General features: G+C 63.8%; 57 protein-coding genes (2 of these 57 only partly in view). 37 read left to right on the top strand and 20 right to left on the bottom strand.

Going from position 1 to position 56,487, the window contains the following annotated elements; all coding sequences use genetic code 11:
- The 7 genes from ACP15R_RS06475 to ACP15R_RS06505 form a co-directional block, all read left to right on the top strand.
- Positions 1-296: the 3' portion of a hypothetical protein gene (locus ACP15R_RS06475; RefSeq protein WP_424985573.1), read on the top strand. It extends 190 nt beyond the left edge of the window; 296 of the gene's 486 nt are visible here — the last part of the coding sequence; its start codon lies off the left edge, out of view; its stop codon occupies positions 294-296.
- 13 nt (positions 297-309) lie between these two features.
- On the top strand, positions 310-1,572 hold the full coding sequence (locus ACP15R_RS06480; protein WP_424985574.1) for an imelysin family protein: 1,263 nt from the start codon (positions 310-312) through the stop codon (positions 1,570-1,572).
- Between the two features lie 25 nt (positions 1,573-1,597).
- A complete protein-coding gene (locus ACP15R_RS06485) occupies positions 1,598-1,864 on the top strand; it encodes a (2Fe-2S)-binding protein (RefSeq protein ID WP_424985575.1) in 267 nt (88 codons plus the stop codon).
- Positions 1,839-2,327: a bacterioferritin gene (gene bfr / locus ACP15R_RS06490; protein WP_424985576.1), complete on the top strand. Its 489-nt coding sequence runs from the start codon at positions 1,839-1,841 to the stop codon at positions 2,325-2,327. Before ACP15R_RS06485 ends, bfr begins: the two co-directional genes overlap by 26 nt.
- A gap of 126 nt (positions 2,328-2,453) precedes the next feature.
- Positions 2,454-4,010, top strand: a complete 1,557-nt coding sequence (locus ACP15R_RS06495) for a di-heme oxidoredictase family protein (protein WP_424985577.1) — start codon at positions 2,454-2,456, stop codon at positions 4,008-4,010.
- A complete protein-coding gene (locus ACP15R_RS06500; RefSeq protein WP_424985578.1) occupies positions 4,010-5,008 on the top strand; it encodes an imelysin family protein in 999 nt (332 codons plus the stop codon). The genes ACP15R_RS06495 and ACP15R_RS06500 overlap by 1 nt, the downstream gene beginning before the upstream one ends.
- Before the next feature lie 3 nt (positions 5,009-5,011).
- Positions 5,012-6,103, top strand: a complete 1,092-nt coding sequence (locus tag ACP15R_RS06505) for a DUF1513 domain-containing protein (protein ID WP_424985579.1) — start codon at positions 5,012-5,014, stop codon at positions 6,101-6,103.
- On the opposite strand, the gene ACP15R_RS06510 is transcribed toward ACP15R_RS06505, so the two are convergent.
- The 4 genes from ACP15R_RS06510 to dgcN all read right to left on the bottom strand — a co-directional run bounded on the left by ACP15R_RS06510 (position 6,100) and on the right by dgcN (position 10,052).
- Positions 6,100-7,053 (bottom strand): alpha/beta fold hydrolase, encoded by a 954-nt coding sequence (locus ACP15R_RS06510; protein ID WP_424985580.1) that lies wholly within the window; start codon positions 7,051-7,053, stop codon positions 6,100-6,102. The genes ACP15R_RS06505 and ACP15R_RS06510 overlap by 4 nt on opposite strands.
- Positions 7,054-7,153: 100 nt before the next feature.
- Positions 7,154-8,014 (bottom strand): D-amino-acid transaminase, encoded by an 861-nt coding sequence (locus ACP15R_RS06515; protein WP_424985581.1) that lies wholly within the window; start codon positions 8,012-8,014, stop codon positions 7,154-7,156.
- A 2-nt stretch (positions 8,015-8,016) separates the two neighbouring features.
- Positions 8,017-8,982, bottom strand: a complete 966-nt coding sequence (dgcA, locus tag ACP15R_RS06520; protein WP_424985582.1) for an N-acetyl-D-Glu racemase DgcA — start codon at positions 8,980-8,982, stop codon at positions 8,017-8,019.
- A gap of 68 nt (positions 8,983-9,050) precedes the next feature.
- A complete protein-coding gene (gene dgcN, locus ACP15R_RS06525; protein WP_424985583.1) occupies positions 9,051-10,052 on the bottom strand; it encodes an N-acetyltransferase DgcN in 1,002 nt (333 codons plus the stop codon).
- Between dgcN and ACP15R_RS06530 the strand changes: the two genes are divergently transcribed.
- On the top strand, positions 10,051-10,290 hold the full coding sequence (locus tag ACP15R_RS06530) for a hypothetical protein (protein ID WP_424985584.1): 240 nt from the start codon (positions 10,051-10,053) through the stop codon (positions 10,288-10,290). The genes dgcN and ACP15R_RS06530 overlap by 2 nt on opposite strands.
- A 76-nt stretch (positions 10,291-10,366) precedes the next feature.
- Positions 10,367-11,323, top strand: coding sequence for an L-malyl-CoA/beta-methylmalyl-CoA lyase (locus ACP15R_RS06535; RefSeq protein WP_424985585.1), 957 nt, complete (start codon positions 10,367-10,369; stop codon positions 11,321-11,323).
- A gap of 62 nt (positions 11,324-11,385) precedes the next feature.
- On the opposite strand, the gene irr is transcribed toward ACP15R_RS06535, so the two are convergent.
- Positions 11,386-11,805: a Fur family transcriptional regulator Irr gene (gene irr, locus ACP15R_RS06540; protein ID WP_424985586.1), complete on the bottom strand. Its 420-nt coding sequence runs from the start codon at positions 11,803-11,805 to the stop codon at positions 11,386-11,388.
- 177 nt (positions 11,806-11,982) lie between these two features.
- Between irr and fabA the strand changes: the two genes are divergently transcribed.
- From fabA to ACP15R_RS06555, 3 genes are read left to right on the top strand one after another with little or no spacing between them, the layout of a single operon-like run.
- The gene (gene fabA / locus ACP15R_RS06545; protein WP_424985587.1) at positions 11,983-12,492 is read left to right on the top strand and encodes a bifunctional 3-hydroxydecanoyl-ACP dehydratase/trans-2-decenoyl-ACP isomerase; all 510 of its coding nucleotides are present in this window, start codon (positions 11,983-11,985) and stop codon (positions 12,490-12,492) included.
- Between the two features lie 22 nt (positions 12,493-12,514).
- A complete protein-coding gene (fabB, locus tag ACP15R_RS06550) occupies positions 12,515-13,744 on the top strand; it encodes a beta-ketoacyl-ACP synthase I (RefSeq protein WP_424985588.1) in 1,230 nt (409 codons plus the stop codon).
- A gap of 9 nt (positions 13,745-13,753) precedes the next feature.
- Positions 13,754-14,545 carry an enoyl-ACP reductase FabI gene (locus ACP15R_RS06555; RefSeq protein WP_424985589.1) on the top strand — a complete coding sequence of 264 codons (792 nt, stop codon included), beginning with the start codon at positions 13,754-13,756 and terminating at the stop codon, positions 14,543-14,545.
- A 15-nt stretch (positions 14,546-14,560) separates the two neighbouring features.
- Here the strand turns inward: ACP15R_RS06555 and ACP15R_RS06560 are convergent, their stop codons facing one another.
- From ACP15R_RS06560 to ACP15R_RS06575, 4 genes are all read right to left on the bottom strand, one after another.
- A complete protein-coding gene (locus ACP15R_RS06560; protein WP_424985590.1) occupies positions 14,561-15,838 on the bottom strand; it encodes a tetratricopeptide repeat protein in 1,278 nt (425 codons plus the stop codon).
- 103 nt (positions 15,839-15,941) lie between these two features.
- Positions 15,942-16,373: an FKBP-type peptidyl-prolyl cis-trans isomerase gene (locus ACP15R_RS06565; protein WP_424985591.1), complete on the bottom strand. Its 432-nt coding sequence runs from the start codon at positions 16,371-16,373 to the stop codon at positions 15,942-15,944.
- Positions 16,374-16,478: 105 nt separating this feature from the next.
- Positions 16,479-16,814: a hypothetical protein gene (locus ACP15R_RS06570; protein ID WP_424985592.1), complete on the bottom strand. Its 336-nt coding sequence runs from the start codon at positions 16,812-16,814 to the stop codon at positions 16,479-16,481.
- Between the two features lie 7 nt (positions 16,815-16,821).
- Positions 16,822-17,211: a VOC family protein gene (locus ACP15R_RS06575; protein ID WP_424985593.1), complete on the bottom strand. Its 390-nt coding sequence runs from the start codon at positions 17,209-17,211 to the stop codon at positions 16,822-16,824.
- A 123-nt stretch (positions 17,212-17,334) separates the two neighbouring features.
- On the opposite strand from ACP15R_RS06575, the gene ACP15R_RS06580 reads away from it, so the two are divergent.
- The 9 genes from ACP15R_RS06580 (at position 17,335) to ACP15R_RS06620 (ending at position 25,479) form a co-directional block, all read left to right on the top strand.
- Positions 17,335-18,024 (top strand): haloacid dehalogenase type II, encoded by a 690-nt coding sequence (locus ACP15R_RS06580; RefSeq protein ID WP_424985594.1) that lies wholly within the window; start codon positions 17,335-17,337, stop codon positions 18,022-18,024.
- A complete protein-coding gene (locus ACP15R_RS06585; protein WP_424985595.1) occupies positions 18,021-18,851 on the top strand; it encodes an alpha/beta fold hydrolase in 831 nt (276 codons plus the stop codon). The genes ACP15R_RS06580 and ACP15R_RS06585 overlap by 4 nt, the downstream gene beginning before the upstream one ends.
- Positions 18,848-19,825, top strand: a complete 978-nt coding sequence (locus tag ACP15R_RS06590; protein WP_424985596.1) for a threonine ammonia-lyase — start codon at positions 18,848-18,850, stop codon at positions 19,823-19,825. Before ACP15R_RS06585 ends, ACP15R_RS06590 begins: the two co-directional genes overlap by 4 nt.
- Before the next feature lie 35 nt (positions 19,826-19,860).
- Positions 19,861-20,649 (top strand): 3-oxoadipate enol-lactonase, encoded by a 789-nt coding sequence (gene pcaD / locus ACP15R_RS06595; RefSeq protein ID WP_424985597.1) that lies wholly within the window; start codon positions 19,861-19,863, stop codon positions 20,647-20,649.
- On the top strand, positions 20,642-21,370 hold the full coding sequence (locus ACP15R_RS06600) for an alpha/beta fold hydrolase (protein ID WP_424985598.1): 729 nt from the start codon (positions 20,642-20,644) through the stop codon (positions 21,368-21,370). Before pcaD ends, ACP15R_RS06600 begins: the two co-directional genes overlap by 8 nt.
- An 80-nt stretch (positions 21,371-21,450) precedes the next feature.
- Positions 21,451-22,656: a TCR/Tet family MFS transporter gene (locus ACP15R_RS06605; RefSeq protein WP_424985599.1), complete on the top strand. Its 1,206-nt coding sequence runs from the start codon at positions 21,451-21,453 to the stop codon at positions 22,654-22,656.
- A gap of 65 nt (positions 22,657-22,721) precedes the next feature.
- Positions 22,722-23,807, top strand: coding sequence for a Zn-dependent alcohol dehydrogenase (locus ACP15R_RS06610; protein WP_424985600.1), 1,086 nt, complete (start codon positions 22,722-22,724; stop codon positions 23,805-23,807).
- A 44-nt stretch (positions 23,808-23,851) separates the two neighbouring features.
- Positions 23,852-25,084 (top strand): mandelate racemase/muconate lactonizing enzyme family protein, encoded by a 1,233-nt coding sequence (locus ACP15R_RS06615; RefSeq protein ID WP_424985601.1) that lies wholly within the window; start codon positions 23,852-23,854, stop codon positions 25,082-25,084.
- A 110-nt stretch (positions 25,085-25,194) separates the two neighbouring features.
- On the top strand, positions 25,195-25,479 hold the full coding sequence (locus tag ACP15R_RS06620) for a metalloregulator ArsR/SmtB family transcription factor (RefSeq protein ID WP_424985602.1): 285 nt from the start codon (positions 25,195-25,197) through the stop codon (positions 25,477-25,479).
- A 108-nt stretch (positions 25,480-25,587) separates the two neighbouring features.
- On the opposite strand, the gene ACP15R_RS06625 is transcribed toward ACP15R_RS06620, so the two are convergent.
- Positions 25,588-28,533, bottom strand: coding sequence for an ABC transporter transmembrane domain-containing protein (locus ACP15R_RS06625; RefSeq protein WP_424985603.1), 2,946 nt, complete (start codon positions 28,531-28,533; stop codon positions 25,588-25,590).
- A 267-nt stretch (positions 28,534-28,800) separates the two neighbouring features.
- On the opposite strand from ACP15R_RS06625, the gene ACP15R_RS06630 reads away from it, so the two are divergent.
- The gene (locus ACP15R_RS06630) at positions 28,801-29,184 is read left to right on the top strand and encodes a DUF3307 domain-containing protein (RefSeq protein WP_424985802.1); all 384 of its coding nucleotides are present in this window, start codon (positions 28,801-28,803) and stop codon (positions 29,182-29,184) included.
- Positions 29,185-29,271: 87 nt separating this feature from the next.
- On the opposite strand, the gene ACP15R_RS06635 is transcribed toward ACP15R_RS06630, so the two are convergent.
- From ACP15R_RS06635 to ACP15R_RS06650, 4 genes are all read right to left on the bottom strand, one after another.
- Positions 29,272-30,309 (bottom strand): calcium-binding protein, encoded by a 1,038-nt coding sequence (locus tag ACP15R_RS06635; protein ID WP_424985604.1) that lies wholly within the window; start codon positions 30,307-30,309, stop codon positions 29,272-29,274.
- A gap of 27 nt (positions 30,310-30,336) precedes the next feature.
- Entirely contained in the window at positions 30,337-32,283 is a 1,947-nt protein-coding gene (locus ACP15R_RS06640; protein WP_424985605.1) for a TonB-dependent receptor domain-containing protein, read from the bottom strand.
- Positions 32,284-32,357: 74 nt separating this feature from the next.
- A complete protein-coding gene (locus tag ACP15R_RS06645; RefSeq protein WP_424985606.1) occupies positions 32,358-33,401 on the bottom strand; it encodes a calcium-binding protein in 1,044 nt (347 codons plus the stop codon).
- 154 nt (positions 33,402-33,555) lie between these two features.
- Positions 33,556-34,173 (bottom strand): TetR/AcrR family transcriptional regulator, encoded by a 618-nt coding sequence (locus ACP15R_RS06650; RefSeq protein WP_424985607.1) that lies wholly within the window; start codon positions 34,171-34,173, stop codon positions 33,556-33,558.
- 135 nt (positions 34,174-34,308) lie between these two features.
- On the opposite strand from ACP15R_RS06650, the gene mbfA reads away from it, so the two are divergent.
- From mbfA to ACP15R_RS06690, 8 genes are all read left to right on the top strand, one after another.
- Entirely contained in the window at positions 34,309-35,283 is a 975-nt protein-coding gene (gene mbfA / locus ACP15R_RS06655; RefSeq protein WP_424985608.1) for an iron exporter MbfA, read from the top strand.
- A gap of 41 nt (positions 35,284-35,324) precedes the next feature.
- The gene (locus ACP15R_RS06660) at positions 35,325-36,254 is read left to right on the top strand and encodes an AEC family transporter (RefSeq protein ID WP_424985609.1); all 930 of its coding nucleotides are present in this window, start codon (positions 35,325-35,327) and stop codon (positions 36,252-36,254) included.
- Positions 36,255-36,368: 114 nt separating this feature from the next.
- Positions 36,369-37,199 (top strand): S-formylglutathione hydrolase, encoded by an 831-nt coding sequence (gene fghA, locus ACP15R_RS06665; protein ID WP_424985610.1) that lies wholly within the window; start codon positions 36,369-36,371, stop codon positions 37,197-37,199.
- Between the two features lie 5 nt (positions 37,200-37,204).
- Positions 37,205-37,672 (top strand): YaiI/YqxD family protein, encoded by a 468-nt coding sequence (locus tag ACP15R_RS06670; RefSeq protein ID WP_424985611.1) that lies wholly within the window; start codon positions 37,205-37,207, stop codon positions 37,670-37,672.
- Positions 37,673-37,674: 2 nt separating this feature from the next.
- A complete protein-coding gene (locus ACP15R_RS06675) occupies positions 37,675-38,295 on the top strand; it encodes an HAD family hydrolase (RefSeq protein WP_424985612.1) in 621 nt (206 codons plus the stop codon).
- The gene (locus ACP15R_RS06680) at positions 38,292-39,209 is read left to right on the top strand and encodes an ornithine cyclodeaminase family protein (protein WP_424985613.1); all 918 of its coding nucleotides are present in this window, start codon (positions 38,292-38,294) and stop codon (positions 39,207-39,209) included. Before ACP15R_RS06675 ends, ACP15R_RS06680 begins: the two co-directional genes overlap by 4 nt.
- 91 nt (positions 39,210-39,300) lie before the next feature.
- Positions 39,301-40,254: an acetyl-CoA carboxylase, carboxyltransferase subunit beta gene (accD, locus tag ACP15R_RS06685; protein WP_424985614.1), complete on the top strand. Its 954-nt coding sequence runs from the start codon at positions 39,301-39,303 to the stop codon at positions 40,252-40,254.
- Entirely contained in the window at positions 40,251-41,525 is a 1,275-nt protein-coding gene (locus ACP15R_RS06690; RefSeq protein ID WP_424985615.1) for a bifunctional folylpolyglutamate synthase/dihydrofolate synthase, read from the top strand. The genes accD and ACP15R_RS06690 overlap by 4 nt, the downstream gene beginning before the upstream one ends.
- 1,048 nt (positions 41,526-42,573) lie before the next feature.
- On the opposite strand, the gene zapE is transcribed toward ACP15R_RS06690, so the two are convergent.
- On the bottom strand, positions 42,574-43,632 hold the full coding sequence (gene zapE / locus ACP15R_RS06695) for a cell division protein ZapE (RefSeq protein WP_424985616.1): 1,059 nt from the start codon (positions 43,630-43,632) through the stop codon (positions 42,574-42,576).
- 148 nt (positions 43,633-43,780) lie between these two features.
- On the opposite strand from zapE, the gene ACP15R_RS06700 reads away from it, so the two are divergent.
- The 5 genes from ACP15R_RS06700 to ACP15R_RS06720 all read left to right on the top strand — a co-directional run bounded on the left by ACP15R_RS06700 (position 43,781) and on the right by ACP15R_RS06720 (position 48,781).
- On the top strand, positions 43,781-45,019 hold the full coding sequence (locus tag ACP15R_RS06700) for an MFS transporter (protein ID WP_424985617.1): 1,239 nt from the start codon (positions 43,781-43,783) through the stop codon (positions 45,017-45,019).
- Between the two features lie 67 nt (positions 45,020-45,086).
- On the top strand, positions 45,087-46,850 hold the full coding sequence (ilvD, locus tag ACP15R_RS06705; protein ID WP_424985618.1) for a dihydroxy-acid dehydratase: 1,764 nt from the start codon (positions 45,087-45,089) through the stop codon (positions 46,848-46,850).
- Positions 46,851-47,006: 156 nt separating this feature from the next.
- Positions 47,007-47,768 (top strand): DUF6478 family protein, encoded by a 762-nt coding sequence (locus tag ACP15R_RS06710; protein ID WP_424985619.1) that lies wholly within the window; start codon positions 47,007-47,009, stop codon positions 47,766-47,768.
- A 15-nt stretch (positions 47,769-47,783) separates the two neighbouring features.
- Positions 47,784-48,173: a hypothetical protein gene (locus tag ACP15R_RS06715; protein ID WP_424985620.1), complete on the top strand. Its 390-nt coding sequence runs from the start codon at positions 47,784-47,786 to the stop codon at positions 48,171-48,173.
- 173 nt (positions 48,174-48,346) lie between these two features.
- Positions 48,347-48,781, top strand: a complete 435-nt coding sequence (locus tag ACP15R_RS06720) for a glyoxalase superfamily protein (protein ID WP_424985621.1) — start codon at positions 48,347-48,349, stop codon at positions 48,779-48,781.
- A gap of 71 nt (positions 48,782-48,852) precedes the next feature.
- Here ACP15R_RS06720 and ACP15R_RS06725 read toward each other — a convergent pair whose 3' ends face one another.
- From ACP15R_RS06725 to gpmI, 3 genes are read right to left on the bottom strand one after another with little or no spacing between them, the layout of a single operon-like run.
- Positions 48,853-50,193: a S41 family peptidase gene (locus ACP15R_RS06725; RefSeq protein WP_424985622.1), complete on the bottom strand. Its 1,341-nt coding sequence runs from the start codon at positions 50,191-50,193 to the stop codon at positions 48,853-48,855.
- A gap of 6 nt (positions 50,194-50,199) precedes the next feature.
- Positions 50,200-51,297, bottom strand: coding sequence for a murein hydrolase activator EnvC family protein (locus ACP15R_RS06730; protein ID WP_424985623.1), 1,098 nt, complete (start codon positions 51,295-51,297; stop codon positions 50,200-50,202).
- Positions 51,294-52,814: a 2,3-bisphosphoglycerate-independent phosphoglycerate mutase gene (gene gpmI, locus ACP15R_RS06735; protein ID WP_424985624.1), complete on the bottom strand. Its 1,521-nt coding sequence runs from the start codon at positions 52,812-52,814 to the stop codon at positions 51,294-51,296. The genes ACP15R_RS06730 and gpmI overlap by 4 nt, the downstream gene beginning before the upstream one ends.
- Before the next feature lie 174 nt (positions 52,815-52,988).
- On the opposite strand from gpmI, the gene ACP15R_RS06740 reads away from it, so the two are divergent.
- Complete coding sequence (locus ACP15R_RS06740) at positions 52,989-53,480, top strand: MarR family winged helix-turn-helix transcriptional regulator (RefSeq protein ID WP_424985625.1); 492 nt, start codon at positions 52,989-52,991, stop codon at positions 53,478-53,480.
- 4 nt (positions 53,481-53,484) lie between these two features.
- On the opposite strand, the gene doeA is transcribed toward ACP15R_RS06740, so the two are convergent.
- Positions 53,485-54,663 (bottom strand): ectoine hydrolase DoeA, encoded by a 1,179-nt coding sequence (gene doeA, locus ACP15R_RS06745; protein WP_424985626.1) that lies wholly within the window; start codon positions 54,661-54,663, stop codon positions 53,485-53,487.
- Between the two features lie 165 nt (positions 54,664-54,828).
- Here doeA and ACP15R_RS06750 point away from each other — a divergent pair, with 165 nt between their 5' ends.
- Complete coding sequence (locus ACP15R_RS06750; RefSeq protein ID WP_424985627.1) at positions 54,829-56,199, top strand: aspartate aminotransferase family protein; 1,371 nt, start codon at positions 54,829-54,831, stop codon at positions 56,197-56,199.
- Here ACP15R_RS06750 and ACP15R_RS06755 read toward each other — a convergent pair.
- Positions 56,196-56,487, bottom strand: the 3' end of a protein-coding gene (locus ACP15R_RS06755; protein WP_424985628.1) for an ABC transporter permease. 557 nt of this gene lie beyond the right edge of the window; only the last 292 of its 849 coding nucleotides appear in the window; the start codon falls outside the window, past its right edge — the gene reads right to left on this strand; it ends in the stop codon at positions 56,196-56,198. The genes ACP15R_RS06750 and ACP15R_RS06755 overlap by 4 nt on opposite strands.

Below are 56,487 nucleotides of genomic sequence, written 5' to 3' on the forward strand. Positions count from 1 at the left end.
TCAACACGCTGCTGCGCATGATGCTGCGGTGCGGGCGCTGCCCCCTGATGCGGCACGGGCTGAACTGTCGTTGCTTTGGCGGCCACGAAAGCGCCTTTGCCCAGATGATCACCGCCGCCGCCACCCAGGATCGCGACGATGCGCTGCTGTTTGCGACCACGTTGCTGTCGGGTGGCGCCGCGTGGCACGCGGTACAGCTGGCCAGCAATCTCGGCCCGGTCCTGTTGCAGATTTCGCGCAACATGGCGGCAGACCTGCCCGACACGACCCAACCTCAACCCCGACACCTGCACTAACGGAGCAATCCACATGAAACGTCTCGCCCTGCCAGTCCTGGCTGCCACAGCCCTGACCAGCCTGCCGGCCCTTGCCGCGACCAAGGCCGAGGTGCTCGACACCTATGCCAACATCGCCGAGGCCGCCTATGGAGACAGCCTGGCAACGGCCCGCGCGCTGCAAACCGCGGTGAACGCGCTGATTGCCAGCCCCTCCGCCGAGACATTGGCCGCCGCCCGCGCCGCATGGTTGGCCGCGCGGGTTCCCTACCAGCAGACCGAAGCCTTCCGGTTCGGCAATGCCATTGTCGATGATTGGGAGGGCAAGGTGAATGCCTGGCCGCTGGATGAAGGTTTGATCGACTATGTCGACCCGTCCTATGGCGGCGCGACCGATGAAAACGCCTATGCCGGGCTGAACGTCGTCGCCAATCCGACCTTTACGCTCTCGGGCGAAGAGATCGACGCCACCGACATCACGCCCGACCTGCTCGAAACGACCCTGCACGAGGCGGATGAGGTCGAAGCCAATGTCGCCACCGGCTATCACGCCATCGAATTCCTGCTGTGGGGCCAGGACCTGAACGGCACCGACAAGGGCGCCGGCGAACGCCCCTGGACCGACTACGCGTCGGGTGACGATTGCACAAACGGCAATTGCGATCGCCGCGCCGCCTATCTCGGGGCGGCCACCGATCTGCTGGTGAGCGATCTTGAGTGGATGACCGCCCAATGGGGCAGCGACGGCGAGGGCCGGGGCACGCTCTTGTCGGACCACGATGCGGGTATCAAGGCGATCCTGACCGGCATGGGCAGCCTGAGCTATGGGGAACAGGCCGGGGAACGGATGAAGCTCGGGCTGATGCTGAACGATCCCGAGGAAGAGCATGATTGCTTTTCCGACAACACCCATATGAGCCACTATTACGACGGTCTGGGCATTCGCAATGTCTATCTGGGCGAGTATGCGCGCGTCGACGGCGGCACCGTTTCGGGCCCGTCCCTGTCGGACCTGGTCGCGGAAATCGACAGCACCGTCGACACCGAGCTGCGCGAAAGCCTGGACAACACGATGACCGAACTCGGCCTGCTGCGCAGCGCCGCAGAGAATGGCTTCAGCTATGACATGATGCTGGAACGCGGCAATGCCCAGGGCGAGGCGATCATCATGGCGGCGGTGAACGCGCTGGTGGCCCAGACCCGTTCGATCGAGCGGGCCGTGACCACGCTGAACCTTGATGAGATCGGGTTCGAAGGCTCGGACAGCCTCGACAACCCCGACGCCGTTTTCCAGTGAGCTTGCTGTTTCAGGAATAAAGAACATGATTGTCTGTCATTGCAACTCGATCACCGATCACGAGATCCGCAGCGCCGTCGACTGGATGCGCGCATCGGATCCCGAGACGATCATCACCCCCGGCAAGATCTACCGCGCGCTTGGCAAGCGCGCGGAATGCGGCGGCTGCCTGCCGGTGTTCCTTGACACCATGAAGTCCTGTGACACAATCGGAGTCCCAATGGAATTGCGCGGGCTGGCCGCGCATCGGCACAAGGACATTCCCGATGAAAGGCGACAAAAAGGTAATTGAATACCTTAACAAGGCTCTGCGCAGCGAGCTGACGGCGGTCAGTCAGTACTGGCTGCACTACCGTCTTCAGGAAGACTGGGGCTTTGGCCGCATTGCCGACAAATCCCGCGCGGAGAGCATCGAAGAGATGCACCACGCGGACAAGCTGATCGAGCGGATCATCTTTCTTGAGGGCCACCCGAATCTGCAAAAGCTCGATTCGTTGCGGATCGGCGAAAACCTCAAGGAAACGCTCGAAGCCGACCTGGCGGCCGAGCACGAGGCCCGGACCCTGTATATCGAGGCGCGCGATCACTGCGAAAGCGTTTCCGATTACGTCAGCAAGGCACTGTTCGAAGAGCTGATTGCCGATGAAGAAGGCCATATCGACTATCTTGAGACACAGCTCGACCTGCACAAGTCGCTGGGCGAACAGGGCTATGCGCTGCTCAACGCGAAACCGGCGGACGAAGCCGAGGATTAATGCGCCGCTTACGGGTTGCGGCCCTTCGCGGCGCAACCCGCAACGGCCTGGGGATGAAAAGGCATCGTATCGCGGTGCCTTTTTGCCGCTGGCAGGGCGGGTGCGCCCGATCGGGACAGGGACAGAATGACCAGGATCCGGGATATCGCGCTGCTTCTCGCCGCCGTACTGACATCGTCTATGCTTGGCGCCCAACCGCGCCCGGACCTTGCCGAACCACATCTCGCCATTGTTCCCCGAACCGAGGCCGAGGCAGCCCGGATTGCCAGGGTCACTGCCGACCCGTCGGATTTCAGCACCGCGGAACCGTTCGAAGCCCGCCCTGCCGGAGCCGCCACGGTGCGGGCACGCAAGGACAGCAACGCATTTTCGCAGCCTTCGGCCAATATCAGCTTTGAACGCGAATTGCAGTTCAAGGTCGGCAATGGCCTGTTTCGCAAGCTCTGGGTTTCGTCTCCGTCGTCGACGCTGGGGTCTGACGGGCTTGGGCCGCTCTACAATGCCCGTTCCTGTCAACGCTGCCATCTCAAGGACGGGCGCGGGCATCCGCCGAACAGCCCCGGCGATGACGCGGTGTCGATGTTCCTGCGCATCTCGGTTCCGGCGACGCGGGCCGACGCGATGTCAGCCATCGAAACCTACCTGCACAGGCTTGGCGATGACACGCCGCGCACCCGCCCCGACCCGGTCTATGGCGGCCAGATGCAGGATTTCGGGGTCGCCGGCCACCCGGCGGAATACCGGCTCGACATTGCCTATGACGAAATCGAGGTGGCGCTGTCGGATGGCGAAACCGCGACCCTGCGCGCGCCCCGCTATCGCGCCGCCGACCTTGGCTATGGCCCGCTGGCCCCGGGCGCGATGCTCAGCCCCCGCGTGGCCCCGCACATGCTTGGCCTTGGCCTGCTCGAAACCATCCCCGCCGCGGATATCCTCGCCGCCGCCGATCCCGACGATCTGGACGGGGACGGCATTTCGGGCAAGGCCCAGATCGTGTGGTCGGTGGCGCATGATCAACCCATGCTGGGTCGATTTGGCTGGAAAGCCGGGGCACCGACGGTCGCGGAGCAATCCGCCGCCGCCTTTGCCGGGGATATCGGCATTTCCAGCCCGCTCTTTCCCGCCCCCGCCGGCGATTGCACCGCAAAGCAGGTCGATTGCCTGGCGGGGCCGCATGGCGATGGCGACAATCGGGTAACGGAAATCGACGCCGAAGGGCTCGATCTCGTTACGTTCTATTCCCGCAACCTCGCCGTTCCCGCGCGCAGGAACGAAGGCGACCCGAAGGTCCTGCGCGGCAAGGAACAGTTTTTCGCCGTCGGATGCGCCGCCTGTCACAGGCCAAAATTCGTGACCCACAGGCTACGCGATCAGCCCGAACAGAGCTTTCAGCTGATCTGGCCCCATACCGATCTGCTGCTGCACGACATGGGGGATGGGCTGGCCGACAACCGCCCCGAAGGGCGGGCCAACGGCCGCGAATGGCGGACCGCGCCGCTCTGGGGGATCGGCATGACCGAAACCGTCAGCGGCCATACGTTCCTGTTGCATGATGGCCGCGCGCGCAACCTGCTCGAAGCGATCCTCTGGCATGGTGGCGAAGCACAATCCGCCCGCGATGCGGTGATCGAAATGCCCAAACAGGATCGCGCTGCGCTGATCCGCTATCTGGAAAGCCTGTGATGCGCCTCGCCCTCGTGCTCGTTCTTGTCGCTGCCCCCGCCCTGACCTCGGCCCCGGCCCACGCCGGGCCTTCGGAAGTGGTGAACGCACATATCCTGCCCGGCACGGCGGCCTTTGCCCAGGCCAGCGGGACGCTCGCGGAAACCGCCGATGCCGATTGCCGCCCCAATGCGCTGCGTGCGCCATGGAACGCGACTTTCGATGCCTGGCTGGGAATCAGCCACCTCGCCTTTGGCCCTATCGAAGCGGATGGCCGCGCGCTTGCCATTGCCTTCTGGCCCGACACCCGTGGCTTGGTCCAGAAAACCGTCAACGCCCTTATTGACGATCAGGACATTGCGGCAAACGATCCGGAGGCATTTGCACAGGTCTCGGTCGCGGGGCGCGGCCTGTTTGCGCTGGAACGGCTGCTATACGATCCGGCGCTTGCCAGTTACACCACGCAAGACTACACTTGCGGCCTCGCCCGTGCCATGGCAACCGATCTTGCACGCATGGGGGCCGGCATCGACACCGAATGGCGCGAGGACCATTCACAGCGGCTGCTGACCGCTGGTGCGCCCGGCAACGACACCTATCTGAGCGCGGATGAAGCGGCACAGACCCTGTATACCGCGCTGTTGACCGGGCTGGAATTTACCGCCGATCAAAGGCTGGGTCGCCCGATGGGCAGCGCTGACCGCCCCCGCCCCAACCGCGCGGAAACGCGCCGTTCGGGGCGCTCGCTGCGCAATGTGACGCTGTCGCTGATCGCGCTGCAAGACCTTGCACAAACGCTTGCGACGGCACCGACACCCCGCACCAACGCCGCCTTTGCGCTGGCCCTCAAGGCCGCGGACCGGCCCGACCCGGTCTTTGCCGATGTCACCTCCGTCCAGGGCCGGCTGCGCGTTGAAGCGCTGCAACAACGGGTGCATGCAATCGGGGATGCCATCGAACAGGAAATCGGCCCCGCCCTTGGCGTTCGCGCCGGGTTCAATTCTGCCGATGGTGACTAGGCGATGCAGAACCGCCGACGCTTTCTGACCACGGCACTTGCCGCCGCCACGGCCCCGGTAATTGGCTGGGCGGAGCTTGGTGGGCCCGCCTATCTGGCCGCCGCCCGCGAGCCCGACGGCAGCTATGCCCTGCATGGCCTGTCGGCGCGCGCCGAACCGCTCTTTCGCATCCCGCTGCCCGGGCGTGGCCATGCCGCCGCCGCGCACCCCCGTGCCGCCGAGGCCGTCGCCTTTGCCCGCAGACCGGGGTCCTTCGCGCTGGTGATCGATTGCGGGAATGGCCGGATCAGTCACCGCCTGGCCGCGCCCGAAGGCCATCATTTCTATGGCCACGGCACCTATGTCGCGGGCGGCGATATCCTGTGCACGACCGAGAACCATATCGACAGCGGCACCGGCCGCATCGGGCTCTGGTTGCGCCGCGAAGGGTATCGCCGCATCGGCGAAATTGCCTCGGGCGGAATTGGACCGCATGACATTCTGCGCCTCAAGGATGATGTTCTGGCCGTCGCCAATGGCGGCATCCGCACCCATCCGTCGCAGGGGCGCGACAAGCTCAATCTCGACACGATGCGCCCCAACCTGAGCTATCTGACCGCGGATGGCGGCCTGATCGAACAGGTCGAACCCGCCCCCGAGCTGCACCATGCCTCGATCCGGCACCTCGCCAGCGCGCCCGATGGAACGCTGGCCTTTGCCATGCAATGGCAGGGCGATCCAACTGAACCGGTGCCGCTCCTGGGCCTGCATCGGCGGGGAGCGCCGGCTCTGCTGGCTCAGACCGACCTGGCCAATGCAATTTCCATGCGGGGCTATGCCGGCAGCGTCGCATTTGACCGGTCGGGAACACATGTGGCCATCACCTCACCCCGTGGCGGGCGGGTTCAGCTATATGATCGCAGCGGCGCATTGATCACGGCGCATCGCCGCGCCGACGCCTGTGGAATCGCCACCGGCCACGAGACCGGGTTTCTCATGACCGACGGGCTTGGCGGCACATGGTCCGTAACCGCAGACAACATGCGGGCCAATCGCAAATCGGACCTCGCATGGGACAATCACCTCGTCGCGATTGGCGAGGGAATATCGTCCTAGGTCGCCTTGGCCGCCATCCGGATAATGAAATCGGCGCATTCCCGAGGTGCGGTCATCGGGATCATGTGCCCCCGTTCCGGGAGGGTTTCAAAGTCCAACCCGTGAACCTGCATACTGTACCCATGCACTGACGGGGACAGGATCGCATCGGCCGCGCCAAACAGGATGCCGCCCGGCACGCGCAACTCCCCGGCATAGCGTTCGGTTTGCGCCTTGCCCACCGCCGCCAGCGCCACCGCATCGGCAGAGGCCGCCACAAATGCCCCCGGCCGCAAGCCCAACGCGGCCCCGGCACCGATCATGAAGTTCTGGCTCGGTGTCTCGGGGTGGAACACCATGCCCAGCACGCGATCCTTGGTCGCCGCCGCCATGGGCACCGCAATCGTCGCCCCGATCAGGCGCCGCACCTTTGGCGAGTTGACCAGCAGCCCCCGGAAGACCTCGGGCACCGCCTCCTGATGCTGCGTCGCCGGGCAGAGCAGAGCCAGCGCCCCTACCCGCTCGGGCCGGTCCAGCGCCATCGCCAGCGACACCGCACCGCCCAGCGAATGCCCCACCAGGACCGGGCGTTCGACCTTCAGCTTGTCGAGCATCTCGGCAATCATCCGCCCCTGCGCGCGCGGGTCCGCGAGCCCGTCAGACTCCCGCGTGGAATAGCCACAGCCGGGCCGGTCCAACACGATGACCCGATAGGTCGTGGCCAACAGCCCGGCAAGCGCATAGGTGAAATGCTGCAACTGTCCGCTCAGCCCGTGGATCATCACAAGCGGCTGCCCGTCCCGGGGCCCAAGGTCGACATAATGCACGCTGCCCCCCGCCACGGGCACGATCTCGCCCGCCTGCGGCACCAGCCGTTCCGCCTCGGCCGCCATACGACGCGTGCGAAACACCGACAACGCCAGCAAGGCAACACCTGCCAAAACCAATAGGGACAGGATGGACATAGTCATGCGACAGGCTCCGGCGCGTTGCGTTTTCTGGCGACCTGGCGGCGATCACCGGGCCTGTCTGCCATGGAAATGGGCCGGCAAGACCCGGCCCCCAATTGTCTCAGATCGCCACCTTGCGGCTTTCTTCAAGATAAATCTCGCGCAGCCGGGCCGCAACCGGACCGGGCGCGCCATCCCCAAGCTGGGCACCGTCGATTTCGACCACCGGCATGACAAAGGTGCTCGCCGAAGTAATGAACGCCTCGTCCGCTTCCTGCGCTTCGGCGATGGTAAAGTTGCGTTCCTCGACCTGCATCTGCGCCTCGGCGGCAAAGCGCAGAACCGCGGCCCGGGTGATGCCATGCAAGATGTCGTTGGACCGTTCGCGGGTGATGATCTTGCCACCCTTGACGATATAGGCGTTGTTGCTGGTACCCTCGGTCACGAACCCGTCCTGCACCAGCCACGCATCGTCGACACCGGCCTTCTTGGCCATCATCTTGCCCATGCTGGGATAGAGCAGCTGCACGGTCTTGATGTCGCGACGCCCCCAACGGACATCCTCGATCGAAATGATCCTGATGCCTTTCCTTGCAACAGGGTTATCCGCGAGGTTCGGCTTGTTCTGGGTGAACAACACGATGGACGATGGTGTCTCGTCCGGGTCCGGAAAGGCAAAATCGCGATCCGCCGGCGCGCCCCGGGTGATTTGCAGATAGATCATGCCCTGATCAATGCCGTTTTGCAAAACCAGCTCCCGGTGAATCGCCAGGAGTTCGTCCCGGCTCACCGGGCTGGCCATGTCCAGTTCCCCAAGAGAACGCTCGAGCCGCGCCGCATGCCCGTCAAAATCGATCAGCTTGCCATCCAGCACGCTGGTCACTTCATAGACGCCATCCGCCATCAGGAAACCCCGGTCAAAGATCGAGATTTTCGCTTCGTTTTCAGGCAGGTATTCGCCATTCACATAGACGGTCCGCATGTTCATCCCCACAGTTCGGCACGTGGAGGATGCACCCCGGCGCCATCATAGATCAAAGGTTCCCGCCTGTCTTCTGCCAACAATAGCGGGCCGTCAAGATCCGTAATCATCGCACCCTGCGCCAACAGGACGGCAGGGGCCATCGCCAGCGATGACCCCACCATACAGCCAACCATCACCCGATACCCCGCCGCCAGCGCCTCCTGGCGCAGGCGCAACGCCTCGGTCAGCCCGCCGGTCTTGTCCAGCTTGATGTTAACCACGTCATACTTGCCCTTCAGGCTGGCCAGGCTCTGGCGGTCATGGCAACTCTCATCCGCACAGACCGGCACCGGACGCTCCATGCCCAGCAACGCGTCATCCTGTCCCGCCGGCAAGGGCTGCTCAACCAGCGCCACCCCCAACCGCACGAGATGCGGCGCCAGATCCGCGTAAACATCCGCCGACCAGCCTTCGTTCGCATCAACGATGATCCGCGCCTTCGGAGCCCCCTCGCGCACGGCCTCAAGCCGGGGCATGTCATCCGGTGTCCCCAGCTTGATCTTGAGCAACGGACGATGGGCATTCTGCGCCGCCTGCGCCCGCATGGTCTCGGGCGTGCCCAGCGACAAGGTATAGGCGGTAATTTCCGGCCCCGGCGCGGCCAGCCCCGCCAATTCCCAGGCCCGCCGCCCCGCCCGCTTGGCCTCGAGATCCCAGAGCGCGCAATCCACCGCGTTTCGCGCCGCCCCAGCCGGCAACAGGTCATACAGCGCCTCGCGGTCGATCTGCTCCGGCAGGCGCTCGATCTGCTGCTGTACGCTGTCCAGCGTCTCGTCATAGCGCGCATAGGGCACGCATTCGCCGCGCCCCGTCGCCCCGCCATCGCCAACCGCACAGGTCAGCACCTGCGCCTCGGTGCGCGATCCCCGGCTGATGGTAAACACCTGCGCCAGCCGGAAAACATCGCGAGTCACTTCAATCTGCACGGGCCCGCTCCTTCATCTTTGCCAAAATACTCCCGCCGGAGGCTCCGACGGCAGCCGCGCAAACCGGCCTACAGGGATGCGAGCGCGTCGGCCAGCCTGTCGGCACTTTGACGGAACGGATCAACCGCCGGAAGCCCCATCCGCTTCTCGACCGCGGCAAGATAGCTCTGCGCCTCATCTTCGCCCATCTTCTGGGTGTTCACCGAGATCCCCACGACCTCGCACGCCGGGTTCGCCACCCGCGCCAGCGGCAACACCGTATCGCGCAGCGCTTCCAGTGATGGCAGCTCATAGCCCGGCAGCCCGCGCATATGGGCGCGGCTCGGTTCGTGGCTCAGGATCAGCGCATCGGGCTGCCCGCCATGGATCAGGGCCATGGTGACCCCGGAATAGGACACGTGAAACAGGCTGCCCTGCCCCTCGATGATGTCCCAATGATCTTCGTCATTGTCGGGGGTCAGATACTCGATCGACCCGGCCATGAAGTCCGCGATTACCGCATCCAGCGGCACGCCGTGCCCGGTGATCAGGATGCCGGTCTGGCCGGTGGCCCGAAAGGTGCTCTTCATGCCCTTGCGCCGCATCGATTCGTCCAGTGCCAACGCCGTGTACATCTTGCCCACGGAACAATCGGTGCCCACCGCCAGCACCCGCTTGCCGCTGCGCTTGATGCCGTTGGCAATCGGATAGCCCACCGACGGCACGCGCACGTCATGCAGGGTTCCGCCAAAGGTCTGCGAGGCCGCCACGAGATCGCCTTCGTCCCGCAGCAGATTGTGCAGGCCGGATGCCAGATCATACCCCATCTCAAGCGCCGCGATCAGCACTTCTTTCCACGCCGGGCTGATCACGCCGCCGCGGTTTGCCACGCCGATAACCAGGGTCCGGGCACCGGCTGCGCGCGCTTCTTCCAGGGTCATGTCGGTCAATCCGACATCCGCCTGGCACCCGGCAAGCCTGATCTGGCCGACGGCGTTCTCCGGCCGCCAATCCTTGATCCCCTGCGCGACTTTCGCGGCGAGTTGATCCGGTGCGTCCCCAAGGAACAGCAGATAGGGAGTCTCGATCATGGCAGGCATCCTTCCGGGTGATTCACATTTTTTGGCAGATTCCGTCAATCCTTCCGGAATTGCATACGGTTTCGCCTCTGCTTTTGGAAATATTCGGGATAATCTTCGATGGATGGAAAGATATGTGCAATATTCTTCGCCACTATCCGAACTCGGCATCACTTTCCTTCGCCACGAGCCACCCCGGGCGGGATCAAAGGCCTGCCGCATTCCCGGACTTTCTGCACTCGCACAATAACCCTTGCGTGGCGCAGCGCAATTTAATACCTCCAGAGGCAAGAAAATCGCAACTTCATTACCCAAGAGGCCCAATCATGAGCTTTCGTTTGCAACCCGCCGCCCCGGCCCGGCCGAACCGCTGCCAATTGTTCGGCCCCGGTTCGCGCACCGCTTTGTTCGAAAAGATGGCCAGCAGCGCCGCGGATGTCATCAATCTCGATCTCGAGGATTCGGTCGCCCCGACCGACAAGGAACAGGCCCGCGCCAATGTCATCGCGGCGATCTCCGAGGTGGATTGGGGCAACAAGACCCTCTCGGTGCGGATCAACGGGCTCGACACGCCCTGGTGGTATCGTGACGTGGTTGACCTGTTGGAACAGGCCGGTGAGCGACTGGACCAGATCATGATTCCCAAGGTCGGATGCGCCGGCGACATTTATGCGGTCGACGCGCTGGTGACCGCCATCGAAGCCGCCAAAGGCCGCAGCAAGAAGATCGATTTCGAGGTCATCATCGAAAGCGCCGCCGGCATCGCCCATGTCGAGGAAATCGCCGCCGCCTCGCCCCGGCTGGTGGCGATGAGCCTTGGCGCCGCGGACTTTGCCGCCTCGATGGGGATGCAGACCACCGGAATCGGCGGCACCCAGGAAAATTACTACATGATTCATGACGGCCAGAAACATTGGTCCGATCCGTGGCACTGGGCCCACACGGCGATTGTTGCGGCCTGCCGGACCCATGGCGTTTTGCCGGTCGACGGTCCGTTTGGCGACTTTTCCGATGATGACGGGTTCCGCGCCCAGGCAAAACGCTCGGCAACCCTCGGCATGGTTGGTAAATGGGCCATCCACCCCAAGCAGATCGCCCTCGCCAACGAAGTGTTCACCCCGTCGGACGAGGCCGTGGCCGAAGCCCGCGAGATTCTCGCGGCGATGGAACAGGCCAAGGCCAATGGCGAAGGCGCGACCGTCTACAAAGGCCGCCTGGTGGATATCGCCTCGATCAAACAGGCCGAGGTCATCGTACGCCAGTCAGAAATGATCGCGGGCTGACACATGCATGATGTGGCGGGCCGCATCCGGCGCCCGCCATACAAACATGATCCGGAACTCGCTCAGGTCGTCTTGCGCAGGCGAATGACCACGTCGACCGAGGCAATCTCGGCCCCCCTGGGCGCATCCGGCACCCGCGCGATCACCAGCTGATCTGACGGCGCGTCGGTCAGGTGACCCTCGTCTTCCCAGTAGAAATGCGGGTGATCATGGGTGTTGGTGTCAAAATAGCTCTTGGAGCCATCCACCGTGACCTCCTGCAACAGCCCGACATCACAGAACGCGCGCAACGTGTTGTAGACCGTGGCCAGCGACACCGCCGCACCGGTTGATTGCGCGGCTTCGTACAGGCTCTCGGCGGTGACATGGCGATGCTTGCCATCGCCCACCAGCAATTCGGCCAGCGCCAGACGCTGACGGGTGGGGCGCAGCCCTGCCTCGCCCAGCCAGTTGGCGGCATTTCCCATCGCATTAGGGGTCATCGTTACGTCCCGCTTCTTCACCTTTGCTCTATATAAGGGCCGCGCCACCGGAAATTCAATTGAAATTCAGTCGCAACTACGCCATCTACCCATGTTTTACACGCCAGCAGTCCCCTTGCGGACGGTACAAACGCGGTGCTAGACCGGAGTACAGAATTTGTGAGGAAAGGCAGCAGCATGGCTCAATACCCCAGCAGCTTTGACAAGGAAGCATTGCTGAAATGCGCGCGCGGCGAGCTTTTTGGCCCGGGAAATGCCCAGCTGCCGGAACCGCCGATGCTGATGATGGACCGCATCACCGAGATCAGCGACGATGGCGGCAGCCATGGCAAGGGCCATGTGCTCGCCGAGTTCGACATCACGCCCGACCTGTGGTTCTTTGAATGCCATTTCCCCGGCAATCCGATCATGCCCGGCTGTCTTGGTCTTGACGGGCTGTGGCAGCTCACCGGGTTCAACCTTGGCTGGCGTGGCTGGCAGGGGCGCGGCATGGCCGTGGGCGTGGGCGAAGTCAAACTGAAGGGCATGGTGCGCCCCGACCGCAAGATGCTGACCTACAAGATCGACTTCAGAAAGGCGATGCAGACCCGGCGCCTGACCATGGGCGTGGCCGATGGCATTGTCGAGGCCGATGGCGAGCTCATATACGAAGTCAGCGAAATGCGGGTTGTCCTGTCGGACGCCTGATCAGAGTTTTAGGAGTGCCTGGATGCGCCGAGTAGTTGTCACAGGGTTGGGGATCGTATCCTCGATCGGATCCAACGCCGCCGAGGTCACCGCCTCGCTCAAGGCGGGGACATCTGGCATTGTCGCCAGCCCCGACATGGCCGAACACGGGTTCCGCAGCCAGGTGGCCGGAACGCTCAAGATCGATCCCGCCGAACATGTGGACAAGCGCACCCTGCGCTTCATGGGGCCCGGTGCCGCCTATGCCTATATCGCGATGAACGAGGCAATCGCCGATGCCGGGCTGGACGAGAGCGACATCGTCAACCCGCGCACCGGCCTGGTGGCAGGCAGCGGCGGCCCGTCGACCAGCGCCATGTTGACCGCGCACCAGACCGTGCTGAAGAGCGGCGCGACCAAGCGGATCGGCCCGTTTGCCGTGCCCAAATGCATGTCCTCGACGATTTCGGCCAACCTCGCGACGGCCTACAAGATCAAGGGCATCAACTATTCCATCACCTCTGCCTGCTCGACCAGCCTGCATTGCATTGGCAACGCCGCCGAACAGATCATGCTGGGCAAGCAGGACGTGATGTTTGCCGGCGGCGGCGAGGAACTGGACTGGACCCTGTCCTGCCTGTTTGACGCCATGGGCGCCATGAGCAGCAAGTATAACGACACTCCCGAGACGGCCAGTCGGGCGTTTGACGCCAATCGCGACGGTTTCGTGATTTCCGGCGGCGGCGGGATCGTCGTGCTCGAAGAACTGGAACATGCCAGGGCGCGCGGCGCGAAAATCTATGCCGAAGTCACCGGCTATGCCGCCACCAGCGACGGGCATGACATGGTTGCCCCGTCCGGCGAAGGCGGCGAACGCGCGATGCGGCTGGCGCTGCAATCGCTGCCCGAGGGGCGCAAGGTCGGCTATATCAACGCCCACGGCACCAGCACCCCGGTCGGTGATGTCGGCGAGGTCGAAGCCGTCCGCCGCGTGTTCGGCGAAGGCAGCACCCCGCCGATCAGCTCGACCAAGTCGATGACCGGCCACGCCCAGGGGGCCGCGGGGGCGCTGGAGGCGATTTTCAGCCTGCTGATGCTCGACAATGATTTCATCGCCCGCTCGATCAATGTCGAAACGCTTGACCCGGCGCTCGATGCGTCGGAAATCGCGCTCGAAACAATCGGGAATGCCGGGCTGGACAGCGTGATGACCAACAGTTTCGGTTTTGGCGGCACCAACGGATCAATGATCCTGTCGAAATTCAAGGGATAGGATCGACACATGACACAAGCACTCGCAGGGAAACGCGGCCTGATCATGGGGGTCGCGAATGACCGTTCGATCGCATGGGGCATCGCCAGGGCCATGCACGAAGCCGGGGCCGAACTGGCCTTTACCTACCAGGGCGAGGCCTTTGGCAAACGGCTCGAACCCCTTGCCGCCTCGGTCGGGTCCGACTTCATGGTTGACGCGGATGTCACCGATGATGCCTCGCTCGATGCGGCGTTCGAACAGCTGGCCAGCCGCTGGCCGACGATTGATTTCGTCGTGCATGCGGTTGCGTTTTCGGACAAGTCCGAACTGACCGGGCGGTTCCTGAACACCAGCCGCGCGAATTTCAAGAATTCCCTCGATATCAGCGCCTATTCCTTTATCGACGTGGCCCGCCGGGCGCATCCGATGATGATCGAGAACGGCGGCACCCTGCTGACCCTCACCTATCAGGGCAGCAACCGGGTCGCGCCGAATTACAACGTGATGGGCGTGGCCAAGGCGGCGCTGGAATCGGCCACACGCTATCTTGCCAACGATCTGGGCCCCGACGGTATCCGGGTGAACGCGATATCGCCGGGTCCGATGAAAACACTGGCCGGTGCGGCCATTGGCGGGGCGCGCAAGACCTACAAGCATACAGACCAGAACGCCCCCCTGCGCAGCAACGCCACGCTCGAGGCCGTGGGCGGCACCGCGGTCTATCTCGCCTCCGAGGCCGGGGCCTGCACCACTGGCGAGATCATCCGCGTCGATGGCGGCTATCACGTTCTGGGCATGCCGCAGCCCGACTATCTCTGAGCGTGCGACGGGCCGTCAGGACAGGCCTGCAAGCGGCGGCGCGGCGGCGAGAACCGGACGCCGGGTTGCAAGGCTGCGGCGGGCTTCGTCTGCCTGGCCAAGCCGCATGAGCACGTTGGCATAGGTCAGTTCGAGCAGGTCCCGCTGAGCCCGGCTGCCGCCGACACGCTCGGTCACGGGCATCACCGGGACAAGGTCTTGCAGCGCTTGAGACCAGTTCTCGCGCGCAATTGCGCCCCAGGCCCGCGCCAGCGGCCTGATCAGGTCGCCGGCAAACCCGGTGGCCTCTTCGGCGATCTGCGCCAGCCGCGCGCCCTCGCCCGCCATCGCGTGGCTGAGCGCGGCATGCAGATCGGCAAAGCTCTGCCCGGTTTGCGGGAACATCTGTGCCGCATAGTCGCTCAGCGCCCTCCAGCGCTCAGGACCGACCGACAGCCCCGCCAGTTCCGCACGATAGAGAATGGCGGCGGTGTCCGTCAGAACGTTGATCGCCAGCCCCTTGGCCGCCCCCGGTCCGATCCCGGTATCGACCGCCGCCCACATGGTCGCTTCGTCACCCTGCTGTAGCGCCCAGAGCGCCACGTGCCATTGCAGGTGTCCGTGCAGGACCGCCCGGTCGTCATAATCGGCAAGCCACGCGCTCAGATAGGCCCGCCCCGCCGCGGTTTCACCGGCCTCGTATTGCGCATGTGCCTTGAAATGCGCGCCATTGGCGTTGCGGGGATTCAGCGCCAGAGACCGTTCCATCAAATCCAGCGACGCGCCGATCTGACCGGTTTCGCACAGCGACAGCGCGTGCATCGACATCATCCACCAATCGTTGCCATAATGCGGCAACAGCGCGGATGTATAGGCCAGAAGCTCGGCCTCGCGCCCGACCTCGCCGGAAAAACCGATCAGGCCAAAGACACTGGCGCAGAGCTGCGCGGCAAGCGCGTCGCGCGGGGCATCGCGAACATGATCCATCACCGCCATGCGGGCGCGTTGCGCCTGTCCGGACAGGAGAAGGGCAAGACATTCGACATGCCGCTGCTCGCGCGGGGTTGCCCTGGCGGCCAATGCCCGCGCCTGCGCAATCGCCGTCTTGGCCAGCGGCATCTGCGCCACCATCATCGCCGCACGGGCCCGCGCCGCATGGCCAAGCGCAAACCCCGGATCGGCCCCGACCGCGGCTTCAAAGGCCTGCAACGCGCCGAATTCACCGCCAAGGAACAGCCTTACACCATGATCGTAGTGATCCCGCGCCGCTTGCGACGATGTCGAAATGGCGTTTCCATAGCGGTCTGTCAGCATGATTCATCCCCCCCTGTGGCGCGCGGCGCGGCCAGTGTTTTCAGGATGCTACCCCAAAACCCCGCAACCCGCGCGCGAAATCTCGCGCCACACCGGGGGCGGCTCAATCCGCGATCGAGACCAGTTCGATGTCAAAGGTCAGATCCTGCCCGGCCAGCGGGTGATTGGCATCCAGTTCAACCTCGGCTTCGCCGATCTCGACCACCGTCACCGGCAACACCTGTCCTTCTGGTGTCTGCATCTGGAGTTGCAGGCCCAGCTCGAGCGGAATCTCGGCGGGGATGTTATCACGGGCCACGGATTGTTTCATGCCCGGCTGGATCGGGCCATATGCCTCGACACAGGGCACGTTCACGATCTTCTTTTCGCCAAGGGTCATGCCGGGAATGGCGCTGTCCAGGCCGGGAATGATCTGGCCCGACCCGACGACGAATTCCAGCGGATCGCGCCCTTCCGAGCTGTCGAAGGTGCTGCCGTCAAGCAGGGTTCCGGTATAATGAATACGAACGGTATCGCCGGTTTTTACCTGGGTCATGAAATGCCAATCTGTTGGGGGAGTGAGTGTCAAAGGCCGCGTATCTGCGCGGGTGCTTGCGAACCGGAACCCTACAAGAGACGCCGCCGATGTAAAGTGCCCCGGTCACTCCCGGTTGCGCCGCCCCCGCCAGAGCAGCAAGACCCCCGCAAGGGGCAAGGCGATGGTGCGACAGATATCCGCGATACTGGCCCGCCAGCGCCAATGGCCCAGGCTGGCCAGATCATCGCGCCGGTCGGCCAGCTCCATCGCAACGCCCATTAACAGTGCCACCGCAAGCGCGATGAGGAATGGCCCGAGCCGCAAACCCCTGCGCGACCAGATCACCGCCCCCGCCACAAGCACCGCCCCGACAAGATAGTGCAGCGTGTTGCGCTCCAGCGGAACGTGGATTGCCAGCCACAGCTTGAACCCCTGATAGGCCGAAGGATCGTCCTCCACCCGCACCTCAGCCCGCCGATGCCGGAACGATCAGCCCCAGCGGTGCGCCAACGCAATCATGCACGATGGCAATCCGCCCCACATGCGGCACATCAAACGGTTCGCGGGCAATCCGCCCGCCGCCGGTCTCGGCCTGGTGCAGCGCGGTTTCGATATCGTCCACCGCCATATACGTGACCCATTGCGCCGGGGTTTTCGCGTGATGCGCCATCTGCGAGATATCGAGCATCCCCGCCACCGGCTGCGCCCCGAGATAGGCGACGTGATACTCCCCGCCATCCGCCGCCGGGGTTGTTCGAAAACTCCATCCGCAGACACGGCGATACCAGGCCTGTGCATGGACAACATCATGCGTCATCAACTCGTTCCACCAGATAGCGCCGCGAAATTCGGACATCATCCTTTCCTTTCACGATTTGGGATGGGCACAGCATACAGGAAAATGGCCCGAGAATCATCCTTGGCCGCCCTTCCCACCTGATCGCAACTGTGACACCCTGCGCGCAAAACGGAGCCTCACATGCCGATCACCACCTGTGTATTCGATGCCTATGGCACCCTGTTCGACGTGTCCGCCGCCGCGCGGCAGGCCGCCTCAGAAGACCGGTTTCCCGGGCTGGCCGACCGGTGGGCCGAGGTTGCAAATCACTGGCGGCTCAAACAGTTGCAATATACCTGGCTGCGCGCCGTGGCGAATGCCCATACCGATTTCTGGCAGGTCACTCAGAACGGGCTGGACTGGGCGCTCGAGGCCACCGGGCTGGATGGCGATCCCGCCCTGCGCCAACGCCTGCTCGATCTCTACTCGGAGCTTCAGGCCTATCCCGAAGTGCCCGACATGCTGCGCGCGCTGAAAGAGGCGGGGATGCAGACCGCGATCCTGTCAAACGGCTCGCCCGCGATGCTTGATGGGGCGGTGCAATCTGCGGGGATCGGCGCGGTGCTGGACGATGTGCTTTCTGTTGAAAGCGTCGGCATCTTCAAACCCGCCGCGTCGGTTTACCAGCTGGTCGAAGAACGGTTCGCCTGTGACAAATCCGAGGTGCTGTTTGTCTCGTCCAATGGCTGGGACGCGGGCTGTGCAACCGGCTACGGGTTTCACACCGCATGGGTCAACCGCGCCTCGGAACCGGTCGATCGCCTGCCCTGGACCCCGGCGCATATCCTGTCCGACCTGCGCCCCATCCCCGATCTGGCCCGCGCGCAATGAGCCGCTTTACCACCGCCGACGGGCTGGGGCTGCATTACGAAGATACCGGCAGCGGGCAACCGCTCTTGTGTCTGCCCGGCCTGACGCGCAACACCCGCGATTTCGACTTTCTCGCGCCGCACATGGCGTCCTGCCGGATGATCGCGATGGATTATCGCGGGCGCGGGCAATCCGACTACGCGGACGATTATGCCACCTATTCCGTCCCGCAAGAGGCCGGCGATGTCATCGCCCTGCTCGATCATCTGGGGTTGGACAAGGTGACCGTCCTTGGCACCTCGCGCGGGGGGCTGATCGCGATGGCGCTGGCTGCCGGGCATCCTGACCGGCTGGCGGCGGTGATCCTGAACGATGTCGGCCCGGTGATCGCGCCCGGCGGCATCGAGCGCATCATGCAATATGTGGGTGTCGCCCCGCCCTATGCCAATCTGGCCGAGGCGGCCGGGGCGATGGCGGCAACGCTGGCCTCGCAGTTTCCCGACCTCACCGATGAAACATGGCACCGGCTGGCGGCGGCGCAATTCGCCGAAGCCGCCGGGGGGCTGGCGCTGCGCTATGACGCACGGCTGCGCGAGGCGCTGATCGCGCAGGCACAGGCCGGCCCACCCCCCGATCTCTGGCCACTTTTCGATACGCTGCGGCCGTTTCCGGTCGGCGTCTTGCGCGGCGAGAATTCGGATATCCTCTCGCCCGAAACGCTGGCGGAAATGCAGGCCCGGCATCCGGACCTTGTTGCCGCCACCGTCCCGAACCGGGGGCATGTGCCATTACTTGACGAACCCCAAAGCCTGACCCTGATCAACCGCATCCTGAAAGACGCAGAATGAGCACGATAGAGATGATTCACGCCGCGGAATCGCGGCTGCAAGGCCACGCCCGGCGCACGCCGCTGCTGTCCTCGCCCTTCCTGGACGAAATCGCCGGGCGGCGGGTTCTGATCAAGGCCGAATGCCTGCAACATACCGGCAGCTTCAAGTTTCGCGGCGGCTGGTCTGCGGTGTCGGCCCTGTCGCCGGACACCCGCGCGCGCGGCGTCATCGCGTTTTCCAGCGGTAATCACGCGCAGGGCGTGGCGCTGGCGGCGAAACGGCACGATGCCCCGGCGGTGATCATCATGCCGTCCGATGCGCCCCGGCTCAAGATCGACAACACCCGCGCCCTGGGGGCCGAGGTCGTGCTCTATGACCGGGCCAGCGAGGACCGTGACGCCATCGGCGAGCGGCTCGCGCGCGAACGCGGGCTGACACTGATCAAACCCTTTGACGAGCCACAGGTGATTGCCGGTCAGGGCACCACCGGCCTTGAAATCGCGGACCAGGCCGCCGATGCCGGGGTGAGCGAGGCCGATGTTCTGATCTGTTGCGGCGGTGGCGGACTGACCTCGGGGATCGCGCTGGCGCTGGCGGATCGCGCGCCCGGCCTGCGCCCCCGCCCGGTCGAGCCGCGGGGCTTTGACGATGTGGCTCGCTCGCTGGCCAGCGGCGGGATCGAGCGCAACAACCGCATGTCGGGATCACCCTGCGACGCCATCCTGACCCCGGAACCGGGCCAGATCACCTTTCCGATCCTGAAACGGCTTTGCGGTCCCGGTCTTGTGGTATCCGATGACGAGGCGCTGCGGGCTGTGGCGCTGGCGTTTTCGCGGCTCAAGATCGTGGTGGAACCGGGCGGAGCGGTGGCTCTGGCGGCGGCGCTGTTTCATGCCCCCGAGATCGAGGGCGACGCGGTGATCGTCGTCGCCACCGGCGGCAATGTCGACGCGGGCGTGTTCCGCGACGCGTTGGCAAGGTTCGGCGACTAGGCTAGGGTCGCCGAAAAAATCGGAGAATGGGTAACATGCAGATTGCCGACCTGGGCGATGTCCAGCTTCACTATCGTATCGACGGCGACCCCGACGGGGCACCGGTGGTGTTTGCGAATTCGCTGGGCACCGATCTGCGGCTGTGGGATCCGGTCCTGCCGCTGCTGCCTGCGGGGCTCAAGTTCATCCGCTATGACAAACGGGGGCATGGCCTGTCTTCCTGTCCCGCCGCGCCCTATTCCATGGGGGCGCTTGTGCGCGATGTGGAACAGCTCCTCGATCTGCTCGAAATCCGCGATTGTGCCTTTGTCGGCCTGTCGATCGGCGGCATGATCGCGCAGGGGCTGGCGGTCAAGCGGCTCGACATGGTGCGCGCCATGGTCCTGTCCAATACCGCCGCCAAGATCGGCACCGCCGACATGTGGAACGACCGGATCCGCGCGGTTCAGTCCGGCGGCATCACCTCGCTCGCCGATCCGGTGATGGAACGCTGGTTCAGCAAGGCGTTTCGCAACACTCCGGAACTGGCGCTGTGGCGCAACATGCTGATCCGCCAACCGGTCGAGGGCTATGCCGGGTGTTCCGCCGCCATCGCGGGCACCGATTTCTACACCCCGACCAGCGGGCTGCGGTTGCCGACGTTGGGCATTGCCGGGGACCAGGACGGCGCAACGCCGCCCGATCTCGTGCGCGAGACCGTGGACCTGATCCCCGGATCGCAGTTTCACCTGATGAAAGGCGCGGGCCACCTGCCCTGTGTCGAAAACCCCATCGAATACGCGCGGGTTCTGACCCAATTCCTGGCCGATACCGGGCATGCCTGATGCGGCGGCGGATTTCCTGCTGGTGCACGGGTCCTGTCATGGCGCGTGGTGCTGGCGGGACCTGATCCCGCAACTGAACGCGCGCGGCCACGCGGCGCGGGCCATCGACCTGCCCGGTCACGGGAACGACACCACCCCGGTTGTTGCGCAGACGCTCGCGGCCTGCCGCGACGCGGTACTGGCCGCCAGCCGGCCAGACACCATCATCCTTGGCCATTCATGGGGCGGCTACCCGATTGGCGCGGCGGCCGAGGCCGATCCCGATGCCATGCGCGGGCTGGTGTTTCTCTGCGCCTATGTGCCGGTCTCCGGGTTGTCTATGGTCGACATGCGCAAACGCGCACCGCGCCACCCGATCCTGTCGGTGGTTCAACGGGCCCCGGATGGCAAGACGCTATCCGTCGACCCCGACAAGGCCGCGGCGGTGTTCTACAATGATTGCAGCGCCGAGGTGATTGCCTATGCAAAGCGCCAACTCGGCCCCCAGGCCATTCGGCCACAGGAAACGCCCCTGACCCTGAGCGCGCGTTTCGAGCGGGTGCCCAAGGCCTATATCCGCTGCACCGATGACCAGACGATCCCCCCGGAATACCAGGCCGAGATGACCCGCAACTGGCCGCGCGAGCGGGTTCATGACATGCCCAGTTCGCATTCGCCGTTCTTTTCCGACCCGGCGGGGCTTGCGGCGTTGCTGGACCGGATCGCACACGATCTGACGTGACGGCACCGCCCCCGCCGGGCACGTGACTCTCTCGCGTGCAGGACTTAGGGCAATTCATGCGCCATTGAGGGATCGTGTCGTTGCGACTGCCTGTGTTGTTCATCGTCATCACCGTCATGCTGGATGCCATCGGCATCGGGCTGATCATGCCGGTCATGCCGGCGCTGATCCTCGAGGTGCAGGGTGGATCGCTTGCATCTGCGGCGCTGTGGGGCGGCGTGATGTCCACGGTCTTTGCCGTGATGCAATTCCTGTTCAGCCCGCTTTTGGGCAACCTGTCGGACCGCTATGGGCGCAGGCCGGTGTTGCTGGTGTCGCTGGTGGTCATGGTCCTCGACTACATCCTGATGGCCGTCGCGCACACCATGTGGCTACTGATTGTCGGACGCATCATCGGCGGTATCACCGCCGCGACCCACGGCACCGCCAGCGCCTATATGGCGGATATTTCCAAGCCCGGTGAAAAGGCCGCCAATTTCGGCCTGATCGGAGCGGGGTTCGGGGTCGGTTTCGTACTGGGCCCGCTGGCGGGCGGGGTTCTTGGGGAATATGGCACCCGCGCGCCGTTCTATGCCGCCGCCGGGCTTGCGGCGCTGAATGCGGGGTTCGGCTGGCTGATCCTGCGCGAAACCCTGACCAAGGCAAACCGGCGACCGTTTCAATGGCGTCGCGCCAACCCGCTTGGCGCCTTTGCCAGCGTTGCCCGCCTGCCCGGTATCGGCCGTTTGCTGGCAGTGTACTTCATCTATTCCGTTGCCTTCCACGTCTATCCGGCCGTGTGGTCTTTTTTCACCCAGGCTCGGTTTGGCTGGACACCGCAGACCATCGGCCTGTCGCTGGCGCTGTTCGGGATTACCATGGCGATCGTCCAGGGATGGCTGATCCGCTACGTGCTGCGCTGGCTGGGGGATTGGCATACGGTGACCTATGGGCTGGCCTTTGACACGTTTGCCTTTGGCCTGATTGCCGCCGTGACGCATGGCACCCTCGCGCTCGTGCTTACTCCGGTTGCCGCACTCGGAGCCGTCATCACCCCGGCCTTGCAGGGGATCATGTCGCGGGCGGTGCCCGATGATGCACAGGGCGAGTTGCAGGGCGTGCTGACCAGTGTCGCGGCGCTGTCGATGATCGTGTCGCCCTTGATGATGACTTCGGTCTTTGCCGCCTTCACCCGCGAGGGCGCGGCCCTGCACTTCGCCGGCGCACCGTTTCTGGTTTCGCTCGTGCTGATGCTGGCGGCGCTGGCGATCTTTCTGCACAGCCGCAACGGAACCGGCGCATCCTGAGGGATTCCTTCTTGCGATGTGAATTTACCCGGTCCACGGTGATTGAAAAAACGGGGAGAAAACACATGCAGACGATCAAGGCGGCGGTGTGCCGGGAATTTGGCGCGCCCCTGGTCATAGAAGATATCCGACTCGCCGATCCACGGGTGGGTGAGGTCGAGGTCACGCTGGACGCGGTGGCCATTTGCCATTCGGACATATCCTTTGCCGAAGGCGCATGGGGCGGGCACCTGCCCGCGGTCTATGGGCACGAGGCCGCCGGTGTGGTCAGCGCCCTGGGCGATGGCGTCACCGATTTCCAGACCGGCGATGCGGTGGTGGTCACGCTGATCCGCGCCTGTGGCACCTGTCCCAACTGTGCCGGCGGTCAACCGACGATTTGCGAGAACCCGGCTGACGGGGTGCAGGGGCCGATCACCACCGCCGAGGGCGAACCGCTGCTTCAGGCGATGGCCTGTGGCGCCTTCGCCGAAAAGGTCGTCGTGCATCGCAGCCAGATCGTGAAAATCCCGAATGACATGCCGCGCGACGCGGCCTGCCTGTTGTCGTGCGGGGTGATCACCGGCGTCGGCGCGGCGGTCAACGCGGCGAAACTGCGCGCGGGGCAGGATGTTGTGGTCATCGGCGCCGGGGGGGTCGGGCTCAACGCGATCCAGGGCGCGCGCATTGCCGGGGCCCGGCGGATCGTTGCGGTGGACATGACCGAAGACAAGCTCGACATCGCCCGGGAATTCGGTGCAACCCATGGTGTCTTGGCGACCGAGCCGTCGCCTTGGCGGCTGGCCTACAAGGCGTTCGGCGGGCGCGGCGCGGACGCGGTGATGGTGACGGTGGGCGCGGCGGGGGCCTATAACGACGCGCCGAAATACCTGGGCTGGGGCGGCAAGGCGATCATGATCGGGATGCCCCACGCAGAGTCGCATTCGGAATACAGCCCGATGAACATGTCCTACCAGGGACAGGGGCTGATCGGGTCCAAGATGGGCGACACGGTTATCCAGCGTGACATTCCATGGATGGTGGACCTATACCGGCAGGGGCGGCTGAAACTCGATGAACTGGTCTCGGGCCGCTGGTCGCTTGACCAGATCAACGACGCCATTGCCGACACCAATACCGGCAGCGCCAAGCGCAACGTCATCCTGTTCTGACCCCAGCGTGACACCGCCGCCTTTGCCAACCGAGGAAGCAGCCCATGAAATTGCGTGACCTTGACATCATCGTGACCGCCCCACCGGCACCCGGTTGGGGCGGGCGGTACTGGATCCTGGTCAAGCTGACCACCGATACCGGCATCACCGGCTGGGGCGAATGTTATGCCGCCTCGGTGGGCCCGGAGGCGATGCGCGCGGTCATTGCGGATGTGTTTGAGCGGCACATGCACGATGAAAATCCCGAGAATATCGAACTGATGTTTCGCCGCGCCTATTCCTCGGGGTTCACGCAACGGCCGGACCTGACCGTGATGGGAGCGTTTTCCGGGCTTGAGATCGCCTGCTGGGATATACTGGGCAAGGATCGGGATCGGCCGGTTCATGCGCTGATCGGCGGGCGGATGAATGACCGGATACGCGCCTATACTTACCTTTACCCGCTGGCGCAGCACAATCTGACCGATTTCTGGACCTCTGCGGATCAGGCCGCCGAAAGCGCCGCCGAGATGTTGCGCCAAGGGTATACGGCAGTAAAATTCGACCCCGCCGGCCCCTATACGATGCGCGGCGGTCACATGCCCGCGATGAGCGACATTACCCAATCCGTCGCCTTTTGCCGGGCCATTCGCGACGCGGTCGGAGACCGGGCGGACCTGCTGTTTGGCACCCATGGCCAGTTTACCACCGCCGGAGCCATCCGCCTGGGTCAGGCGCTCGAACCCTATTCACCGCTCTGGTTCGAGGAACCGGTTCCACCGGACAACCTGTCCGAAATGGCCCGCGTCGCCGATGCCGTGCGCATCCCCGTGGCCACCGGCGAGCGGCTCTGTACCAAGGCGGAGTTTGGCGCGGTCTTGCGTACGGGCGCGGCCAGCATCCTGCAACCGGCGCTTGGCCGGGCTGGCGGTATCTGGGAAATGAAAAAGGTCGCGGCCCTGGCCGAGGTCAGCAATGCCCAGATGGCCCCGCATCTTTACGCCGGACCGGTGGAATGGGCCGCGAATATACAGCTCGCGGCATCGATCCCCAATATCCTGATGGCGGAAACCATTGAAACCCCGTTTCATTCCGCCCTGATCAAGGCAAGCCTCAAGGTCGAGGACGGGTTCGTGACGCCGCCGGAAAATGCCGGCCTGGGGATCGAGGTCGACGAAGACCTGGCCCGCGCGCACCCGTATCGTGGCGACGGCCTGCACCTGCAAATGCAGGAAGATCCCTGTAATTATGTCGATGGAAATTCATTTCAAGGGGGCGCACCGGCAACAGAGGGGTGACACGCGGTCGCGGTTTGAGGCAATATGGCAAATATAAGCTGTATTTTATGGATATGATTAAAGTGACACTTCAAACCGCAGACTCTTTTCCCCAGGGTGTGCCGGGTAACATGGCCAACAGAGCCCGTGACGCGGCAGCCTATTTCAAGACACTCGCACATGAAGGACGGCTGATGATCCTGTGCCATCTCGGCGCAGGCGAAAAATCGGTCGGCGAGCTGGAAGCCCTGCTAAACATTCGCCAGGCCGCGGTCAGCCAGATGCTGGCGCGCTTGCGCGACGAGGGGCTGGTGACCACACGCCGCCAGGGAAAAACGATATTCTATTCGCTTTCCGACAATAACACCGAACGGGTTATCGGGCTAATCTATGCCCTGTTCTGTGGCGAGGATTAAGGCGTTTCGATTTTGAATTGAAACACGCGCAATTCCCGATTCGCCGGAATCCGCCAATTCGACCGCGGCCGGTCGTTTCCGATTTACCCGGTTTCCATTGCTTGTCGTTCAACTGTTCACATAGCCGGCAACCACCTGCAGCAGCCGGAACGCGGTGGCCGCGTCGTGTTGCACCACGGCGAGGAATTCTTCGGCCCCCACCCGCAGGCATTTCAGATCGGATGTCGCCCGCATGCTGAGCGCGCGCGGCTCGTTGCGGATCAGCCCGAGTTCCCCCACCAGCGCCCCCGGCCCGACAGTCGCGATCAGTTCATCCGGCGCGTCCCGGTGCGGGTGATAGAGATCCGCCGATCCCTCGATCACCACATAGGCCCCGTCCTTGGGGGCATCGCCCTTGTTGAACACGACCTCGTCACTGGCGGCGGCATACCATCTCGCGCCAAAAGCCAGCAGCCGCAACTGCTTGCGGTTCAGCCCCGAGAACATGTCGGTTTCTTCCAGTGCCCGCAGCTTGCGAGCGAGATCGGCACCGCCAAGGCTGTCCCCCTCGCTGTCGCGCGTCACGTCATCGCTGACCATCCGGCCCTGTCGCAATTCGAAATGCCGGTCAAACACGTCTTCGCGCTCGAAACTGTCACTCAGGTAAATCAGCGTGGTGTCCGGCAGCAGGGCGCGCAGCTTTTTATGGGCCCCCACCTTGATCGCGATGTCATAGCTGGCCAGCGCCTTGTCGAGGATCAGGATGTCGGGGCGCTTGATCGCCGCACGGCTAAAGGCAAGCGGCTCGGCAAACAGCGCGGGCAGGTTTGCCCCCCCCAGGGTGATATCCATGTCATAGATCAGTTCGACCACCAGCTTTTCGGCGTCGTTCTCGGACAGGACGCGGGCAATCAGGTCATGCACATCTTCCGCCTTGCCCCCCGCGGTTTCCGAGATCATCCCGAACAGCGCGTTTTCGATCACCGTGCGGCCCGGCGCGAAACGGTCCTTGTCCAGCGGCGCGAACAGGTCATCAAGCGCGCGCTGCATGTCATGGGAATGGCTCTGGCGCAGGTCCAGAATGCGCGCCTTGATCTCGTCCGGAAAGGCCGGGCCCAGCTGTTCCGCCGTGATCTGGAAGGGCACGGTCAGCAGGATCGACAATTCCTGTGGCGTCAGCTTGTCGGTGCCGCCCTTGCGGGTGCGCTCGACCAGGTCGACGGCGATCTGATAGGTCTTGACGTTCAGGCCCAGCTTGCGAAACAGCGGGTGATCGGTGCCATCCAGCCCGAAGGTGCGGCGCAGCAGGTCAAGCACATCGCGGCTCAGGGTCAGCAGATCCTGATCAAGCCGCAGCGCCCTGAGCTGGGCCATGAAATCGGTCTTGTTGGCCAGCAACTCCTGGGTGATGCGCACCCGCGGCGTCGCATGCAACAGGTTTTCACCCACCGGCAGGCCGGGATTGTATTTCCGCGAATCGAACAGGAATACATATTTGTCCAGCCCGGCCTCGCGTACGGCGGCCTGAACCTTTGGGCGCAGCTCGATCAGGCGGCTGGCCAGCTCGGGGTGCCGATCTGCGTCGAAGCGCTGTTCGACACCGCGCCGGAACAGGTCGGATTCCGAGCCGATCCCCTCGATCAGTTCGAGCCACCAATCGCGCAGCGCATCGGCATCGTCCAGTTCCGCAATCGCGGGCGTGGTCCAGTTCACCCCGTCGGGATCGGCGCTGTTGCCGGCGCGGACCGCTTCCCGAAGCTGTGCGTCGTTGCTTTTGCCGCCCTGTGGTTCGGCCTTCAGCGGCATCATGACATTGTCCCCGAACGTGCCCTGAAACAGCACCGGCCGGGAATTGGCATAGCCGATCCGCGTCGCGATCACCGCCTGATGGATCTCGGTCAGGTCCTGCCCGCCAATGGTGATCTTGCCCGAGGACGGGGCGAACTCGCGGATCATCAGTTCGGCCATCACCCGGCGATCTTCGGCACTGGGCGCGGTGATGCCGATGATCGACCCCGCCGGGAAGCTTGCCGAAATATCTTCGAGCACGGTGTTTCCGTCGGCGTCATGGGCCGTCACGTGGTCAAGCACGAAATCCCCCTGCAAATGCGGGATCGGCTCGGGTGGATCGACGAACAAGGTCTCGCTCACCATGCCGTCGGGCGCAAAGCGCTCAAGGATCACGTCCCACCGCACCGCCATGTCCTGGGTCTGGTTGTAATAGGCCAGCAGCTCTTTCCAGGGGCTCGACAGGTCCTTGTAGGCCGCCAGCGCCGCCACCAGCGCCCCAAGCGACACCGACCCCTGCAACACCAGGTAACCCCCCACCGAGAAAAAGAAGAACGGCGTGAGCTGGGTGATGAAGTTGTTGAGGAACTTCATGAAGAATTTCTTCTGGTAGATCAGGAACCGGATATCGAACAGCCGCCCCAGCTGCCCCGTGGTTTCGGCCATCCGGTAACGCCAACCGCCATTGCTGCGCAGGGTCGAGGCTCCGGCGGCGCTTTCTCCGATCATGCTCGCCAATACCCGGACCTCCTTGATCCGGGATTTGTTCAATTGGTTGATCTCGCGTTGCAGTTTGGGGATCAGCCAAGCCTGCAACGGGATCAGCGCCACCGCCGCGAGGCCGAACCAGAAGCTTTGCAGGAACAGGAAACCCAGGATCGTCAACATCTGGCCCGCCTGCAACACCGGCTGGCTGATCGCGTCGCCCATGAGACCGCCCATGGGTTCGGACTCGGCAGTGACCATCGACACCAGCTCGCCCTGGCTGACGCGTTCGAAATAGGGCTGCGGGAACCGCAGGATGCGCGAAATCAGCTGGTATCGGAACCGGCGCAGCATCCGTTCCGACAGAATGCCCTTCATCGTGTTGATGCGCATCTTGAGCAGACCGTGACACAGCACCGACAGCAGGAAAGCGCCGCAGAGCAGCCACAGGAACGTCACCTGTGGCACCTGCACGCCATAGACATCGATCATCGGCGACTGCGCCCCGATGGCGTCGTTGATGATCCGCTTGGGCAGTTCCAGCGTCAGGTAAAGCAGCGGGAACAGCAGGCTTGTCACCATCAGCAGAATCAGCTGATCGCGTTTCGAGTACTTCCAGATGAAACCAAATATCGTAGGTTCTATTGGATTGTTCCAAATGTGTTTCCGTACACGCGACCATCCCCGAAGGCCCGCGCAAAGTGATGTAGTTCCCAAGCCTAGCAACCACACCCCCCGCGGCGCAAATATTTTAGCCGCCCGCATTTGAGACGCAGCATGATTGCAGCGTCACCGGGAAAGTCCTAAGCTACAGGTGGAGAGCACGGACAGGAGGCTGATTTGTCCGACGTGACCAGTACGATTTTACTGCTTTTATGCTTGTTGCAGATAAAGCATATGTTTGCCGACTACTTCTTGCAGACTCCGCGGATGCTGGCGGATCGTGCAATCTATTTCCATGTGGGCCGCGCCCAGCACGCGGCCATCCATGCGGTCGGCTCGGCGGTCGCCTTTCTCCTGATCGGCGCGCCCATCGGCTTTACCTTGGCGATCTGCGCCGCGGAATGGGTTGCGCATTTTCACATCGACTGGGGCAAGGCCCGCCACGGCGAGGCCAGCGGCTGCGGCCCCAGCGACCCCGGTTTCTGGCGCGCGGCGGGGATCGATCAGGCGCTGCACCAGCTGACCTATATCGCCATGGCCTGGGCCTGGGTGCATTTCACCGTCAGCTAGAGCACCAGCCCTCGGGCAGCAGACTCGCGGTGACAGGCCGGCGGCGCGCAGACGGCGAGCCGTCCGCGTGCCCGGATGGCTGTGGTGTCAGAGGATAAAATCATCCGCCGACAGGTCATGCACGCCGTATAGCTCGATCCGGAAATCGCGCGCGCCATCGCCATCGGTATCGCCCCCGACAAATGTCGACTGGCCGTTGCTCCAGACCCGCAATTCGCCCGCCTGCCCCGAGAACGCCGCATCACCGATCAGCATGAACGCCTGGTTGCCGCCGACATCCGCGCGCGCATCTATCCCCGCGAGTTCGATCCGGTCCCCCTGCCCGGTGCCGAAATCGGTAATCCGGTCGTTCTTGATATGCGACAGCTTGGAAAAGACAAAGGTATCGCCGCCCTTGCCGCCGGTCTGCGTGTCCTTGCCGGTGCCACCGACAATCCGGTCCGCGCCATTGCCGCCGCTGAGCGTATCGCCGCCTGCGCCACCATGCAGCAGGTCCGCGCCGCCCTGCCCAAGGATGGTATCGCCGCCGCCCTTGCCGCTCAGGACATCCTTGCCGCCGCCACCGCGCACCGTATCGCCGAACGTGGTCCCGGCATAGCGATCCCTGACACCGGTGCCGGTCACGTCATGCGCCTCGGCCCAGATATGGTCATGGATCGGCGTCGGGTCCGCCAGCGTGCCGTTCAGACCGCCCCCCATCATGCCGGCCACAATCTCGTGCACATCGCCCATCACGCCAACGGGGTTGGTGATGTTGAACCCGGTAATGGTGATCATGTCGCCCATGTCTCCAACCAGCCCGTTCTCCAGCGCCAGGTCCTCTGTTGCCTCGTCCCACGCTTCGGCCAGCGTGCCGATGCGGATGGTCTCGATGGTGCCGCTGACCGAGTGGTTGGAGAACGTATAGGTGAAATCCTCCCCCTCGAGCAGGACAACCCGCGTTTCGGCCTCAGCACCGCTGGTCGGGGTATCCAGATGCAGAACCTGTGTCGTCACCCCGCTGTCGGGCAGGAAAACCGGAGTCTGAAAAGGCTCGAAGTCAACGAAATGCGCCACAAGGTCCGCGTTGAAGTCGATACCGGCACCGGTAACGGGGTTCAGGCTGAGTTGGATGGACAGGGTCATGAGGTCTCCTTTCTACGGCTGTCGGGGTCAAAAGCGCACGATGAGCGACGCCAATGCGTTAAAGCCGGGGGACGGTTGGGTTTCGAGATGGGCGGTGTAGGTTTCGTCAAAGATGTTGTTCAGCGTCAGGCCAAAGCTCGTGCGATCTGACAGCGCCTGTTGATAAAACAGGTCGACGGTCTGCCACGCCGGGCCGGGCATCGCCCCGCCCTCCTTGGTGCCAACGGATGTCAGCCGCGCGCCCAGTTCACGGCGGCCGTCGGGGCTGCGATAGCCCGCGGTCAGAACCAGCCGGTCCGGCGGCACACTGGTCAGTTCAAGGCCGGTCGCAAGGTCGATACCATCCAGAACCTGCCCTGCCAGCTCTCCAAAAAAGCCACCGGATTGATACGACGCCTCAAGCTCGATCCCGCGGATACGCACATTGTCGACATTGTTGTATTGATAATGGCCGCTGAACAGGCCACCGACCCGCACCAGACCGATATAGTCGTCGATCTTGTTGTAGAACCCGGTCGCGCGCAAATGCAGCGTATCGCCCGCCGTGATCAGGTCTTGCCGATCATAGCCGATGCCAATCTCGAAGGACCGCATCCGCTCGGGCCGCAATTCGGGATTGGGCCGGACCGGGAAATCCGCCGGCTCGGGATGTACGCCATTGACCAGCGTTTCATTCAGCGACGGAAAGCGCGACGCAAGCGCCATGCCACCATACAGCGTGACAGCGGAACCAACCGGGTATTCCAGCGCGATCCGTGGCGACAGCGCCTCGCCGGTCACGGTGGCGTCCGGGCTGCGCAACCGGTAGCTGTCCGCACTCAGCCCGAGAATGATGGTCGCGGGGCCAATGTCGATCCGGTCCTGCACCGCAAGCGACCACAGGTCGCGGTTGCCCGAGGGCGTCAGGCTGTCATTGGCGGGATCGTCGGTGGTGACCCGATCGCGGAACCCTTCGAGCGTCAGCCCAATATCATGGTCGGTCAGCCCGGCTCCGAAAACCCGCGCCATCTCGATCAACAGGCCGGTGGTGCCCGTGTCATAGGATCTGTCCTCTCCAATGGGGGCCAGATCCTCGGTCAGCAAGCGCTGAGACACCTTGGTCGCGACTTCGTACAGCTTGCCATTGACCGCCCAGCCGCCCCATACATCGTCCGCCTGATAGCCCAGAGACAGGGTATCGGTCCGCAGATCGTTTTCCCGCGGCAGGCTGGATAGGCGTCCGGTGTAATAGTCCATGTGCAACCGGCTGGCACCGAAAGTCAGGCGCGCGCCGTTCTCGCTGGTAAAGCCCAGCGTTGCGAGGCTGCTCTGCGTCTGTTGCCACGCATAGACCTTGGTGCCATCGGGTGCGGTATAGTCACCGGTTTCCGCACGTGTCCCCGCAACCGTCAGGTCGAACGCGTCGCTCAGCCTCCCGGCGACCGCGCCATGCAGCGTCGGCGTTTCGCTCAGCGTGCCATAGCGCAAGCGAACCTCTCCGCCCACCGGTCCGCCATCGTCGGGCAGCAGGTCGCCGGCCTCGACCGTCCGCATTTCCAGCGCCCCGCCAATCGCGCCCGCCTTGGCCCCCGGTCCACGCGAAACGGTGATCGCGCGCAACATCTCGGTATCCACCGCGAATGTGCCATTGGCATCATGACCCGACCGGGCAAAGTTCTGGCGCATCCCGTCGATGGTGACCGCGACCCGGCCAAAATCCTGCAACCCGCGAATGTTGACCGCCGTCTCGGCCCCGCCCGCCGCACCGCCGACCACCGTGACGCCGGGCGCGCCGCGCAGAATGGTCTGAAGGGGGCTGCCCTGGAACTCGGTCGACAGCCGTTCGTTGGAAATTCCGGTTTCATCCCAGTCCAACGCCTCGGGCAGCTCCGCCCGCACCTCGATCGTGTCCAGCACAAAAGGCGCACCCTCTTGCGCGGTGGCCGGATGGGCCAGCATAAGACACAGCAAGAGCAGGTATTGTTTGTCGGACATGGGGAATCACATTGCAACCGCATGGCGGGGCGCGCAGCGCGAACGATCTGCGCCCCGCCATGCCTCGTTGGCGCCTAGAACATGAACACGTCGTCAGAAAGATCGGCCAGTTCCACACCGAACAGACGGATGGATGCATCCCCCGCCGACAATTCGGTCCAGTTCCCGGTCTCGATCACCGCAAAGTCGCCGAGGGTCGACAAACCAAGCGCGGTAACGTCAATCATGTCTTCGGCGACGTCGAGATCCCGTATCACGTCGCGCGTGTTGCTGGCGACGATCTCGAAGGTATCGGCCCCGGCTCCGCCAAACAGCCGGTCGGCGCCGGCCCCGCCCTGGAGCACGTCATCACCGGCCCCGCCGCGCAACAGGTCACGCTGTGCGCCGCCGTTCAGCACATCGTTTCCCGCGCCACCGCTCAGGAAATCCACGCCATCCCCGCCCGCGAGCGTGTCGGCCCCGTGCCCGCCAAGCAGGTGATCGACGCCCTCACCCCCGGTCAGGGTATCATCGCCGCGCCCGCCGGTGAGCGTATCGTCGAGATCAAACCCCAGCAGGTTGTCAGCGCCGGAACCGCCCGTCACATCCACCGCATAGGCGGACCAGATCGCATTCAGCGCGGCGGCATCCGCGTTCTGCACCGCCTTGTAGATCGCATAGACCGGGTTGGTTGCCACGTCGGTCCCGCCGCCCGGTTCGACATCAAGCAGGAACCCGCGCAGTTCCAGCCCCGCATCGAAATCCGCAATACGCCCGGCATCGCCGGTTCCCTGTGTGCCGGTTGTGACACCGTCGACCCAGCTGCCAAAGACGAGCGCATCGAGTTCGCCGGTGATCCCGTGCCCGAAGGACGAGCCGTGATGCAGGTAGTCATAGGCAAGCCCCGACCCTTCGAGGATGACCGCCGCAGACGCCGGAGCGCCGTCCGCGTCATCGGTGTACCGGCCCAGCACCTGCGAGCCGTTCAGATAATATGTCGCGCCATAGACCGGGTCAGGCGTTCCGCCATAAAACTCCATCGCGTCACCGGTCAGGTTTGCAAAAAAGCCGTCAAGGAAAGTTTGCATGTCAAAGCCGCCGCTCAGGGCGGTGGCATCGAATTCGAGAATAGGGGGCAAAGGTCCGCTCCTGTCAGTCCGCTTGTATCACATGGGAGTGCTGACTGGCGGACCGCTCGCTCGCATGGCTCGGGTCGCTCCTACATTAACCTTAGTAAATTTGTCAATTAATGATTTACCGATTGCGCGCGGCGCGGCAACCGGACCGCGCCATTTACACCCCGTAGCGCGCCAGAAAGGTTTCGACCGCGTTCTCGATCACGTCATCGATTTCCTGCTGGCTGAACTCGGACTGGATGCCGAACACCGCGCGGACCCAGAGCTTGACCCGGCACAGCTCGGAAAACTGCTCTGCCGCCATACCCACATCCGCGATCCGCAACTCTCCCCGGTCGATCGCCTTGTGAAAATACGAGCTCAGCTGGGCACGTCCCATTTCGGGGCCGCTGGCATAGAAGGCCCGCCCAAGCTCCGGGAACCGCTCGCGCTCGGCGACACAGATCCGGAAACATTGCTGTGCAAAGGGCGACAACAGGAACGGCACCAGATGCTGCGCCGCGATTGTCAGCACCTGGCGCGGCGGCGCGGTTTCGTCGATCAGGCCAAGCACCTGCCCCGCCATGCGCTGGCATTCGGTCGATGCGACTTCCATGAACAACAGGCGCTTGTCGGGGAAATAGCTGTAGAGCGTCGCCTTGGAGACCCCGGCCGCGCGGGCGATGTCATCAACACTTGCCCCTTCGAACCCGTCGGCCATGAATACGCTGCGCGCGCCCTTGACCACCTGGTCAAACTTGCGACCGGTCCGCAGGATGGCATCTGGCTGGGTCATGCAGGCTCCGCTGAAGGCTCTGGGTGGCGACAACTTAAACCGAACGGTTCAGTTGCGACAACCACATTGACAGGACCGGTTGCCATTCCCACCGTCACCCCTATATTTAGAACCATTCTAAAACGGGGGTGCGACATGCGATTCTTCAACCACCGCAAACGCTTTGGCGATCTCTCCGAGCAAGAGGTGCTCGCGCTCGCCATTTCATCGGAAGAAGATGACGCACGCATTTATCGCGGCTATGCAGAGCACCTGCGCGCGGATTACCCCGCCAGCGCGCGGATGTTTGACGGCATGGCCGCCGAAGAGGACACCCATCGCGCCCGGCTGATCGACCTGCACCGGCGCCGGTTCGGAGATACGATTCCGTTGATCCGACGCGAACATGTGGCGGGCTATTATGCGCGACGCCTCGTATGGCTGATGGAGAGTCTCGGGCTGGATCGCATTCGCGACGAGGCCGGAATGATGGAGCGCGATGCCGAGCGTTTCTATCTCGCGGCCATCGCGCGGACCACCGATGCGGATACCCGCGAATTGCTGGGCGATCTGGCGGCGGCAGAGGCCGGCCACCAGGCCACGGCGGCGGAACTCGCGGCAGAAAATCTCGACGCTGACACCCGCCAGCAAGAGGATCTGGCCGCGCATCGGCAATTCGTGCTGACCTGGGTGCAGCCGGGGCTGGCCGGGCTGATGGATGGCTCGGTCTCGACCCTCGCGCCGATCTTTGCCACCGCCTTCGCAACACAGGATACCTGGACAACCTTCCTGGTGGGCGTCGCCGCGTCGGTGGGCGCGGGGATCTCGATGGGCTTTACCGAGGCCGCATCGGATGACGGCGAAATCTCGGGGCGCGGCTCGCCGATCAAGCGCGGCCTTGCATCGGGCGTGATGACCACCATCGGCGGGCTGGGCCACGCGCTGCCCTATCTCATCGCGGATTTCTGGACCGCCACGATCATTGCCTTTGCCATCGTCTTTGTCGAACTCTGGGCGATTGCCTGGATTCAGAACAGATACATGCAGACGCCGTTCTTTCGTGCCGCTTTCCAGGTCGTTCTGGGGGGCGCACTGGTGCTGGGCGCAGGGATTGTGATCGGCTCGGGCTAGCGCCCCTTGCGGCTCTGGGCGCTTGGCGATACGCCTGTGGCATGGTCGAGATCTTTCTGAGAACCCTGCCCTTTTTCGCGATCATCGGCCTGGGTTACTGGGCGGGTCGCGTGCGCTTCATGAGCGAAGAGGCCACCGCCTATCTCACCAAATTCGTGTTCTATTTCGCCCTGTCCGCCATGATCTTCCGGTTTGCGGCCAACCTGCAACTGGCCGAGATCTTCAACGGACGCCTGGTGCTTGGCTATCTGAGCGGCACCGCGTTTGTCTATTGCATCGCCATGGCGGTCGGGCTGCTGCGCAAACAGGGCCTGTCCACCGCCGCCATCGAAGCGCAATGCGCGGTGATCGGCAATGTCGGGTTCCTTGGGCTACCGATGTTCGTGATGCTGTTCGGCGAGGCCGCGATCGGGCCGATGATGCTGATCCTGGCGACCGACCTGATCGTGTTTGCCAGCCTGATGGTGGCCCTTGCCCATGGCAGCCGCGACGGGCGGCTGTCGCTGTCGATCCTGCGCACCATTGCAATCGGCCTGTTGCGCAACCCGATGATCGTGTCCATCGTGCTCGGGCTGAGCTGGTCGGGGCTGGCCCTGCCGATCCCCGAACCGATGAACGATTTCCTGTCGATCCTTGGCGGCGCGGCCACCCCCGGCGCGCTGTTTGCCATCGGCGCGTCGCTGGCCAGCAAATCGGCGGAGCGGGTCGAAGTCGCGCTGTGGCTGAGCTTTTGCAAGCTGGTCCTGCATCCGGTCTGTGTTGCGGTCGCGGTTTTGGTCCTGTTCCCGCTCGACAGCTATTCCACGATCATCGTGGTCTCGGCGGCGGCGATGCCGGTTGCCGGAAATGTCTACATGCTTGCCCAGCATTACGGCCTTGCGCCGCATCGGGTGTCGGCCGCCATCCTGTTTTCCACCGCGATCAGCATCCTGACCCTGCCTGTCGTCATGTCGTGGGTATCGGGCGGCTGATCGGGGAACTGATCGGGGGGCGGACCGGCAAATCAACGGGCGGGCGGCACCGGACACTGGACGCCACCCGCCGCGCCCGATAGCTGATAGGCAACATGCATCAAGGGAGTCACCATGCAAACCGTATCGGAGAACGCCTGCTTTGGCGGCACACAAGGGGTTTACAGCCACCGCTCGGCCTCGTGCGACTGTGACATGACATTCGGCCTGTTCCTGCCGCAAGAGGCGCAGGACGGCCCGGTCCCCCTGCTCTGGTATCTCTCGGGGCTGACCTGCACCCATGAAAACGCCATGACCAAGGCGGGCGCCCAGGGCTGGGCGGCGGAACAGGGCATTGCGCTGGTGTTTCCCGACACATCGCCACGCGGCGACGGGGTTGCGGACCACGACGACTACGACTTGGGCCAGGGCGCGGGATTCTACGTCAATGCCACCCAGGCCCCGTGGGCACCGCATTTCCGCATGTGGGATTACGTGGCCGAAGAGTTGCCGGCGCTGCTGACCGAAAATTTCGCCATTGACGGCACACGTCAGTCAATCACCGGCCATTCCATGGGCGGTCATGGCGCGCTGACGCTGGCAATGAACCTGCCCGGCCGGTTCCGCTCGGTCTCGGCCTTTTCGCCGATCTGCAACCCGACCGGCGCGGACTGGGGCCGCAAGCAGCTGACCGCTTATCTGGGCGAGGATGAAGCCCGATGGGAGCGTCACGATGCCAGCCTGCTGATGCGCAAGACCGGATTTGACGGCCCCGTCCTGATCGATACCGGCGGCAATGACCAGTTCATCGACCTGTTGCGCCCCGAAACCCTGGCCGATGCCATCGCTGCCCGGCGGCAGCCCGCGACCTTCCGGCTGCAACCGGGCTACGATCACAGCTATTTCTTCGTGTCGACCTTCATGGAAGACCACGTCGACTTTCACGCACAGGCGCTCTGGGCCTGAGACCGTTGGGCGCGCTCTACATCGATGCCGATGCCTGCCCGGTCAAGGCCGAAGCCGAGCGCGTCGCCAGCCGCCACCGCATCCGGATGTACGTGGTCTCCAACGGCGGGTTGCGCCCCTCGGCCAATCCGCTGGTGGAAACGGTGATCGTGCCCGAAGGTCCGGACGTGGCGGATATGTGGATCGCCGACCGCTGCAAGGCCGGGGACGTCGTGGTGACCGCTGACATCCCGCTCGCGGCGAAATGCGTGGCGGCGGGCGCGCGGGTGATCCGCCACAATGGCGAGGCCTTTACCGAGGCCAATATCGGGCAACAACTGGCGATGCGCGACCTGATGGCCGACCTGCGCGCCGCCAATCCACTGGGAACCGCCGGCGGCGGCAAGGACTTTACAAAGTCCGACCGCTCCCGTTTCCTGAACGCGCTGGAACGAGAGATCAGGGCCGCCGCCCGATCACAACAGGGATCATGAACATGCAACCACAAGCCGTGGTGTTCGACATCGGCAATGTGCTGATCGAATGGCAGCCCGAACGGTTCTACGATGGCGTGATCGGCCCGCAACGCCGCCGGGCGATGTTTCAGGCCGTGGACCTGCACGGCATGAATGATCGTGTCGACAGGGGCGAGCACTTCACCGACACGATCTATGCCACCGCCGAGGAATACCCGGACTGGCGCAGCGAAATCCGCATGTGGCATGATCGCTGGATCGAATTGGCACAGCCGGAAATTCCCCATTCCATCCGCCTGTTGCGCGCCCTGCGCGGCAAGGGTGTCCCGGTATTTGCCCTGACCAATTTCGGCATCCAGAGCTTTGACTTTGCCGCGACCCATTATCCGTTCCTGCGCGAATTTGACCGGCACTATATCTCGGGCCACCTCAAGGTGATCAAACCCGATCCGGAAATCTATGCCATCGTCGAGACCGACAGCGGCATCGCCCCCGGCGCGTTGCTGTTTACCGACGATCGCGCCGACAATATCGCGATGGCAAATGATCGCGGCTGGCAAACCCACCTGTTTAACGGCCCGCAGGGCTGGGCCAACCGGCTGGTCGGGGCCGGACTTCTGACACCAACGGAGGCAGCATGACCATCCCATTCATCCCCTTTGCCGAGGGCGAAGCACAGCTTGACTGGCTGGGCCTGACCGAGGCGCTGGCACGCGGCCACGACCTGCCCAAGGCCGAGATTGGCGATACGTTTCTCTACCGCGACCCCGACACGCTGCTGTCGCGTTCGGCATGGATCGACGGCATGGGGCTTGCGGTCAAGACGGCAACGATCTTTCCCGGCAACCCGGCCAATGGCGCACCGATGGTGAACGGCTCGGTCAACCTGTTCTCCGACCGGGACGGCACGATCTCGGCGCTGATCAATTTTCACCTGGTGACCAAGTGGAAAACCGTGGGCGACAGCCTGCTGGCCGCCAGGCGGCTTGCGCGGGCGGACTGCAAATCGATCCTGATCGTCGGCACCGGCACCGTGGGCGGCGGGCTGTGCGAGGCGTTTGCCGCCGGGTTTCCCGACGCAGGCATCACCCTGTGGAACCGCACCCGCGCCAAGGCCGACGCATTGGCCAGCGACTATCCCGGCGTCAGCGTTGCCGATGACCTCGAAACGGCGGTGCGTTCGGCGGATATCATCATCACCGCCACGATGTCCTCATCGCCGGTCATCAAGGGCGCGTGGCTGCAACCGGGCCAGCATCTGAACCTGATCGGCGCCTACCGCCCCGACATGCGCGAAGCCGATGATGACGCGCTGCGCCGCGCGCGAATCTTCGTGGACAGCTTTGACACCACGATCGGCCATATCGGGGAAATCCAGATCCCGCTTGACGACGGGGTGATCACCCGCGACGACCTGGTGGCGGATTATTACGACCTGGCCGCGTTTTCCCGCAACTCGGATGAGGAAATCACCCTGTTCAAGAATGGCGGCGGCGCGCATCTCGACCTGATGACCAGCCGCTATATCCTCGATCGCTGGCAAGCCAGCCGCTAAGCAACCAACAGCGTGTTATGGCCGCGCACCAATTGCATTTCACCGGAAGGGCGCTTATCTGGGCGCCACACCGGCCAACAGGGGCAACGCAATGAACTGGATTACCAACTACGTCCGTCCAAGGATCAACTCGATCTTTTCGCGCCGCGAGACCCCCGAGAATCTCTGGCAGAAATGCGACGAGTGCGGCACGATGTTGTTCCACCGCGAATTGCGCGATCACCTGAATGTCTGCACCAATTGCGGCCACCACATGGCCATCAGCCCGCGCGAACGGTTCAAGGCGCTGTTTGACGGCGGTGTTTTCGCCGAGATCGCGGTTCCTGCTCCGATCGCCGACCCGCTGCAATTCCGTGACCAGAAAAAATATCCCGACCGCCTGAAAGCCGCGCAAAAGGATACCGGCGAGGCCGAAGCCATGCTGGCCGCTACCGGTGAAATCGGCCGGACCCCCGTTGTCGCCGTGGCGCAGGATTTCAGCTTCATGGGCGGCTCGATGGGCATGTATGTGGGCAATGCGATCATCGCCGCGGCCCAAGAGGCGGTGAAGCTCAAACGCCCGCTGATCCTGTTTTCCGCAGCCGGTGGCGCGCGCATGCAGGAAGGTATCCTCAGCCTGATGCAGATGCCCCGCACCACGGTGGCGGTACAGATGCTGAAAGAGGCCGGCCTGCCCTATATCGTGGTCCTGACCCACCCCACCACCGGGGGCGTCACCGCGTCATATGCCATGCTGGGCGATGTCCATATCGCCGAACCCAACGCGCTGATCTGCTTTGCCGGCCCACGCGTGATCGAACAGACCCTGGGCGAACGGCTCCCTGATGGCTTCCAGAGGGCGGAATACCTGCTGGATCACGGCATGCTGGACCGGGTTGTCACCCGCACCGAGATGCGCGACGAGCTGATCGTATTGACCCGGATGCTGCTTGGCCTGCCCCCGGCGGTGCGCGGCGACCTGCCGCCGCCGGAGGCAGTGGAACCGCAACCCCAGGAGGACGCGGCCCAAGCCCCGGCCCCGACCGAAACGCCCGAGGAAAAATGACCGCGGCCACATCCGACATCATCCTTGAAAGGATGATGGCGCTCCACCCCAAGATCATCGATCTCACCCTTGACCGGATGTGGCGACTGCTCGCCGCATTGGGGCATCCCGAACGCCAGCTGCCCCCGGTGGTCCATATCGCCGGAACCAATGGCAAGGGCTCGACCCTCGCGATGATCCGCGCCGGTCTGCAAGGGGCCGGACACACCGCACATGCCTATACCAGCCCCCATCTCGCGCGATTCCATGAACGCATCCGCCTTGCCGGAGCGTTGATCAGCGAACCGGATCTGACTTCCGTTCTCGACGAGTGCTACGCGGCAAACGGCGATGCGGAAATCACCTATTTCGAAATAACCACCTGCGCGGCCCTGCTGGCCTTCTCGCGCGTGCATGCCGATTTCACCCTGCTCGAAGTCGGGCTGGGCGGACGGCTGGATGCCACCAATGTCGTCGCCGCGCCGCGGCTGTCGGTCATCACCCCGATCTCGATCGACCACACGCAGTTTCTGGGCAACACGCTCGAACAGATCGCCGGTGAGAAGGCCGGGATCATCAAGCGAGGTGTTCCCTGTGTCGTCGCCCCGCAGGAAGACGCCGCAATGCAGGTGATCGAACGCACCGCCGCCCGGTTGGGCGCGCCGCTTCTGGTTCACGGTCAGCACTGGCACATTGCCGAGGAACGCGGGCGTCTGGTCTATCAGGACGAAACCGGACTGCGCGACCTTCCTCTGCCCAACCTCATGGGTCCACACCAGATCATCAACGCCGGCACGGCACTCGCCGCACTGCGGCATCTCGATCCCGGCGAAGGGGCCTGCGAAGCGGCCGTCACCCGCGCAGAATGGCCCGCAAGAATGCAGCGGCTGAACAGCGGACCACTCCCCCAGGCCGCACCAGATGCCGAGATTTACCTGGATGGCGGCCACAACGCGGCTGCCGGACAGGCGCTGGCGGATGTACTTTCCACCTTGCCGCAGCGCCCAACCCACCTGATTTGCGGGATGCTGAACACCAAGGATGTCAGCGGATACCTGCGCCCCCTGGCAAAACATGCGCGAACCCTGACGGCAGTCTCGATTCCCGGTGAAGCCAATACCCTCACTGCCGAGCAAACGGCAGAGGCCGCCACCGCTGTGGCACTGTCCGCAACAACAGCAACAACCGTTCAAGAGGCTTTGCAAGCCCTCACCGCCCACACCCCACGTGCGCGCATCCTGATTTGCGGCTCTCTTTATCTTGCTGGAGCCATCCTGCGCGAAAACAGCTGAGCGCCTCGCGTTTCGAGACGTATGGAGTTTGAGTATTTTGACAAAGATGAAGCTCAGACCTGTGCCCTTCATCTTTGCCGAAATACTCCGGGGGAGACGCCCGCAGGGCGGCGGGGGCAGCGCCCCCAGACCCGCAGGTCCGGGTTTTGCCACTCGAAGAGCCTCGCAGCGCGCTTTTGCCGGCCGTCCATTCGGGTGGAACATTGGTGGCGATGTTCTCGGCGTGTGCCGTGAAACGATTCCCGCCGATTTTCGTAAGGATGAAAGCGCGCAAGTTGGGGATTGAATTGGTTCTGGTCGGACATGCGGACCGGCCATCGCGACGGAGGGGGCTCGTTCGCCAGGTCCATGCCGTGAATATCGGCTCAGGTTTCGACTTCGGCAGGGGGAAGGATATTTTTGCAACTGTCATGTCGCCTGCCCGACATGCGCCCAGGGTCGCGCGATGCCGGCAATGCAGACCGGGGTTTCGCCCTAACCTAGCCCAGATCCACCGCAGGAATGACCGTGCGCAGGAGGAAAACCGCCACGCGGGCATCGCCCGGCGACCTGGGGGAATGGTCACTGCAACCTCCGCCCCCACCGCTTGGCTTGACCACGGAGGCATAAGCATAGCCTTTGGCGCGTGCTCATGTCTGAGATTGAAACCATCACCGATGGCGGTCGCCAACGTGCCCTATTTGCTGTGCCAATGGCGCAAACGGATACCTGAAGTGGGCAATATCGCCGGGCCGGGGGATGATAGCGTCGCCAGTCATTGCCAGATCCGGGAGGCGAAGGGTCAGCATCCTTGAACCCGAGCGCCCGCTCGGTTGCAGGATGCGGGAAAACGAAACCCTCAGGGAAAAGCCGGCCCTGCCTGCGCCATCGCTCGAACGGTCAGTGGAACGGCGCCCCACCCATGGACACCGGCCGGATCACGGCGTTGCTGAACCGGGAGCCGCATTCGGTGGGTCTGCTGCCTGCCCGAAGAGGATACCCAAACCCGGGATTCGACCTCATCGAAGAAGCAGCCGATTGAGGCCAGACGCCAATCCAATCGCTTGCTTTATGCCACCCAATCCGCTGCCTGCATCTCTCGCAGGCGGCTGGCGGTGCGTTCGAACTCGAAGGTGCCTTCACCTTCGACATAGAGCATTTCCGGCTGATCTGCGGCAGAGGCGATCAGGCGGACGCGCGCCTCGTACAGCGCGTCTATCAGTGTCACGAACCGTTTCGCTTCATTGAAGTTCTGCCGTGACAGGCGTGGAATGTCTTCGAGGATCAGGACCCGTGTCGCGCCCGCGAGTGCGAGATAGTCGGCTGGTCCGAGCGCGGCGCCGCAGAGATCGTAGAAACTGGCGCGGGCGATACCGTTGCGGAAGGCCGGGATCACGACATCCCGCTTGTTGACGACCAGCGTCAGCGGGTCTGCCGGGCCGCCGGCGAGATCTTCCCAAACCGATTGGATATCGGCCCGCGCCTCTGGCCCGATCGGCGTGAAATAGACCTGTGTGCCTTCCAGCCGGTGTTGCCGGTAATCCGTCGGGCTGGCCAGTTCATGCACGACGAGCCTGGAGCTGATCAGATCGATGAACGGCAGGAACAATTGCCGGTTCAGACCGTCCTTGTACAAATCGCCGGGAATGCGGTTGGAGGTGGTGACGATCACGATCCCGGCATCGAGCAGCTTTTCAAACAAGCGCCCGACGATCATGGCATCGGTGATGTCGGTGATCTGCATCTCGTCAAAGGCCAGCACCCGGAGCGACTGGATCACCTCGGCGGCGGCAGGTTCGAGCGCGTCGCGTGCTCCGGCCTTGCGGGCCTTGTGCATCGCGGCGTGGATCTCCTGCATGAAAGCATGAAAATGCACGCGGCGCACGGGCACAGTCTCGAGAGACTCGACAAACAGGTCCATGAGCATCGACTTGCCTCGCCCGACGCCGCCCCAGAGATAGAGCCCCATGACAGGGTCCGGGGCCTTGCGAAACAGGCCACGCTTGACCGGCCGGGCAAGCGCCGTGGCGATACGTTCAAACTCGGGGAGCACGGCCTGTTGCACCGGGTCGGGCCGCAGGCTGCCATCCGCGATACGCGCGGCATAGATATCGGAGACACGGCTCATGGCCCACGCATAGCGCGCCCACGGTCCGTTGAAAAGCGGGTGGATCAAGCCAACACATCAACGATTGTGATGCGACGGGCAAAAAATCCTGAATTGCGATTACAGACCTTTCCACTACTCTCCCGGATCGCACCGCAGGAGCCCCGAGATGTATCAGAAAACGCCTTTGTTCACGCCCGTTCTGCTGGTGGGCTGTGCCATAATCCTGGTCAGCTTTGCCATTCGCGGATCATATGGCGTGTTCCAGATCCCGATTGCCGAAGAATTCGGTTGGCTCAGGGCAGAGTTTTCCATGGCGATCGCGATCCAGAATCTGGCCTGGGGGGTGGGGCAGCCGATCTTTGGCGCCCTTGCGGAGAAGGTCGGGGATCGCAAATCGATCATTGCCGGTGCCTTGATCTATGCGCTTGGCCTGCTGCTCTCGGCGCAATCGGTCACGCCGCTGGAACACCAGGCCTATTCGTGGCTTGTGGGGTTTGGCATCGCCGGCACCGGGTTCGGCGTCATCCTGGCGGTGGTCGCTCGCGCCGCAAGCGACGAGAACCGATCGATGTCGCTGGCCATTGTCACCGCGGCGGGCAGCGGGGGCCAGATCGTCGGTCCGCCGCTGGTCGAATGGCTGCTTGGTTTCCTGGCATGGCAGCAGGTATTCGTGATCTTTGCCGCCGCGATTCTCGCCATGATCCTTACCTTGCCCCTCATGCGCGCCCCGGCGCGGCCAGCCCCCATCGAAGCGGGTCAGGGCATGGGTCAGGTCGTCGGCCAGGCGCTGCGCGATCCGACATTCCTGATGATCTTCATGGGCTTTTTCAGCTGTGGGTATCAACTTGGCTTTATCACCGCGCATTTTCCGGCCTTCGTGACCGAACTGTGCGGCCCGATCCTGCCTGGTGGCATTCTGCACGGTATCGGCATCACCACCACCTCGGCGCTTGGGGCCATTGCGATTTCCCTGATCGGGCTGGCCAACGTGGCGGGCACGCTGATCGCGGGCTGGGCCGGCAACCGGTTCTCCAAGAAATATCTGCTTGCGGCGATCTACACAGGTCGCACGGTGCTTGCGGCCATTTTTATCCTGTTGCCGATCACGCCGCTGTCGGTGGTGCTGTTTTCCCTGGGCATGGGCACGCTCTGGCTGGCAACGATTCCGCTGACCTCGGGGCTGGTCGGACAGATATACGGGCTGCGCTACATGGGCACGCTGTATGGCATCATCTTTTTCAGCCACCAGCTGGGCAGCTTTCTCGGCGTCTGGCTCGGGGGGCGGATGTATGACGCCTATGGGGATTACACGATGGTCTGGTGGATCGGCATTGCCGTTGGTGCCTTGAGCGCCCTGGTCCATTTGCCGATCCGCGAACGCCCGATAAGGCTGGCCACGGCCTAGCTTCACCCTTGTACCTCATCGGGCGCGCGGCTATTCCCGATCTCAGCTAGTTTTCCGGAGGCCCGCCATGCTCAAGCGTAAGTTCGACAAGACCAACCTGCCCAGCCGCCACGTGACCGAGGGGCCCGAGCGCGCGCCGCACCGGTCGTATATGTATGCGATGGGGGTCAGCGACGAGGAAATCCACCAACCCCTGATCGGTGTCGCGACCTGCTGGAACGAAGCGGCGCCGTGTAACATCTCGCTCAACCGTCAGGCACAGGCGGTCAAGCTCGGCGTCAAGGCCGCGTCGGGCACCCCGCGCGAATTCACCACCATCACCGTGACCGACGGCATCGCCATGGGTCACGAGGGCATGCGCAGTTCGCTTGCCAGCCGCGAGGCGATTGCCGACACTGTCGAACTCACCATGCGTGGCCACTGCTATGACGCGCTTGTCGGGTTGGCGGGCTGTGACAAGTCCCTGCCGGGCATGATGATGGCCATGGTCCGGCTGAACACCCCCTCGGTCTTTATCTATGGCGGCTCGATCCTTCCGGGCAAAGCGCCACAGGTCGATGAAATTCCCGAAGACTTCCGCACCCGCGACCTGACCGTTCAAGACATGTTCGAGGCCGTCGGCCGTCACCAGAACGGCACCATGTCGGACGCGGCACTTGATATGCTCGAACGCGTCGCCTGCCCGTCTGCCGGTGCCTGCGGTGGCCAGTTCACCGCCAACACCATGGCCTGTGTCTCCGAAGCCATCGGCCTTGCCCTGATGAACAGTTCGGGCATGCCCGCGCCGTATGAATCCCGCGACCAATATGCCGAAGCTTCGGGTCAGGCGGTGATGAACCTGCTTGAGAAAAACATCCGCGCCCGCGATGTCGTGACCCGCAAGTCGCTGGAGAACGCCGCCCGCGTGGTGGCCTGTACCGGCGGTTCGACAAACGCAGGTCTGCACCTGCCCGCCATCGCGCACGAGGCTGGCATCGATTTCTTCCTGCAAGACGTCTGCGACATCTTCCGCGACACGCCCTATTTCGTCGATCTGAAGCCCGGCGGCCAGTATGTCGCCAAGGATTTGTATGACGCGGGCGGCATTCCTGTAGTGATGAAGGAACTGCGCAAGGCCGGTCTGATCCACGAAGACTGCATGACCGCGACCGGCAACACCATCGGCGAAGAGCTCGACAAGATCGACCGCGTGGCCGATGGCCGCGTGATCTATCCCATCGAGAACCCGCTGACCAAGACCGGCGGCGTGGTCGGGCTCAAGGGCAATCTTGCGCCCGAAGGTGCCATCGTCAAGGTTGCGGGCATCCCGGCCAACCACCAGCGTTTCGTCGGCCCGGCCCGCGTGTTCGAATGCGAGGAAGACGCGTTTGAAGCAGTCAAGGCTCGCGGCTATGAAGAAGGCGAAGTCATCGTCATCCGCAACGAAGGCCCCGCAGGCGGCCCCGGCATGCGCGAAATGCTGTCGACCACGGCGGCGCTTTCGGGTCAGGGCATGGGCAAAAAGGTTGCGCTGATCACCGATGGCCGGTTCTCGGGCGCGACCCGTGGCTTCTGTGTCGGCCATGTCGGCCCCGAAGCGGCACAGGGCGGCCCGATCGCACTGATCAAGACCGGCGACATCATCACCATCGATGCGCCCAACGGCGAAATCAGCGTTGACCTGAGCGACGAGGAACTGGAAGCCCGCAAGGCCGACTGGAAAGGCCCGCGCGAAACGATCTATGCCTCTGGCGCGCTCTGGAAATACGCCCAGCTCGTCGGCGCGACCTATAAAGGGGCGGTGACGCATCCCGGTGGCGACGCGGAAAAACACGTCTACATGGACCTGTAAAGCGACGCCCGGGCGGGCTCCAATCCGCCCGGGCGTTCCCTTTTGAACGTGCAGGATCGCGTCGAATGCACATGACGGCACGTTTGCCGGTTTATCCCATCGCAACGAATTCGTTAAATACTCCCCAAGGAAACTGACTTGGCGGCAGAGCGACGAATGAGCAAACTGATCAACCGGCTGCGGCATACACGGACCCGACGCCGCTGGCGACGGGCTGCCGATGACGCCGAGCATGCCGACCTGGCGGATCTGCGCCAGCAGCGCAACGAAGCCCGCCGCCTGTCGGTCGAACTGGATCGCCTGATACATGTCGCGGACGGGCGGCTGGCCTTGCCGAAACTCGGGTCGTCCTCGTTCCCGCGTCCGCATGGCACCGACTGGGCCTGGCGCCCGGCCCTGTGGTGCGGCCCGCTGCACCGTCCCGGGCTGAGTTCCGCTCCAAGCGAGGCCGCGCTCGGGACCGAGGTCCGGGTGTTTCACGATTGCTCTGCCTCCGAACTGACCCTGCGCCAGCTGCGCAACACGCGGGTGCAGGATCTGGCCCCCTTCGGACTGCGGATGGATGTGTTCCGGTTTGACGGGTCCTTCCTGTCGCTGGCCATCGACCTGCCCGGCGCGGCGGCCGAGAGGCTGCACCGCGATCACATCCTGCGCGTCGAGACCATCCTGGAGGTCGAATCCCCACTGGGCATCTATGCCCGGCTCAACATCCAGAACGGCCCCAACACCGAGCAAATCTCCCGCAAGCTGGCAGCGCAGGACAGCGCCGCGCGGGTGGATTTCGATCTGGCCGGCACACGGCTCAACGAACGGCGGATCGAGAAAATCTGGCTTGATCTGATCTTTGAAACCCCCGAAATGAACCAGGTGATCCTGCGTGACCTGACCTTTGCCCGGCACCGCCGTGCCGCGTTGTAACCAGAAAGTTCCGTGATGAGTGACCTGACACTGACCAAGACCCGCTTTGCCCAGGGCCACTGGGAAGGGCGCGTGTCCGGCCCCGCGCGCGGGGCGCGACCACGGATCGAAGTGCGTCACCTCGATCAGGTCGTAGAGGGCGTGGAACTGACCGAGGGCAGCGCGCCGGGGCAATGGAACCTCGTGGTCCCGGTGCCCGGATGGGCACTGAGCGACGGTATCCAGACATTCGTGATCCTGGATGCAAGCCGCGACGCCAAGCTGGGCGAATTTGCCCTGATCGCCGGGGATGCGGCTGCCGACAACCTGCGGGCCGAGGTCGATCTGCTACGTGCCGAACTGGACATGCTCAAACGTGCGTTTCGCCGGCATTGCCGCGAAACCCCGGAAACCGACGGGGGTTGACCTTGGCGCATCGGGCCCCTATCTGCCGCTCAGGGTGATGAGCCCCTGCCGCTCGCTGGCCATGCCATGGTGAAGCTCATCCTGATATCGACACTCCGCTCTTCTTCATGCGGTACGTTGGCAACGCGAGCCCCAACCGGATTTTCCGCATCAGGAAAGGAACGAGGTGTGATATGTCCACGCTCAACATGTCATTGGATGACCTGAAATCCCAGGCCCGCGCATTGCGCCAGGCGCTATCGGCAACCGGCCACGCGGTTTCCCACAGCCAGTCGCTCGAATTGCTGGCCCGTCAACTGGGGCACCGCGACTGGAACACGTTGCACGCGCTGACCGGCAACGCCCCGCCCAGCCCCTACCAGCTTGGTCAGAAGGTCAAGGGGGCCTATCTGGGACAACGCTTTAGCGGTGAAATCATTGGTCTGCGGGAAATGGCGGATGGCGCGCGTTATCACCTGACCCTGCGCTTTGATGCGCCAGTCGACGTGATCCGCTTTGAAAGCATGAGCAACCTGCGCTCGCAGATCAACGCGGTTGTCGACCGCAAGGGGGTCACGGTGGAAAAGACCTCGGATGGTCAGCCGCATCTGGTTCTGGACAGGGCCTGACGCCCGCTGCGACCGAAACAACAAAGGCCGCGCAAACGATGCGCGGCCTTTTTCAGAGTTTCGGAGGGCGTCTAGTTTTTCGGGCCCAGGGCCGACAGCCCCTTGAGAATGTCGATGGCATAGGCCAGCTGATAATCCTCTTCCCGCAATTCGGCGGATTTCTCGGCCTTTTCGCGATCTTCCTCGATCTGGCGGATCTCGTCTTCGGACAGGCTGTCGTTGTTCAAGCGCCCGCGCAGGTCCGCTTCCGAGCGGATGCGGGCCGCGGTGCTGGCCTCTTCTTCATCCTCGCTCTCGGGTTCGCGCCGGGGCTGGGCCACCACGATGTCGGGCGACACGCCAAGCGCCTGGATCGAGCGGCCCGACGGCGTGTAATAGCGCGCGGTGGTCAGGCGCATCGCCCCGTCCCCACGCAGCGGCATCACGGTCTGGACCGACCCCTTGCCAAAGCTCTTGGTGCCGACGACGATGGCGCGGCGATGATCCTGCAGGGCACCGGCCACGATTTCCGACGCCGAGGCAGAGCCGCCATTGATCAGCACCACCATCGGCTTGCCCTCGATCAGGTCGCCCTCGGTCGCGTTGAACCGCTCGCCATCGGCAACGTTGCGCCCGCGTGTGCTGACGATCTCGCCCTCGTCCAGAAAGGCATCCGAGACCGAGATCGCCTGTGTCAGCAGGCCGCCCGGATTGTTGCGCAGGTCCAGCACCACGCCGTTGATATTGTCAAGACCACCGGCCGCTTCGATCTGTTCCTTGAGCCCCGCTTCGAGGTTCGGGGTCGTCTGGTCGTTAAAGGTCGTCACCCTCAGCACCACGCTTTCGCCCTCGCTACGGGTCCGCACGGCGGTGAGCTTGATGGTGTCGCGAATGATCGAAACGTCAAAGGGTTCGTTCTCGCCCTCGCGGACCACGGTGATCACGATTTCCGAGCCGACCGGCCCGCGCATCATGTCAACCGCTTTGTCCAGCGTCAGGCCCAGCAGGCTCTCTCCATCCACATGGGTGATAAAGTCGCCCGCCTCCATGCCAGCCTCGTCCGCCGGGGTGCCATCGATGGGCGAGACGACTTTGACAAAGCCTTCCTCCTGCGTCACCTCGATCCCCAGGCCGCCAAATTCGCCGCGGGTCTGCACCCGCATCTGGGTGGCATCATCGGGCGACAAGTAGCTGGAATGCGGGTCCAGCGATGTCAGCATGCCGTCGATCGCCGCCTCGATCAGCTCGGCCTCGTCCACCTGTTCGACATATTGCGCGCGAATGCGTTCAAAGATATCGCCAAACAGGTCGAGCTGTTCATAGACGTTTGCGCTGCGCTCGTTTTCCTCTGCCACCAGCGGGCCAGCGATCTGTGTCGTCGCCACAACCCCCGCAAGCGTGCCGCCCAGGGCAGCCATCACGAATTTCTTCATGTTCGTTTATCCATCCTTATCGGTTCGGAACCACGTTGCCGGATCGACCGGCCGCCCGCCCTCTCTGACTTCCATATAGAGCGCTTCTGAGTAGAGAGTACCAGTGGCATCACCGCTTAGTGACAGAATTGTGCCGATTTCAGGGGCGTTTCCGCCCATGAATCCCACCGGTGTTCCGGCGGATATGGCATCACCGGTGCGCCCCAGCACATCGCGTAGCCCGGCGATGACGATCAGCATATCCGGCTGCGGCTCAAGGATCACCGCGTTTCCCATGTCCAGCAACGGGCCGCGATACCGGATGGTTGCCGATACCGGCGCAGTAACCAGCGCCCGTGCGCGCGTCAGGACGGTCATGCCATCTTCGTCAGCGGGCTGCACCTCGCCGGCGACCGGCAGGTCCAGCGCGCCCTTGCGTCCGCTCGCATCGCCGGGATAGGGCGCGATCGGCCGTGCCGAAATCTGCGACAGCCCGCCGATGAAATCGTCAAGCGTATCGACGGATGACACAAGGATCGCGGTTCTGACCGGGTCTTCGGCGAAATGTTGCGGCACGTCGGTCCGTCCGGCCATCTCTGGCCCCAGGGCGGCGCGCGCCTGCTCGGCACCGGCCAGCGCATCGCGCAGCACATCGGCGGCCTGCCCCTGCGCCGTTTGCAGGGTCTGCAACTCATCCAGCGCGATCCGAAGCCTTGCCGCGCGTTCCGCCAGCACCGGTTTCATCTCGGCCATCATCATCTGCACCCGCGCCGCGCCGACCGGCCCCGCCGGATGGGTCACGGCAAAGACCGGCGGCGCGGTTTCGGCGGCCTGCAACGCCATGAGAAATCGCGCGATCTCGGCCTCTTGCAGCACAAGCGCCTGGCTGAGTTGAGCCTCGCGGGTCGCCGCCGCGCGCAACCCGTCGCCCATCGCATCCATTCCGGCCTCGTAGGCATGTATCGTCCGGGTCAGCGCGCGAACCGGGTCGGGCGCGTCCACGGCCTCGGCCAGGGAACGCTCCGCCGCCCGCAACCGTTCAATCGCGGCAGTCGCGGGATCGGTCTGGGCCGCGATGGCCGTGCCCCAGAAAAGCCCGGCGCACAGGGCGAGGCGCAGGATCATCTGAGCAGGCTCTCGCCGGTCATCTCGGGCGGTTGCGGCAACTCCATCAGCGCAAGCAGCGTCGGCGCGAGATCGCACAGCCGTCCGCCATCGCGCAGCGCCGCGCCCTCGGGCCCGTTGACCAACGCCACCGGCACCGGGTTGAGCGTATGCGCCGTGTGCGGCCCGCCGGTTTCCGGGTCGATCATCATCTCGCAATTGCCGTGATCCGCCGTCACGATCATGGCCCCCCCCACCTCGCGCAGGGCGGCGACCACCCGCGACAAACCCTGGTCTACCGCTTCGCAAGCCTTGATCGCCGCGTTCAGATCGCCGGTATGCCCGACCATGTCCGGATTGGCATAGTTGGTGACGATCAGGTCATAGCCCGCATGGATCGCCTCGACAAATTTGTCGGTCACTTCGCCCGCCGACATCTCGGGTTGCAGATCATAGGTCGCAACCTTGGGCGATTTCGGCATGAACCGGTCTTCGCCCTCTTCGGGCTGTTCCTTGCCTCCGTTCAGAAAGAACGTGACATGCGGGTATTTCTCGGTCTCGGCCAGCCGGAACTGGCGCTTGCCCTGTGCCGCGACCCAGGCGCCCAGCGTGTTGACGATCTCGGCCTTGGGATAGGCGGTGGTCATGTAGCCGCAATGCGCATCCGAATAGTCGACCATGCCCAAAAAACCCGCAAGCGCCGGGCGCGGGCCGGTGTCAAACCCGTCGAACTCCGGCTGACCGATTGCCGCCAGGATCTCGCGGGCACGGTCTGCGCGGAAGTTCAGGCAAAAAAACCCGTCACCGTCCTGCACGCCCGCATAATCCCCGATTACCGCAGGCCGGATGAATTCATCGGTCTCGCCCCGCGCATAGGCATCGGCCACGGCGCTTTCGGCGGTTTGCGCGGCGTTCCCCCGTGCCCGGATCATCGCGTCATAGGCCTGTTGCACCCGCTCCCACCGATTGTCGCGATCCATCGCGAAATAGCGCCCCGACACTGTGACGATCCGCACCGCTTCGGGTAGAATGGCCGACAATCCACGCAGGTAGGTCTCGGCGGATTTCGGAGCGACATCGCGCCCGTCGGTGATCGCGTGCAACACAACCGGAACCCCGGCATCGGAAATCGCCCTGGCGGCGGCGGCGATGTGGTTGAGATGCCCATGCACCCCGCCATCCGACACCAGCCCCATCAGGTGCGCGGTGCCGCCGCTGCGCCGCAGGTCCTCGACAAAGGCCAGCAAGGCCGCATTCGCAAAAAAGCTGCCATCCTCGATCGCCAGGTCGATCTGGCCAAGGTCCATCGCTACCACGCGCCCGGCCCCGATATTGGTATGTCCCACCTCGGAATTGCCCATTTGCCCGCTGGGCAGCCCGACATCGGGGCCATGGGTGGTCAGGGTCGATTGCGGCCCGTCCTGCATGATTGCGTCAAAGGCCGGTGTCCGGGCCAGCCGCGGCGCGTTGCCGTCGGTCTGCTCGGACAGCCCCCAACCATCGAGGATACACAACACAACGGGTTTGGGGGCAGGCATGGCAGGGCTCCGGTGATCTGAATATGGCCGCCTAATAGCGCCTGCACCCGGCAGGGTGAACCGGTATTCCGGCCCGCGGGGCGGCAAAACGCCCAAATCCCGGCCCGATGCCTCACGGGGCCGCCCATCGCCCGATACCTGCGCCCCTTGTGGACGGAGGCGGGTGATTTATGATTGCAACAGTTTCATATGCAACAAGAGGCCAAACAGATGGGGCTGACCCTGAGCGAATTCCTGCCCTACCGGCTGAACTGCCTGTCCGAAGCGGTAAGCCAGGAGATCAAACCGATCTATCGTGACCATTTCGGTCTGAACCGTCCGGAATGGCGCGTTCTGGTGGCGTTGGCCGATCTGGGAACCGCCACCGCCAAGGAGGTCGGAGCGCATAGTGCCCAGCACAAGACACGGATCAGCCGCGCGGTCCGCGCCCTGGAACAGCGCCGGTGGCTGACCCGCGACCCGGACCCGAATGATCGCCGCTCGGAGATGCTGACCCTCACAGCGGCGGGGCACCGCGCCTATTGCGATCTGGTCGGCCCGATGCGCGACAGGGAGACCCGCATTCTCGAACGGCTGAGCCCGGAGGATCGCGACGCACTGGGACAGGCGCTCAGCGCCCTTGAGGACGCTCTTGGCCTCGCGGCGACGCGTGGTCCGGGCCGGTAACGGGCTATTTCACGAACAGCGCGCGCCGGGTGTTGCAAAAACACGCGTACCCGTCCCGGGTGATGCGGATCGGTTCGGTGATTTCAAGGCCACCGTCATCGAGCCACAGCGCCGGCATGAAATGGAACGTCATGCCCGGTTCGAGCACCGTCATGTCTCCGCGCCGGAATGAAATTGTCCGCTCGCCCCAATCCGGTGGATAGCTGATGCCGATGGCATAACCACAGCGGCTGTCCTTGCTGAACCCGGCCTTGTTGAGCGTTGCGTTAAAGGCGTTGGCGATGTCCTGGGCCTGGTTGCCCGGCCGCGCCATTTCGAGCCCCGCGTCGATCGCCTCGAGAACGGCAGCCTCGGCATCAAGGTATTTTTGCGGCACCCGACCAAAGAACAGGGTGCGCGATTGTGGGCATTGATAGCGCCGATGCGCGCCGGCGATCTCGAAAAATGTCGCTTCGCCCGCGACCATCGGCCGGTCGTCCCATGTCAGGTGCGGCGCCGTGGCATCCATGCCCGATGGAGCCATCGGCACGATGGCCGGGTAGTCCCCCCAATAACCATCCGCGCCGCGAATGCCCGCCGAATAGATCTCGGCCACCAGATCATTCTTGCGCATCCCCGGTTCTGCAACCTCAAGGATATGATCGTGCATCGCTTCGACGATCCGGGCGGCGCGCTGCATGTACTCGATCTCGCGTTCGGATTTCACCGCCCGCTGCCAGTTGACCAGCCCGGTGGCATCCAAAAACGACACCTCGGGCAGGCAGCGTTCAAGCGTGCGATGCGCCGCCGCCGAGTAATAGTAATTGTCCATCTCGACACCGATACGCGCCTTGCCAAGCCCAAGCTCGGCCAAGAGGCGCGACAGGTCCTGCATCGGGTGCTTGTCCGGGTTCTGCACATAGGTGTCGTCATAACCCCGGATGCAATCGTCCTGCATGAACACCGTGCGCCGCGCACCCAGGGCATCCATGCCCCGCCCCCACCAGACCGGTTCGCCCGCCTGCCCGAGGATCACGCATTGGTGGACGTAGAACGACCAGCCGTCATAGCCCGACAGCCACGACATGTTCGACGGATCGCTGACCACGAGGGCATCCAGCCCCTGCTTGGCCATCCGGGCGCGGGTATTGTCGATCCGGCGCAGGTATTCGCCGGTGGTGAAATTCGCCTCGAACGTGGTCATGCGCGGCTCCTCTGGCTGATGGTCGGCGCCCGGGTGAACCCTCCGCCCGATTGCTCAGCCGGTCAAGCCCGCCCTTTGATCATCCTGTTTGCACCCGCGCGCCACAGTGCCTAACACTGGCCATCAGGACATCCGGACCGGCGCGACTTGCGACAGGGAGGCATCATGCTCAGGAACGACCAACTGGAACAATGGGACCGCGAGGCATTCTTTCACCCCTCGACCCACCTCGCGCAGCACGCGCGCGGTGAAAGCCCCACGCGGATCGTGACCGGTGGCGCGGGCTGCCATATCACCGACCGCGATGGCAATCGGCTGCTGGATGCCTTTGCCGGGCTCTATTGTGTCAATGTCGGCTATGGGCGGACCGAAATCGCCGAAGCCATCGCGGAACAGGCGCGGGAACTAGCCTATTACCACGCCTATGTCGGGCATGGCACCGAAGCGTCGATCACCCTGGCCACGATGATCCTCGACCGCGCGCCCAGGGGCATGAGCAAGGTCTATTTCGGCCTGTCGGGTTCGGATGCAAATGAAACCAACGTCAAGCTGATCTGGTATTACAACAACATCCTTGGCCGTCCGGAAAAGAAGAAGATCATCAGCCGCTGGCGGGGCTATCACGGCTCCGGGCTGATGACCGGATCGCTGACCGGGCTTGAACTGTTTCACCGGAAATTCGACCTGCCGCTGGCGCAGGTCATCCACACCGACGCGCCCTTTTACTATCGCCGGCCCGATGCCGTCATGAGCGAAGAGGCGTTTACCGCCCATCTGGTTGCGGAACTTGAGGCGCTGATCGAACGCGAGGGGGCCGATACCATCGCCGCCTTTATCGGCGAACCGGTTCTGGGCACCGGTGGCATCGTGCCGCCGCCCGCCGGATACTGGCCCGCCATACGCGAGGTGTTGCGCCGGCATGATATCCTGCTGGTCGCGGACGAGGTGGTGACCGGGTTCGGACGGCTGGGCAGCATGTTCGGGTCGGATCACTATGACATCCAGCCCGACCTGATCACCATCGCCAAGGGGCTGACCTCGGCCTATGCGCCGCTGTCCGGCTCCATCGTCGGAGACAGGATGTGGAAGGTGCTGGAACAGGGCACGGATGAAAATGGCCCCATCGGCCATGGCTGGACCTATTCGGCGCATCCCATCGGGGCCGCCGCCGGGGTGGCGAACCTGAAACTTCTGGACGATCTGAACCTGGTCGCCAACGCGGGCGAAACCGGTGCCTATCTGAACCAACAGATGCAGGCCGCGCTCGCCGATCATCCGCATGTGGGGGAGATTCGCGGCGAAGGCATGCTCTGCGCCGTCGAACTGGTCGAGGACCGCGACGGGCGCAGGTTCTTTGATCCGGCGCGCAAGGTCGGCCCATCGGTGGCGGCGGCAATGGCCAAACGCAGCGTGATTGCCCGCGCCATGCCGCAGGGCGACATCATCGGCTATGCCCCGCCCTTCTGCCTGACACGCGACGAGGCGGATACCATCGTGGCCGCCACCGTCGAGGCCATCAACGAGGTGCTCGGCTAACGCCGCTGAAACGCGATCATCACCAGCGCCAGCAGGGATGATCCGACCATCAACAACAGCGACACCGCATTGAGCAGCGGTGTCGACCCTTCCTTGAGCCGGTCGAACATGGTGATCGTCAGCGGCGCATCCGACCCGACCAGCATCAGCGTGGTGTTGAAGTTCTCGAAACTCATCAGAAAGGCGACCACCCCGGCCCCGATCAGCGCTGGCATGAGGTAGGGCAAGGTGATCGTGCGCACCGCCGTCAACCGGTCCGCCCCAAGGTTCAGCGCCGCCTCCTCCAAG

The organism is Microbulbifer sp. S227A, from assembly GCF_049800935.1.

Bases quoted from the DNA above. Each gene is read 5' to 3' on its own strand.
- ACP15R_RS06530 (WP_424985584.1), top strand. From the start codon at position 10,051: ATGGCAGGCATCCTTCCGGGTGATTCACATTTTTTGGCAGATTCCGTC.
- ACP15R_RS06750 (WP_424985627.1), top strand. From the start codon at position 54,829: ATGCTCAGGAACGACCAACTGGAACAATGGGACCGCGAGGCATTCTTT.
- ACP15R_RS06610 (WP_424985600.1), top strand. From the start codon at position 22,722: ATGCAGACGATCAAGGCGGCGGTGTGCCGGGAATTTGGCGCGCCCCTG.
- ACP15R_RS06510 (WP_424985580.1), bottom strand. From the start codon at position 7,053: ATGACTATGTCCATCCTGTCCCTATTGGTTTTGGCAGGTGTTGCCTTG.
- irr (WP_424985586.1), bottom strand. From the start codon at position 11,805: ATGACCCCTAATGCGATGGGAAATGCCGCCAACTGGCTGGGCGAGGCA.
- ACP15R_RS06585 (WP_424985595.1), top strand. From the start codon at position 18,021: ATGAGCCGCTTTACCACCGCCGACGGGCTGGGGCTGCATTACGAAGAT.
- ACP15R_RS06615 (WP_424985601.1), top strand. From the start codon at position 23,852: ATGAAATTGCGTGACCTTGACATCATCGTGACCGCCCCACCGGCACCC.
- bfr (WP_424985576.1), top strand. From the start codon at position 1,839: ATGAAAGGCGACAAAAAGGTAATTGAATACCTTAACAAGGCTCTGCGC.
- ACP15R_RS06500 (WP_424985578.1), top strand. From the start codon at position 4,010: ATGCGCCTCGCCCTCGTGCTCGTTCTTGTCGCTGCCCCCGCCCTGACC.
- fabB (WP_424985588.1), top strand. From the start codon at position 12,515: ATGCGCCGAGTAGTTGTCACAGGGTTGGGGATCGTATCCTCGATCGGA.
- ACP15R_RS06725 (WP_424985622.1), bottom strand. From the start codon at position 50,193: ATGAAGAAATTCGTGATGGCTGCCCTGGGCGGCACGCTTGCGGGGGTT.
- fabA (WP_424985587.1), top strand. From the start codon at position 11,983: ATGGCTCAATACCCCAGCAGCTTTGACAAGGAAGCATTGCTGAAATGC.
- mbfA (WP_424985608.1), top strand. From the start codon at position 34,309: ATGCGATTCTTCAACCACCGCAAACGCTTTGGCGATCTCTCCGAGCAA.
- ACP15R_RS06635 (WP_424985604.1), bottom strand. From the start codon at position 30,309: ATGACCCTGTCCATCCAACTCAGCCTGAACCCCGTTACCGGTGCCGGT.
- ACP15R_RS06590 (WP_424985596.1), top strand. From the start codon at position 18,848: ATGAGCACGATAGAGATGATTCACGCCGCGGAATCGCGGCTGCAAGGC.
- ACP15R_RS06575 (WP_424985593.1), bottom strand. From the start codon at position 17,211: ATGTCCGAATTTCGCGGCGCTATCTGGTGGAACGAGTTGATGACGCAT.
- ACP15R_RS06535 (WP_424985585.1), top strand. From the start codon at position 10,367: ATGAGCTTTCGTTTGCAACCCGCCGCCCCGGCCCGGCCGAACCGCTGC.
- fghA (WP_424985610.1), top strand. From the start codon at position 36,369: ATGCAAACCGTATCGGAGAACGCCTGCTTTGGCGGCACACAAGGGGTT.
- ACP15R_RS06710 (WP_424985619.1), top strand. From the start codon at position 47,007: ATGAGCAAACTGATCAACCGGCTGCGGCATACACGGACCCGACGCCGC.
- pcaD (WP_424985597.1), top strand. From the start codon at position 19,861: ATGCAGATTGCCGACCTGGGCGATGTCCAGCTTCACTATCGTATCGAC.
- ACP15R_RS06495 (WP_424985577.1), top strand. From the start codon at position 2,454: ATGACCAGGATCCGGGATATCGCGCTGCTTCTCGCCGCCGTACTGACA.
- ACP15R_RS06620 (WP_424985602.1), top strand. From the start codon at position 25,195: ATGGCCAACAGAGCCCGTGACGCGGCAGCCTATTTCAAGACACTCGCA.
- ACP15R_RS06640 (WP_424985605.1), bottom strand. From the start codon at position 32,283: ATGTCCGACAAACAATACCTGCTCTTGCTGTGTCTTATGCTGGCCCAT.
- ACP15R_RS06480 (WP_424985574.1), top strand. From the start codon at position 310: ATGAAACGTCTCGCCCTGCCAGTCCTGGCTGCCACAGCCCTGACCAGC.
- ilvD (WP_424985618.1), top strand. From the start codon at position 45,087: ATGCTCAAGCGTAAGTTCGACAAGACCAACCTGCCCAGCCGCCACGTG.
- gpmI (WP_424985624.1), bottom strand. From the start codon at position 52,814: ATGCCTGCCCCCAAACCCGTTGTGTTGTGTATCCTCGATGGTTGGGGG.
- ACP15R_RS06600 (WP_424985598.1), top strand. From the start codon at position 20,642: ATGCCTGATGCGGCGGCGGATTTCCTGCTGGTGCACGGGTCCTGTCAT.
- ACP15R_RS06700 (WP_424985617.1), top strand. From the start codon at position 43,781: ATGTATCAGAAAACGCCTTTGTTCACGCCCGTTCTGCTGGTGGGCTGT.
- ACP15R_RS06680 (WP_424985613.1), top strand. From the start codon at position 38,292: ATGACCATCCCATTCATCCCCTTTGCCGAGGGCGAAGCACAGCTTGAC.
- ACP15R_RS06515 (WP_424985581.1), bottom strand. From the start codon at position 8,014: ATGCGGACCGTCTATGTGAATGGCGAATACCTGCCTGAAAACGAAGCG.
- doeA (WP_424985626.1), bottom strand. From the start codon at position 54,663: ATGACCACGTTCGAGGCGAATTTCACCACCGGCGAATACCTGCGCCGG.
- ACP15R_RS06565 (WP_424985591.1), bottom strand. From the start codon at position 16,373: ATGACCCAGGTAAAAACCGGCGATACCGTTCGTATTCATTATACCGGA.
- ACP15R_RS06675 (WP_424985612.1), top strand. From the start codon at position 37,675: ATGCAACCACAAGCCGTGGTGTTCGACATCGGCAATGTGCTGATCGAA.
- ACP15R_RS06660 (WP_424985609.1), top strand. From the start codon at position 35,325: ATGGTCGAGATCTTTCTGAGAACCCTGCCCTTTTTCGCGATCATCGGC.
- ACP15R_RS06505 (WP_424985579.1), top strand. From the start codon at position 5,012: ATGCAGAACCGCCGACGCTTTCTGACCACGGCACTTGCCGCCGCCACG.
- ACP15R_RS06560 (WP_424985590.1), bottom strand. From the start codon at position 15,838: ATGCTGACAGACCGCTATGGAAACGCCATTTCGACATCGTCGCAAGCG.
- ACP15R_RS06690 (WP_424985615.1), top strand. From the start codon at position 40,251: ATGACCGCGGCCACATCCGACATCATCCTTGAAAGGATGATGGCGCTC.
- ACP15R_RS06650 (WP_424985607.1), bottom strand. From the start codon at position 34,173: ATGACCCAGCCAGATGCCATCCTGCGGACCGGTCGCAAGTTTGACCAG.
- zapE (WP_424985616.1), bottom strand. From the start codon at position 43,632: ATGAGCCGTGTCTCCGATATCTATGCCGCGCGTATCGCGGATGGCAGC.
- ACP15R_RS06555 (WP_424985589.1), top strand. From the start codon at position 13,754: ATGACACAAGCACTCGCAGGGAAACGCGGCCTGATCATGGGGGTCGCG.
- ACP15R_RS06625 (WP_424985603.1), bottom strand. From the start codon at position 28,533: ATGGTGACAAGCCTGCTGTTCCCGCTGCTTTACCTGACGCTGGAACTG.
- accD (WP_424985614.1), top strand. From the start codon at position 39,301: ATGAACTGGATTACCAACTACGTCCGTCCAAGGATCAACTCGATCTTT.
- ACP15R_RS06715 (WP_424985620.1), top strand. From the start codon at position 47,784: ATGAGTGACCTGACACTGACCAAGACCCGCTTTGCCCAGGGCCACTGG.
- ACP15R_RS06485 (WP_424985575.1), top strand. From the start codon at position 1,598: ATGATTGTCTGTCATTGCAACTCGATCACCGATCACGAGATCCGCAGC.
- ACP15R_RS06580 (WP_424985594.1), top strand. From the start codon at position 17,335: ATGCCGATCACCACCTGTGTATTCGATGCCTATGGCACCCTGTTCGAC.
- ACP15R_RS06730 (WP_424985623.1), bottom strand. From the start codon at position 51,297: ATGATCCTGCGCCTCGCCCTGTGCGCCGGGCTTTTCTGGGGCACGGCC.
- ACP15R_RS06720 (WP_424985621.1), top strand. From the start codon at position 48,347: ATGTCCACGCTCAACATGTCATTGGATGACCTGAAATCCCAGGCCCGC.
- dgcN (WP_424985583.1), bottom strand. From the start codon at position 10,052: ATGATCGAGACTCCCTATCTGCTGTTCCTTGGGGACGCACCGGATCAA.